The following is a 55423-nucleotide window of genomic DNA, read 5'->3' on the forward strand; positions in this document are numbered from 1 at the left end:
TGATCCAGCGATTGCCCATCGATTGCAGCAAGGATCGGTTTGCCCGCCGTGCCACTCGGTTCTCCATCATCGGAAAAACGATAGGTCGAGCCTATCCGCCAAGCCCAGCAATTGTGGTTGGCATCGGAAAAGCCGTGTTCAGCCAGTGCGGCCTTCACCTCCTCCTCGTTGGAAACGGGGAGAGCGATGGCCGCAAAGCGACTATTCTTGATGACCTGTTCGAATGTGACGGCTTGCGCGAGCTGGAACATGTCCGAGCTTTAGCGGCGCGCTTTCACCGAGGGAAGTGGCGGGCCGGTTCAATCCGTCGTCAGGTCTTTCAAAAAGTCGTCGCACCAGCGATTGATGTCGTATTCGAGGAGATGGTCCATCATCTCGCTCCAGCGCTGCTTGCGCTCTTCCAGCGACATGCTGAGGCCGCGTGCTATGGCATGCGCCGTGCCTTCGATATCATAGGGGTTCACCAACAGTGCGCCCTTCAATTCGCGGGCCGCACCGGCAAAACGCGACAGCACCAGAACGCCGGGATCCTCCGGGTCCTGTGCCGCCACATATTCCTTAGCAACGAGGTTCATGCCGTCTCGCAGCGGTGTCACGAGGCCGATCTTGGCAAGCCGGTAAAGACCCGCCAGCAGCGGCCGCGCCACCGAGCGGTTGACGTAACGGATCGGCACCCAGTCGACCGTGCCGAGTGCTCCGTTCACGCGGCCCGCCTGTTCCGCCACGGTGCGCTGCATCTGTTCGTATTCCGGCACTTCCGAGCGCGATTTCGGCGTGACCTGAAGATAGGTCACCTTGTTCTGATAGGCCGGGTTCAGTTTCACGAACTGTTCGAACGCGTCGATGCGTTGGGTAATGCCCTTGGAGTAATCCAGCCGGTCGACGCCGATGATCAGGTCGCGGCCCTCGATGCTGTCCTTGGCCTTTTTTACCATGGCATTGCGCGATGCCTTGACGGCGTATTCGGCAAAAGCCTTGGTCTCGATGGAGATCGGGTAAGCGCCGCCCTTGAAGGTGCGGCCATAGGTCGAAAATTTTCGGCCGCCTTCCATGCGCTCGCCGATACCTTCGCGCACCAGCCCGCCGCCAAAATTGTCGAGATCGAAATCGGTGTGAAAACCGACAAGGTCGTATTGCGAAAGCCCGCGCATGATCTGCTCATGTACCGGCATGGCAAACAGCACGTCGGCCGGTGGCCATGGAATATGCAGGAAGAAACCGATCTTGTTTTTAAAGCCCATCTGGCGCAGTTCGGCGGCGAGCGGGATCAGGTGATAATCATGCACCCAGATGATGTCGTCTTCTTTCAGGAGCGGCGCCAGCTTGTGGGCGAAGAAGCGGTTGACGCGAAAATAACCGGCCATTTCCTTGCGGGCATATTCCGCCAGATCCAGCCGGTAATGACAGATCGGCCAAAGCACCCGGTTGGCAAAACCGTGGTAATATTCCTCGACATCGGTATCGGTCAGGTCGGTCAGCGCATAGGTGATGTTGCCGCGCTCGATGATGTCGAGCTTTTCCGGTTCGCGGTCACCGCTGGAATTGCCGGACCAGCCCATCCAGATGCCGCCGCGTTCCTCCAGCGCTGCCTGCAATGCAACGGCAAGGCCTCCGGCAGGCGCGTCACCCGCCTTTTTCGGAATGGTGACGCGGTTCGAAACGACCACAAGGCGGCTCAAGGCAAATTCCTTTCAAAATATCAGCGGATGGGTCAGCGAGCGAGGCTGGCCAGAATGTCGCGAAGCTCCTGTGCGGACGAAAGCAGCAGGGTGGCAGCGGTGGTGCTGCCGTCGGGAAGGGTCTTGTCGCCGATGCGGATGGAATGCCCGCCGAGTTCGTTGGCGGCGCGAAACATTGCCTCGTCGGTCAGGTCGTCGCCCACGGTAATCGGCAGACGTCCGGCAAAGGGTGCCTCATTCAGAAAACGCTTCACGGCCTCACCCTTGCTGGCGCGGGCAGGGCGCAGCTCGATCACCATCTTGCCGCGCTGCAGGGAAAATTCGCTGCCAGCCTTCTTCGCTGCGTTTTCCATCAGCGCATCCAGTTCGGCCTGCCGCTCCGGCGCCTGACGATAATGCGCACCGACGGCAGCACCCTTGTCCTCGATCAGAACGCCATCCCATCCGGCCGCATTGGATGCGATTTCCGCCTTCAGCGCTTCGAATTCCGGTGTCACCGTGATGCGGTCCACCGTGCCGCTGGCCATACGCTGCTCCGCGCCATGCAGGCCGGCAATCGGAAAGCGGTGCGGTTCAAAAAGCCTGTCGGCGTAGGGGAGGGCACGGCCCGTCACCAATGCCAGGCCGCCGCCGAATTTCTGCGAGACGGCCGCGAGGTTGGACGGCAGTTCCGGCGGCACGACAATGCCGTCAGGCGTGGCGGCCAGATCGATCAACGTGCCATCGATATCGAAAAAAACGGCGAACCGGTCGAAGTCGCCAAGAAGATCGCATACGCCGGAAGAAGACGGTGAAAGACCGCCATCCTGCGTGGCTTCACGAGTTTTTGCTTGCTGAGACATGCGGTGATAACTAGGTCCGGTCTGCCCAGCGGCAACCCCGCTTGCCCGGAAATGGCCGCACTTATGCCGTTCCGTACGGTACCGGTCGATCGTGTCCATCGCGCAACACTGTTTATATGCGTTGCAAAATGTGAAGCCTCAACCGTCGTAATTCCGTCACGAATGCTGCTAGGTTAAGCTTTCATTAGCCAAATGCGTCGACCCTTTGAAATATGCGCCGCGTCATGTTCGCGGTCTCGATCGGAGCAGTGAACCCATGTGCCGTTGGGCAGCCTATCGTGGTAACCCTCTTTATCTCGAAGAGCTTGTATCCTCGCCCGCACATTCGCTGATCGAACAGTCCCATTGCGCCAACCGTGCCAAGACCGCCACCAATGGCGATGGTTTTGGCATTGCCTGGTATGGCGATCATCCGGAACCCGGTCGTTACCGCGATATCCTGCCGGCCTGGTCGGATTGCAATCTGCGCAGTCTCGCCCGCCAGATCCGTTCGCCGCTGTTTCTGGCGCATGTGCGCGCCGCCACCAATGGCGGAACGCGGCGAGACAACTGTCATCCTTTCGTGCATGGCCGCTGGTCCTTCATGCACAATGGCCAGATTTCCGGGTTCGAGCGTATTCGCCGCCGCATGGAAGCGCTGCTGCCCGATACGCTGTTCGATGCCCGCGCAGGAACGACCGATTCCGAGCTTCTGTTCCTGCTCGCCCTGCATTTCGGCCTGGAGAACGATCCACTCGGCGCAGTGGCGGAAGCCATCGCCACGGTCGAGGATTTTTCGCATCGTCATGGTGGTGATGCGCTGGTGCGGTTCACCGCCGCCTTTTCCGATGGCGGCCGGCTTTACGCGGTGCGTTATGCCACCGACCACAAGCCGCCGACGCTTTATGCAGCACCGATGGGCGGTAAATGCGGGAAAACGACGGGTTATTGCCTCGTCTCCGAACCGCTCAACGATGATGTCGATGCGTGGATGGAAATCCCGGATGGCAGCGCCATCACGCTCTGCGACGACGGCATGAAGCGGGAAATTTTCGAGCCGAAGCTGCTGTCGGTCGCGGCCTGATCATTTTGCGGGCAGGGTGATGCCCAGTTCCGTCCGGAGTTTTTTGGTCAGCCCGGCAGCCACCAGCTCGTATGATCTGGTCATGTAATGCGCGATCTCGTCCTTCGATAACGGCGCGCCAGATCCGATCTCCACCCATTTGCGCTTGGCGAAATAGGGGGCCTGGCCGATGCCTTCGAGCGCGGTCAGGATCTCAAAACTTTCTTCCGAACATTTGACGACGATACGCGCCTCGCTATCGCCCAGAAGCGCAAAGGCCTTGTCGCCCACCTTGGCCACATGGCTGTCCCACTGGTCCACGAAACTCGTGCCCGGCAGCTTTTTCACAAAGGCATCAAAACCGCTTTTCGTGAACAGGCTCATATCCGCGCTCCCGTGTTTCAGCCGGCAAACCGTGCCGCGATCAGGGCTGCCAGCCGTTCTGCCACATCATTCTTGGAAAGGTCGGGCCACACATCGATGCCGTCGGCCGCGATGATGTTGACGCGATTGTGGTCTCCGCCCATCACGCCGGTTTCAGGTGAAACGTCGTTTGCAACAATCAGGTCAGCACCCTTGCGCTCCAGCTTGGCGCGACCGTTGGTCTCGACATTCTGGGTTTCCGCCGCAAAACCGACGACGAGTTTAGGCCGTTGCGCATGGTGGCCCACGGTTTTCAAAATATCCGGGTTTTCCGTCAGTGCCAGCGGGGCAGGGGCCTCGCCCGGCTGTTTTTTGATTTTTTGATCCGCCGATGCCGCGACACGCCAGTCCGCCACTGCCGCCACCATCACGGCGATATCGGCCGGCAATTGTGCTTCCACGGCCCCCAGCATTTCGGTGGCCGTTTCCACATGAACGGTGGTCACGCCAACCGGGTCAGGGATCGTGACCGGGCCGGATATCAGCCTCACGTCGGCTCCAAGTCTCGCCAGCGCCGCAGCGATCGAATGGCCCTGTTTGCCGGAGGAGCGATTGGCGATGTACCGCACCGGGTCGATCGGCTCATGCGTCGGCCCGGAGGTAACGATCACCTTGCGGCCCTGAAGCGGCTTTGGTCCAGCATCGACCATGCCGATCACCGCTTCGACGATCTGAAGCGGCTCAGCCATGCGACCGATACCCGCCTCGTTGCTTTCGGCCATCTCGCCCGCCATCGGGCCAATGAAGGATATGCCGTCCGCCTTCAGCGTCTCGACATTGCGCCGCGTCGCCTTCGCCTCCCACATCTTTGGGTTCATCGCCGGTGCGATCAGAACGGGTCGGTCGGTGGCAAGAAGCACGGCACTGGCCAGATCGTCGGCCAGACCATGCGCCATCTTCGCCATCAAATTGGCCGTTGCCGGCGCCACCAGAACGAGGTCGCAATCGCGCGCCAGCCTTATGTGGCCGACATCCTGCTCATCCTCGCGCGAAAACAGTTCGGTATAGACATGGCCGGAAGACAGCGCGCCGACGGCCAGCGGCGTCACGAATTCCTGCGCTGCCTTGGTCATCACCGGCCGCACCTCGGCACCGCGCTCGCGCAACCGGCGGATCAGGTCGAGGCTTTTATAGGCGGCAATGCCGCCGCTGATGATGAGAAGAATACGCTTGCCCGAAAGATCCATGGCTCTGCCCGCTAAAATGTTGGCCGGAAGCTAAGCCTTTGAGGCAGAAGTTGCAATCGTACGGACTGTACGATGCGGCAATAGACCGTCAGGGTCGTCTCGCCGGTGCTGCCGCCTGCGGCGTCACGCCCGGCGTGGTCAGCTTGAAATCCGCCAGTTCTTTTGGTGTCAGGTAATAGAGCCGGTCCGGCGGTGTCTCCAGCGCCTTTAGCCAGACGCCGGCGCCGATGCCCATTTCCTCCAGATGCCGGGCAATCCGTGCCGTGGTGGATTGTGCCGCCGACATTGCCTCTTCCGGCGAAGGTCGCTCGCGGCTGCCGTTGAACACCTGATGCACGCCGATCACCGCATCCTTTTCCGCGATCCGCATCACGCCGCCAGCAAACACGATCGGGCAGGAGGAAGCGCAGAGCGCCTTTTCCCTGACCCGTGTCACCAGCTTTTTCTCTCGAATGAGTTTCGACATGGCGATGGCGTCCTCCACCGCGCCACCCGGAGAATTGAGTGCCACCGTTTTTACATATTCGCCGCGCGCCTCGATCTCCGTTTTGAAACGCTCGGCCGCACCCGGATCGATCGCCCCTTCCGCCAGCAGAACGCCGCCGCCGGTGAGGTTGAAGGTGATCGGCTTGCGCAGCACTTCGGCGGGGCTTGCCGGTGCCACCGGCGGCGCATGCGGTGTGCCCTCCGTCAGAGCCGGCGGAAGAACAGGCGCATCCGTCGTCAGCGGATCGTGGCCGGGCAGGCTTGTATCCGTCCCGGTAGTGGCGACCTCATAGACATCGACGGCCAGAAACGTCACCGCCGCGCCCAGCAGCATGTAGAAGGCCGTGCGCATGATCGCGCCGTCGTCTATCGACACGAGAGCCTGTTTCAGGCTGCGGCGCTTCTTTGGTTCGGCCGTGACATTGGTGGCGATGGATCGGCTGAACTGGTTCACGGATCAGGGGCCCTTGCGCGGGTTTTTGGCTGGATCGAAGCTCGCGACATTGGTTGCGTGATGCGGGTCGTCGCCTTCCGTTGTCCGCAGATGATGCTCGTCATCTCGGTTCTCGGCCCGGTTTTCTGCCCGGTCGTCGGCTTCGTGTTCGCGGTGCGCGCGCGTGTCTGCGGCAGCTAGCGCCACCTCTTCGGCTGTCGGGGCATCTTTCACCTTCGCCTCGGCCGCCTTTTCCGAAATTGCCTTCTGCAATGCCAGCGTTTCCATCAGTTCGGCCACGGTCAGCCGTTCGGCAAAGGACATGCCTTCTTCCTGCCGGCGGATGGCGCCGTGCACGACGGCAAGGATAAACACCATGACGCCGGGCAGAAGATCGATCGAGATCGCTCCGGCCCATGCCGGAATGAAATCTGACGCATATTCCAGCACGGCTTCGGCCGGCGAAAGTGGCACGAAACGGCGCTCGGCTATCGGCGGACGTTCAAGAATTTCGTCGGCCGCTTTTGCCAGTGCTTTCGATTGCGCAGCGACGGATGCCTTCACCGTCTCCATCACCTGGTTCTGGCGGTTGACGAGGTCGGGGGCCGCGCCATCCGGCACCGGCGCGATGAAGCCGAGCGACAGGTCGTCGGCGGCACGGCGGATCGAAGGCGCAACGGACATCTGCGAAAGCTGCGTCATGACATTGGTCAGCGCCACGGCTTCCGTCGAGAACTGGTCGGCACGCGGTTCGATCGAGCCCGGCGTCGAGAGAATGCGGCGCATCGTCTCGATCCGCTTCTGGCCCTGTTCCACCAGTTCGCTGACCTGTTCACGTGAGGCGTTGATATTGCCTTCCAGCGATTTCATCTGCGCCGACATCTGGGTCAGCAGCTGTACCACGCTGCCGGAACCGGTCGTGCCGGTCAGCGAACCGGACTGGCGCTCAACAGCGGCCAGTTGCGAAAAGCGTTCGGAAGCGCGCTGGATATCCGGCAGTAGGCTTTGCGCGGCCAGCGCATTCTGGTGGGCGCGGTCCAGATCGGCAGCGTAATCTTCCACCGAACGGGACAGATGCTGTTCCACCGCAGCGGAGCCGGCAAGGGCTGCCGCATTCAGCCAGCTCGACATGGACATGATCATCGCGCAGCCTGCCGCCATCACGAACAATAGGCCCGTGCGCCCGGTGCGGCTCGTCACATGCGGGTAGAACCGCATCATGTAGGACCAGAAGGCATAGATGCCGACCGAGACCGATACGGAATAGATGATGGCGGCAAAAAACACCGCCGTCGGCGATCCATCGAGGATCGTGCGTGCGCCCAGATAGGTATAGACGCCGGAGGCCAGTGCCAGCACGGCCAGCGCAAAACGGGTCATGGTTTCGACGGCAGCGACGCCGTCAGTCAAGCGGTGCGAAGCGCCAAGCGCCATGAGGCCTCCAGAGGGCAATGGTGAGAGGAATGTATTCCTTAACAAGGAATGAAGAAGCTGGCGGAATGATGGCGGTGCGTTGCGGCAGTCGTCAATGGTCGCCGCCCGTCTTTTGCCGTGGCAATGGAGTTTCGCGATTTTCGGTTAATGGCAGGCGCTGGCGACAAGGCCGGTCGGGGGAGAAGAAAGGGAGCGCGCATTATCCCAGCCGGATATGCGGCACGCCCTTTTTCTCCACCTCGTCCAGCGCCTCGTCATAACCGGCATCGGCATAACGGATGACGCCCAGCGCCGTGTCGTTGGTCAGCGCATGGTCGAGCCGTTCGTCGGCTTCCGGGCTGCCATCGGCCACCACCGTCACGCCGCAACTGGTCATGTAACCGGCATAACCACCACCGCCGGAATGCACGACCACGAGATCGGCCATGGATGAGCACAGCATCATCGCATCCAGCAACGGCCAGTCGGCAATCGCATCCGATCCGTCCTTCATCCGCTCGGTCATGATATTGGGATGCGCCATGGCGCCGGCATCTAGATGATCGCGTGAAAAGGCGATCGGCCCCGCCAGTTCGCCGTTCGCCACCAGTTCGTTGACCTTGCGCGCCAGAGCGGTGCGCTCGCCATGGCCCAGCCACGCAATGCGCGCCGGCAATCCCTCGAACGGGATATTGTCTCGCGCCAGCCTTATCCAGTTTGTGATGATCCTGTTATCCGGAAACATCTCGATCAGCAGATCATCGATATGGGCAATATCGCTGGCCTCGCCCGACAGCGCCATCCAGCGGAAAGGCCCGATGGCGCGGGCAAACAGCGGCCGCAGATAGGCTTCGGTAAAGATTGGGATATCGAACGCGTTTGTGACGCCGCCTTCGCGCGCCTGTGTGCGGATCAGGTTGCCGTTGTCAAAAACTTCTGCGCCTGCCTTTTGGAAATCCAGCATCGCCTGAACATGATCGACGATCGAGGCACGGCTTGCCGCCATCAACTGGCCCTGACCATCCTTGCGCAGGTTTTTCACGGTCGCCAGATCCATGCCCTTCGGCACGTAACCGTAGACGAGGTCATGCGCCGACGTCTGGTCGGTCACGATATCCGGCACGATACCACGCCGAAAAATCTCCGGGTAGAGCGCGGCTGCATTGCCGACGAGACCGATGGAGATCGCACGCTTCTCCTTAACCGCCGCATCGATCATGGCCAGTGCCGCATCGAGATTCGGGGCAATCTCGTCGAGATAACCGATCGCCTTGCGTTTTGCCGCACGCTCAGGGTCGATGTCGATGCAGAGGATCGCCGCTCCCGCCATGCGCCCGGCCAGCGGCTGCGCGCCGCCCATCCCGCCAAGGCCGGCGGTCAGAATGAAACGACCCGCGAGATCGCCACCGAACCGTCGCTCGGCAATCCGCATGAAAATTTCATACGTGCCCTGAATGACGCCCTGGCTGCCGATATATTGCCAGGCGCCAGCGGTCAGCCCGCCCCAGCAGATCAGGCCCTTGCGTTCCAGCTCGTAAAAATATTCGGCCTTCGCCCATTGGCCGACGATGTTGCAATTGGCCATGATGACAAGAGGCGCCTTGGCATGGGTCTTCATCAACCCCACCGGCTTGCCGGACTGGATCAGCAGCGTCTGGTCCTCGTCCATCGTCGTCAGCGTCTCGACGATCGCCTTGTGGGATGCCCAGTTGCGCGCCGCCTTGCCGAGTGCGGCATAGACCACGAGATTGTCCGGGTCCTCACCCACCGACAGCACGTTTTCCAGAAGCCGCAACAACGCCTCCTGCCGCCAGCCTTTGGCGCGCAGTTCCGGCCCGCCGGGAATGGGGAAATCGGGGTGACGCGGATTGGGTTTTGACATGCGGGTCTCCTCCGTGTTTCGGGGGCTCAGGACTGCCTTCTCAGTTCCGTCCCTTCAGCGCGTATTTCGCAATCTCGATCCCCATCGCCTTCTCCACATAGGGATAAACACTGGGATCGAGCACGCTGGAAGACAGCGGCAAGATCTCCATCGGCACATGCAGCACGAACACTTTCATGCCGACCGACAGCTGGCCCACACTGAGCGGCTCGCCTTTGGCAGACAGCGTGGTGATCACAGAGGGGAAGGTGGCGACGCGGTTGCGGCCGGCATCCTCCACCGCCATGTATTCGTTCATCACATGCAGAACCGCTGACTTGTCGCCGGTGCCGATGGTAATGGTGCCGATATCGAAGGCTTCCGGGGTGTAGACGACGTCCTTGGCGGTAATCTCACCCTCGGCGATGATGTCACCACCGGTGGTCTTGCAGATCGCGTCGATCACGGCCGAGCCGCCACGTTTTTCCGCTTCGATGATGGCCTCGCCAAGCGTCAGTGCCAGCGAGATGCCGCCCAGCGCCGCATGGCTGCGCACATAGGAGGCTCGCAGCGGATTGCGGCAGGAGGCGATGAACCCGCCCGACTGATCGGCAGCCGTCCGCAGCACCGGCGAAATTTTTGCCGTCGCACCGCGCACGACCAGCTCGATATAACGATGGTCCTCGCGGTTGCCGCCAACGGCGGTCTGGATCATCGGTTCAGGAGAACCCGCCATGCCGATCGAACCCATGTCGCCGGTCGGGTGCGCACGTACGTCGCCCACCGCATCCACCACCTTGGTGCCGAGTACGGCGGAGGGAAGCCATGCATTCAGCGTCGAGGATTTGCCGTTCTGGCCGATGATCAGGCCGGAAAGCTTTTCGCCCAGCGTTTCCTGAAGGATCTGCACGGCGCGGATATAATCGACGCCGCGCATTTCCCAGGGCGTGGTCGAGGCGGGCGCACCGATGGCGGCTGCCGTCGCCACCCAGTCGTCGTCCTTCAATTCGTCGATCGACACCAGTTCCGGCTTGCCGACAGCGACAGCCGCATATCCCAGCATGCGGCCATGATCGGCCCAACCACCACCGCCCGCGGCATAAACCGAGCCGCCTTTGACCGCAGCTTCCACATCCTTTTCCGTCAGTATGCGTCCCATCGTGTCAGCTCTCCTCAGACAATCTCCGGTCCATGTCCTGCACGGCTTCAAACAGCACGGCCGTTCCAAGCGCGATATCGTCGGTTTCCGCCCATTCCTCGGCGCAGTGGCTGCGGCCCTCCTTGCAGGGGATAAAAATCATCGCTGCCGGCGCCACCTTGGCCATCCAGCCCGTATCGTGACCGGCACCCGAGGCCATGCGGCGATGGCTGATGCCGGCGCCATCGGCGGCCTGTTCCAGAATTGCCAGCACCTGCGGATCGCAGGGTGTCGCAACAACATCGGAAATCCGCACCGGGGCTGCGATCGTCACGCCCCAGCGTTCGGCGGTGCGGGCCGCGATGGTGTCCAGATGCGTACAAAACACCTCCATGTCCTCGCGCAGTTCCGCACGCGCATCGATCAGCATGCGCACCCGCGACGGAATGACATTGGCGGCATTCGGCTCGATCTCGAATTCACCGACAGTCGCGGTAAAATGTCCGGGCGTCTTTGAGAGTTCCAAGCCGGCCTCGCGAATGGCCAGAACGATTTCCGAGGCGGCCACAAGCGCATCCTTGCGGAACGGCATCACCGTCGTGCCGGCATGGTCGGCACGGCCTTCGATGACGATCTCGATACGGGTAATGCCGGAAATCGCCGTCACCACGCCGATATTGATGCCTTCGCGCTCCAGCACCGTGCCCTGCTCGATATGCAGTTCGAGAAAACCCTTGATGTCGGTACGGGCTTTTGCCGCATTCACGTCGCCACCCACTTCGGTTATGCCGGCGGCAAGGCTGCGGCCGTCGGCCATGCGGGTGAGCCATGCGTCCGGACGCTGCCCGGTCATGCCACGGCTACCGATGCACGAGACGCCGAAGGGACTGACTTCCTCGGCCAGAAAATCGACGATCTCCAGATCATGATCCAGTTCGATGCCCCTGTCGGCGAGCGAACGCGCCACTTCCAGCGCCGCGATCAGCCCGGCAATACCATCAAATCGTCCGCCTTCCGGCACCGTGTCGGAATGCGAGCCGATGATTAGCGTGCCACCGCCCTTTTTGCCGGGTCTGCGGCCGATCAGGTTGCCGGCATGGTCGATATGGGTTTCGAGACCGGCATCACGCATCCGCCGTTCCACATAGGCGCGGCCTTCGAGGAAGAGAGGAGAGAACGCACGTCGTGTCCATGGGCGCCCCGGTTCTGTGATGTCGGCCAGCGCCTCGATATCCGCGGCAATCCGAGACGCGTCGACCGGCAAGTTCGAATGCATGCAATATCTCCTTCCGGCACGCATACGCTTTTCATCCGGCGGCGCGCCTAAACTCCAAGTGCAAAAAAATCATCGATAGCATGGATCGGCGAAATGGCGATGAGGTCGGCCAGAAAGGCATCGGCCGAAAGGTCCGCCTCGATCGCTTCCACTTCGGCCGAAAGCGGCCGGTCCACGGTGTAGAAGGCGGCATGCCGACGCACGACATCGTAAACCAGCTTCGCCGCCCCACCCGGCCTGTCGCCGCAAATGTCCATCGCCTGAGCGGCCAGCAGTGCCTCCAGCGCCGCCAGACGTTTCAGCGCCTGTGTCTGCCGTTCGAAGCGTTCGATGACCAATGGCAGAAAGGCTGCCTCATCCTCCATGCCGCCGGACACGACCAGCGACTGGGCCGAAACCGGATTGGTCATCGACAAGACGCGCGAAAAGATTTCGCCGGCGAGTTTGATGATCGGCCCGAAACCGGTGGCGATGCGTCCATGCGGGACGAGATTGACGGGAAGATCGCGCCGCTGACCGTTGCCAAGCAAGACGCAGCGATTGAAGGCGTTGCGGGCCGCATGCGCCATGGTCAGCGAAGCGGATTCGAGCAGTACCGTCACGTCGAGGGGGAGGGAGCCGCCCGAGGTCAGCACCCGGCCATCGACGATGACGGGATTGTCGTCCGAGCGCCCTGTCGCTGCCAGCACCTTGTGTCCCGCCGTCAGCACTGCCTCGAACACCGATCCGAAAACTTGAGCGATCATGCGCAGGCTGAGCGGATCCTGCACATGCGTGGCGATGGGCCAGTCCTGTCCACCTTCCGACCAGCCGTCGGATGCGTTGCACAGCCATTTGCCGATCATCGCCTCGCGTGGTGTGCCGACATGCGTAACGGCGACCCAGGGGTCGCGTGAACCGCCCATGGCAGCCGATGCGGCCAGGCCCGTCGCCAGCATGGTGCGGATGGCGCCGGCAGCCGAACGTGTCGCCTCGGCGGCGGCGGCAAAGCTCACGGAATTGACACTCAGCGAAGCCAGACTGTCACGCGGCGCCATCCTGAACGGTTTTAAGCCCGCTTCCTCGAAGGCCTGTGCGGCCGGCAGGCGTTGACCCTTGTAATGCGCCTCGCCGACGCCGGTCAGAACCGCGCCGATCTGTCCCATCAGGCCAATATCGGCGCAGCCGATCGAGCCGGTGCGCCGCACGACAGGGATGACGTCTGCCGCCAGCAGCGCCAGATAGGCTTCCACCAGATCGGTCGAGCAGCCGACATAGCCGGTCAGCGCGGTGTTGACGCGCAGCGCCATAGCATTGCGCACGACGGCAATGGGAAAGGGCTCGCCGGTGCCAAAGTGGTGGGCGCGTACAAGGCCGAGATTAAAGGCATCCAGTTCTTCCGGCGACCACGCGACATCCTTCATGGCGCCGACGCCGGTGGTGGCGCCATAAACGGGAATGCCGTCGTCAATCGCCTTTTCCAGCACCGCACGGGCGGCGCGCACGCGAGCCAGACCTTCCGGTTCTGCGGTCACCTGCACGGCGCCCTGGCCGATCCGGATCAGTTCGGGAAAACCGAGCGGCTGGCCGGTGAGTTCGATGATGGCATGCGGGTCTGCGGCGTCCTCGGCCGGACCCTGCTTTTCGGAAATCTTCATGTCATGCACGCCGTCGGATCTTATCATCCCGTCTCCCCGTGCGCGGATCCTATCTGATCCGCGGCCCTCGCAACCGTGTCTGGCTGCGACAGGCCATGTCGTTCCTTCTTGTTCCGGCCGTCAGGCCAGCATCACCGCAATGGCCACCAGCGCGATGGCGATCACCCACAAAGCCCACCGTCCCGAACGTGTATGCCGCGCCTCGGCCTTGCCGATCGCTTCCGCCGTCTGAGGATCGAAACGCAGGCCGTGTTCGCTCATCTGCAACAGCTGGCCATGGAATTTTTCGGTCTTGGCGGCAATTTCCGGCAGAGCTTCCGCGAGCTTTACCGCCGCTGTCATGCCGTCCTTCAGGTCTGTCATGATGCGCTTGGGGCCGAGATTGTCGCGGATCCATTGGCCGACCACCGGTTCCGATGCCTTCCACATGTTGAAGCGTGGGTTGAGCATGCGTGACACGCCCTCGACCACAACCATGGTCTTTTGCAGCATGATCAGCTCGGGCCGCGTTTCCATCTCGAACAGGTCTGTCACCTCGAAGAGCAGCGCCAGCAGGCGCGCCATCGAGATGGTTTCGGCCGGCTGGCCGTGGATCGGCTCGCCGATGGCGCGGATCGCCTGCGCGAAGCTCGCAATATCATGGTGGCTCGGAACGTAACCGGCTTCGAAATGCACCTGCGCCACCCGCATGTAATCGCGGGTGATGAAACCGTAGAGGATTTCGGCGAGGAACCGTCGTTCCTTTTTGCCCAAGCGCCCGACAATGCCCATGTCGACGGCAACGATAATGCCTTGCGGATCGACGAACAGGTTGCCGGGATGCATGTCGGCATGGAAAAAGCCGTCGCGCAGCGTATGGCGCAGGAAGGACTGGATCAGCGTTTCGGCGAGAAGATCGAGATCGTGACCGGCAGCCTTCAAGGCCGCCACGTCCGACATTTTCACGCCGTCGATCCACTCCATGGTAATGACGTCGCGGCCGGTGCGTTCCCAGTCCACGTTCGGCACGCGGAAGCCGGGATCGTCCTTGGTGTTCTCGCCAATTTCGGAAAGGGCTGCCGCTTCCAGCCGCAGGTCCATTTCCAGCTTGGTGGTCTGTTCCAGCGTGCGCGTCACCTCGACCGGACGCAGGCGGCGCGAGGAGCGCATGAAGCGCTCCTGCATATGGGCGACCAGATACATGCCCTCGATATCGTTGGCGAACCGCTGGCGCACACCGGGGCGCACGACCTTGACGGCCACCTTCTTGCCCGCCACTTCGGCCGGATGCACCTGCGCGATCGAGGCGGCGGCGATCGGTTCACCGAAGGATGTGTAAAGGTCGTCGATCGGCCGACCGAGCGAGGTCTCGATCTGCTCCTTGGAAATGGCGGTCGGGAAAAACGCCATCCGGTCCTGCAAAAGGGCAAGATCGGCGGACCAGTCGACACCGACCACATCCGGCCGGGTTGCCAGAAACTGGCCGATCTTCACATAGGAAGGACCAAGCCTGGAGACGGCACGCGCGAGCCGCTCCGCACGGCTTTCCTTGATCGAGCGGGGTTTGACAAAGATGCGGGTCAGCGATTTGGCAAGCGCCAGTGCCGGCGGCATGCCCTGCGTCGGCAGCGCCGAGACCACGCCTTCGCGGACGAGAACCCAGCCGACGCGGGTCAGGCGGAAATAGGCGCCGATCGTGCTCATGCGGTGCCCTTACAGCTTCCAGCCGGAATGCAGGGCGGCAATGCCACCGGTGTAATTGGTGAAACCGACGCGCGAAAAACCGGCCGTGCGGATCATCGTCGCAAAGTTTTCCTGGTTGGGGAATTTGCGGATCGATTCCACCAGATACTGGTAGGGTTCGGCATCGCCGGTGATCATCTTGCCGAATTGCGGAATGGCCTTGAACGACCATTCTTCATAAACGCGCTCCAGAAGCGGCAGATCGACTTCCGAAAATTCCAGAACCAGCAGACGGCCGCCGCGCTTCAGCACGCGATAGGCTTCCGACAGCGCCACGTCGATACGCGGCACGTTGCGAATGCCGAAGGCGATCGTATAGGCGTCGAAGGAATTGTTCTCGAAAGGCAGCTCTTCGGCATTGGCCTCGACGAAAGTCAGGTTGTCGGCGAGCTTCTTTTTGGCGGCGCGCTCGGCGCCCACGCCCAGCATCGAGCCGTTGATATCGAGAACCGTGCCCTTGGCCTGTTTGTCGGAGGCTTCAACGATACGGAAGGCGATGTCACCCGTGCCACCGGCGACGTCGAGGAAGCGGTAATCCGGGTCCTTGCGCGGGTTCAGCGCATTGATCATCGCATCCTTCCAGATGCGGTGCATGCCGACCGACATGACGTCGTTCATCACGTCATAACGCTTGGCGACCTTGTGAAACACCTCGTTGACGAGGCCCTGTTTCTCGCCGGTATTGACCTCGCGAAAACCGTATGAGGTTTCCATGCCGCCGTCTGCCTGGGTTCGGGTGTCAGCCATGGAGCGATCCTCTTTATCTGATGCCGCCTCTAGGGCGCGTGTCTGTTCGATCCGGCCATAGCGAATGGCCCTGCCGCACACTATGTTCTTGATCACATGCGGCGTCTTGTTGCTTGGTCTATAGAGCAGTCCGCCGGACGTTGAAACAGGAAGTTAGGAACGCCATGCCCGAATTGCCAGAGGTCGAAACCGTCCGTCGAGGCCTCTCGCCGGTGATGGAGGGTGCAACTGTTACAAGGCTGGAGCTTCGCCGCGCCGACCTGCGCTTTCCCTTTCCAGAGAACTTTGCCGATCGCGTATCGGGACAACGCATCGCGGCCCTTGGCCGCCGTGCGAAATATCTGCTGATCGATCTCGATGATGGCGCAAGCATCATAGCCCATCTCGGCATGTCCGGTTCCTTCCGTATAGAAGAAGGGGCAGGCGTTGAGGTGCCCGGCAATTTTCATCACGCGCGCTCCAAGGATGAAAAACACGATCACGTCATCTTTCACCTGACGACACCATCCGGTCCGATGCGTGTCATCTATAACGACCCGCGCCGTTTTGGCTTCATGCATCTGTGGACGCGTTCCGAGCTCGATACCTATCCGGCATTTGCCGAGCTTGGCCCCGAACCCACCGGCAATATTTTGGGCGCCGATCATCTGGCCAAACGGTTTTCGGGAAAAATCCAGCCGCTGAAAAGCGCTTTGCTCGACCAGAGCAATATCGCGGGCCTGGGCAATATCTATGTCTGCGAGGCCTTGTGGCGTTCGCATCTGTCCCCGCTTCGGGCATCGGGCACCATCGTCACGCCGACGGGCAAACCGAAAAAGGAACTGGTGGCGCTGACCGAGGCCATTCGCGAAGTCATTGCCGATGCCATTGCCGCCGGTGGCTCGTCGCTGAGGGATCATATCCAGACGGATGGTACGCTCGGTTACTTCCAGCATTCCTTCTCCGTCTATGACAGGGAAGGGCAGGCCTGCCGGGCGCCGGAATGCACGGGCATCATCCATCGTGTCACCCAGGCCGGGCGTTCGTCTTTTTATTGCCCTGACTGCCAGCGATGATGCGGCGGCGGGGTGGCTCGGTGAAAAGACTCGCAATCCGGGCAAAACCGGTGAAATTGCGCGTTGACGACCGGGCCCATTAAGGCTATACGCCCCTCCACAGTTGGGAAAGCCTGATCACGGCTTCCTCTATTGCTCCCGAATTGCTGAATGGTGAGGTCGCAACGACCCTTCGCGGCGATGGTGGAGTTTTGGTTCGAATTCGTAGAGAGGCATGAGATGGCCAATACAACTTCGGCGAAAAAGGCGACCCGCAAGATCGCTCGCCGTACCGCAGTCAACAAGGCTCGCCGTTCGCGCGTTCGTGGCTTCATCCGCAAGGTCGAAGAAGCGATCGCAACCGGTGACGTAACGGTCGCAGCAGCAGCCCTCAAGGCCGCTCAGCCGGAAATCCAGCGCGCCGCCACCAAGGGCGTCATGCATGGCAACACCGCCGACCGCAAGGTCTCGCGTCTTGCCAAGCGCGTTAAGGCCCTTTCGGCCTAATCAGCGTCAAAATCGCTGTCGTGAATGAAGCCTGGTCGTTGACCGGGCTTTTTCGCGTTCCCGCTATGCGAGAATCCTTGTCCGGCTTATTTGACGAATTGATAACAAGTCGGTGACATAAAAATTCGTTGAAAATCAAATGCTTATGGAAGGAAAGGTTGCATTCCACTGATTTTTGGGGTGGCTGACCTGTCCGATTTTGAGTCAAGCGAATTTTTATTTTTTCGCTTATCGCGCGTCCAGTATTCCCCTCATTTTTGAATCCCGTTGATTCAAAAGAGATTCTCGAACAAGGACTTAAATCGATGCCGACTGGGCCAGAAGAGTCAACGGGCGCCGTTTAATTTTGCGTAAAATTCGCTGTTGATCTTGGTGAGTGATCCTGCCTAAATGGCTCTCAACAAGAGGCGCGGGGAATTGTCGGGAACACTGACAAACGCCAAGTATAGAGTGGGCACTAAGACTCTCTAGACTCTTGTGACGGAAAGTTCAGTTTCCGTTTTTTCATATAACCAGCGGTTGCACACCGTGAATTCGCAAGGATTCCGGCGCGGTTGGTTGTTGTCGAATGAGTGGGGCCGCTGGCCGGCCCCATGGAGAAAAGAGAATTCGATGCCTCATGACGAGGATGGGGTGTCACGGTCGCATCGCGTATTGATGCGGTCTGGAGCCGGGGAAAAAAGAGGGCTCCTGGTAAGTCGCGATCGGATCTTTGATCCACGGGGCATTTAAAAAATTGCTGCGAGAGGCAGGGCTCTTACGAGGAGAGACCGGCGGATCGCAATTTAACCAGTTCGACCTGGCGGTACAAAAGTACGGCCGCCGGGCGTGAGTAATATTGGAAGGCGGCACAGCAATGCAGATGAACACGGCTCCGATCCGGGCTTTTGGCGAAAGCGATACGGTACCGCAGGCGTTGGACTCGGTTTGCTCCCAGGCGGCAGGGGATAAATCTGAAATGCAGAATGATGCTCTTTTCGAGCGGTTCAGCGCGCGCCTGAAGGCGCAGGTTGGCCTTGAAGTCTATACGAGCTGGTTCGGACGTCTCAAGCTCCATTCCGTTTCCAAGAGTGTTGTCCGTTTGAGCGTTCCCACGACCTTCCTGAAGTCGTGGATCAACAACCGTTATCTCGATCTCATCACCACCATCATGCAGGCCGAGGATGCAGAAATCCTCAAGGTCGAAATCCTGGTGCGCACCGCCGGCCGTCCGGTCCGTGCCGGCGCTGAAGAGCGTCCGTCGGCTGCCGAGGCTGCACCGGCTGCCCAGCCCGTCCGCCGCCAGCCGCCGCGCGAAATCGGCCAGATCCCGGCTTTTGCTGCGCCCGTCCAGACTGCCGCTCCCTCGACCACCCGCCAGCCGTCTGCCGGCGGCCCGCTGTTCGGTTCGCCGCTCGACAGCCGCTACACGTTCGACACGTTCGTTGAAGGCCCGTCCAACCGCGTTGCCCTTGCTGCCGCCCGCACCATTGCGGATGCCGGTGCAAATGCCGTGCGTTTCAACCCGCTCTTCATCCATTCCGGCGTCGGCCTCGGCAAGACCCACCTTCTGCAGGCAATCGCCAATGCCGCCGTCAACAGCGACCGCAATCCGCGCGTCGTTTACCTGACCGCCGAATATTTCATGTGGCGTTTCGCCACCGCCATCCGCGACAACGACGCCCTGACGCTCAAGGAATCGCTGCGCAATATCGATCTCCTGATCATCGACGACATGCAGTTCCTGCAGGGCAAGATGATCCAGAACGAATTCTGTCACCTTCTCAACATGCTGCTCGACAGCGCCAAGCAGGTCGTCGTTGCCGCCGACCGCGCACCGTGGGAACTGGAATCGCTGGATACCCGCGTCCGTTCGCGTCTGCAGGGCGGCGTCAATATCGAGATGGAGACCCCGGATTTCGAAATGCGCTTCGAAATGCTGAAGCGTCGCCTGGAAATCTCGCGTCAGGACGATCCGACTCTGGATATCCCGGACGAGATCCTCGCCCACGTTGCCCGCAATGTCGCCAATAGCGGCCGCGAGCTGGAAGGTGCCTTCAATCAGCTGATCTTCCGCCGCTCCTTCGAGCCGTCGCTATCGATCGACCGCGTCGACGAACTGCTGGCGCATCTGGTCGGCACCGGTGAGGCCAAGCGCGTCCGTATCGAGGACATCCAGCGCATCGTTGCTCGCCATTACAATGTTTCGCGCCAGGAACTGGTGTCGAACCGCCGCACCCGCGTCATCGTCAAGCCGCGCCAGATCGCCATGTATCTGGCAAAAACGCTGACGCCGCGTTCCTTCCCGGAAATCGGCCGTCGTTTCGGTGGCCGCGACCACACCACGGTTCTGCATGCCGTGCGCAAGATCGAGGAACTGATCGGCGGCGACACCAAGCTCGGCCAGGAGATCGAACTCCTGAAGCGCCTGATCAACGACAACAACGCCTGATCCTTAGGCGGATTCTTTCGTCATGGCTCGGCCTGCCTCGCGCAGGGCGAGCCACAAATGCGTTATGGGGATGAAGAGCACTGCGCCGCTCAGAAACGGCAACGCAAGCGATACGTTCGGCACGCTGAGCATCATGCTCACCGCAAACACGGTGGTCGCGACAAGAGGCGCTACAGCCAGCAGCATGCCCGCTCGGAAGTCTCTCTTGTGTTCGAGAAGTTTTGCCGGTGATCCGTCGAGATAGGCTTCAGACAGCGTTATGAAACGGTAGATCGCGAACAGTCCGCTGAGGCTCGTCGGTGCTCCGATCGATCCGAGAACGAGGAAGCCAACGCTTTCATCGCCAAGCTCGCCTTTTAAGGCGTCACCCAGTAACATGCCGAGGCCTATCAGCGACATGCCTGAACAATAGAGCGTGCCCAGCATAGCCACCAGACCCATGATCGATAACGTCGGAATGGCGAGGATCGCGATTTCAACGATGTAAATCGATCGCCACAAAGGGGTATTCGGGGCTGTTGCGGTTGCTGGGCTGCCTCCGGTGCTTGTGGCGCAATTTCGGGCGATACCCAGCTTTTTTGTCCCCACGCCCCGTTCAATCGGCGCCAGTTGCGATCGGACCTGCATCTCTTCTCTCCTTTTGTTTATATAATTAGGTAATCGTCTAATCGTTTTTCTGTCAACAATTAATTGCTTGCCTAAATGATTTCGGGTAATGTCCCGTCATGTCGATGCAAATGATCTTCGAGGCGCTGGCCTCGCCGGTGCGCCGGAAAATCCTCGCTTATGTCGCCCATCACGAGATGAATGCGGGCGATATCGCCGCGCGTTTCGACATGTCGAAGCCGTCGATCTCACAACATCTGCAATTGCTGGAGCATGCCGGTCTGGTGGCCAGCGAAAAGCGCGGCAAGTTCGTGTATTACAAGCAGGTGCCCGATACGCTGGCCTCGACACTCACGGGCTTCGTGCAGGATGTATGTCCGATCGGCGGTCCGATCCGGCGTGAGAGCGCCGAGCTTGCCCGCAAGGCCAAGGCCGCCGAGGCAGAAAAACCGGCCGAATAGGGTCGGCTTTAAACTCCGGACAATCTCTCCTTGACCAGGGCCGCCTGCGGGGCGCATGTCTTGAAAAAAGCCATGCCTGAGGGACGTAAAGAATGTTTCTTCTGTCCGTAGCCACCATCTGGGCGGTGGCCTGCATCACGCCCGGCCCAAGCACGCTGCTGGTCATGCGTTATGCGCTGACGGCACCTCGCAAGGTCGCTGTCGTGGCAGCCGCCGGCACCATAACCGGCACGTTTTTCTGGGGGCTTGCCGGCTGGCTCGGCATCAATGCACTGTTCCAGGCCGCACCCTTCGCCTATCTGGCGCTGAAAATCGTCGGCGGGCTTTATCTTGTCTGGCTCGGCTTCAGGATCTTGCGCGATCTGCGGCGCTCCGGCCCGGTGGCGGAAGTGGCGGAGGGCAGGATCGCCGTGCCGCTGAAGGTGGCCTATCGCATGGGGCTCGCCACCAATCTCGCCAATCCGAAATCGGCGCTGTTCGTGGCATCCCTGTTTGCCGCCACCATGCCGGTCGGGACGCCATTCTTTTACGGACTGGCAGCCATCGCGGTGATGATCGTGATCTCGACCCTCTATTATACCTGCCTTGTCGGTCTCATCACCCATCCGCGTGTTGCCGACGGTTATCTGAAAGCCAAGAAGAAGATCGATCTCGGTGTCGGCATGGTGTTTTTGGGCTTTGGTACCAAACTGATGTTGTCGCGATAGGAGAGGGGCATGGTCAAGTCGCAGGATCCCACCAGCCGGTTTTATGCGGACAATGCCGACATCTATGTCGAGCACGCGAATGCGCCCAGCCGCGAGCGGCTCGATCCTTTCCTTGCCCGCCTTCCTGCAGGCGCAAAAATTCTCGAACTCGGCTGCGGCAACGGGCGCGACAGTGCCGAAATGCTGTCTCGCGGTTTTCGGGTGACGCCGACGGATGGCATTGCCGAAATCGCCGCCGAAGCCTCGCGCCGGCTGAAAATACCGGTCTCCGTTCTACCGTTTAACGAGATTGCCGCGGTTTCCGCCTTCGATGGCGTCTGGGCCAATGCCTGCCTGTTGCATGTGCCGCGTGCGGAACTTGGCGCCGTGCTTGCCCGCATCCATCGGGCATTGCGTCCCGGTGGTGTGTTTTATGCCAGTTTCAAGGCAGGGCAGGCGGAGGGGCATGATGCTCTCGGCCGTTATTTCAACTACCCGTCCGAACCCTGGCTGAAAGCGCTGTGCGAAACGCTGCCGTGGCAAAGACTTGCCTTCGACATGAACCATGGTGGCGCCTATGACGGCCAGCCCACCGACTGGCTGCATCTTCTGGCGGTCAAGGCTTAAAACCTCAAAAGGCCAGATCGGCCACCACGGCATCGAGGATCAACATGCCGGAAGGCGTGCAGCGAAGTCTTGAATTGCCGATGCGTTCGATAAACCCGTGTTCCAGTAAAGTCTGCTCGCGCTCCGGGTTCGGGTCGCGGCCGGAAAGCTGGCTCCAGCGGGCAAGATCGACGCCTTCGGTCAGGCGCAGGCCCATCAGCAGCAATTCGTCGGCCATCTCGTCGAAGCCGAGCTGTTCCTGCTCCACCATGCCATGGCCATGGGCCTCCACGAGGTCGAGCCAGGCCTCCGGCTTGCGCTCGGTGGCGGTGGCGATCTTGAAGGAGCCACGCGACAGGCGGCCATGCGCGCCGGGGCCGATGCCGGCATAATCGCCGTAACGCCAATAGGTGAGGTTATGGCGGCTTTCCGCGCCCGGCACGGCGTGGTTGGAAACCTCATAGGCCGGCATGCCGAAACCTGCGGTGATCTGCTGCGTCGCCTCGTAGAGATCGGCCGACTGGTCGCCATCCGGCACGATCAGTTTTCCGGCCTTGTGCAGACCGAAGAAGGGCGTGCCTTCCTCGATCGTCAGCTGGTAAAGCGACAGGTGGTCGACGGCAAAATTGATAGCCTGATGCAGTTCCTTTTCCCACTCGGCCACGGTCTGTTTTGGGCGGGCATAGATCAGGTCGAAGGACATGCGTGGAAAGATGTCGCGCGCCAGTTTGATCGCCTTCAGCGCGTCTTCCACGTCATGCAGACGGCCCAGAAACTTCAGGTCGCGGTCGTTCAGCGCCTGCACGCCCAGCGACACACGATTGACGCCGCCGGCGCGATACCCACGAAACCGTTCGGCCTCAACGCTGGAAGGATTGGCTTCTATGGTGATCTCGATGCCGTCGGGCATGTGCCAGTGTTTGGCAATGCCGTCGAGAATGGCGGATACCGTGTTGGGATGCATCAGCGACGGCGTGCCGCCGCCCAGAAACACGCTGGTCACGGTTTTCGGACCGCTCATCTGCCGCATCCATGCCACCTCCTTCAAGAAGGCGGCAGTAAACCGCTCCTGATCGACAGGCTGGTGGCGGACATGGCTGTTGAAGTCGCAGTAAGGACACTTGGCGGCACAGAAGGGCCAATGCACATAGACCCCGAAACCGGGCTCACCGGTATCGGGCAGAAGTTTGGCATGGCGATCGAGTACGGTGTCCATAGGGTGTTGTTTACGCTTCCAGGCAGGTTTCGACAAAAATCTTGAAGGCGCGGGCGCGGTGGGAAAGCGCTTCCGCATCGCCCGGCTTCCAGCCATGCTTTTCCTCAGCTGTCATCTCGCCGAATGTGGTGTCGTAACCCTGCGGCTGAAAGATCGGGTCGTAACCAAAACCATCGGCGCCCCTCGGTGGCCAGGCGATCGTGCCCTCGACTTCGCCTCGAAACATCTCGGTGTGGCCGTCGGGCCATGCAAGGCACAGCACGCTGACGAAACGGGCAGTGCGTTTTTCGGCCGTTGCCGCGCCCTTGTCCTGCAGGGCGGTTTCCACCTTCTGCATTGCCCATGGAAAATCGCGGCTGCCATCCTCGCGTTCAGCCCAGTTGGCGGTATAGACGCCTGGTGCACCGTCCAGCGCGTCGATCACCAGACCGCTATCGTCGGAAAGGGCGGGCAGGCCGGAAGCCTTGGCAGACGCCAGTGCCTTGATCGCCGCGTTTTCTTCGAATGTCGTGCCGGTCTCATCCGGCTCCTCGAATTTCAGCTCGGCTGCCGATTTCGCCGAAAAACCGAAGGGACCAATCAGGTCGGCGATCTCGCGGATCTTGCCGGCATTATGGCTGGCAACGACAATGGTTCGGGTCTCGAGCTTGCGCATGGCGGTCCTTCAAAGATTCCAGAGTTTGGGTTCGGCGCATTCCAGGCTGTTACCGGCCGGATCGCGGAAATAGATCGATCGCGCGCCGTTCGGCCAGCGAAAGTCGCTTTCGATGGAAACGCCCGCCTTGTTGAGCTTTTCGGCGATCAAGTCAATCGTTTCCGGGTTCACACGGAAACAGGCATGTCCCGCACCGGTCGTGCCATGGGTCGGAACCGGCAGCGCATCGGGGGAGGGCGGCTTGACGGTTTCGGCGCGGTTGAAGATCAGAAGAATGCCGGGGCCACAGCGGAAGAACACATGACGGTTGCCGGCCCGCAGGACTTTTTCGAGGCCGAGGAGGGTGCCGTAAAAGTTTTCCGCGGCGTCGAGGTCATCGACATAAAGTGCTGTTTCGAGAATGCCGTCGATCATCGTGTCATTCTCCGGGCGCGTTCTCCGGGGGGCGTTCGTTGCGTGCCCAGTTGGGCCAAGCCCCCTCTGGCCTGCCGGCCATCTCCCCCACAAGGGGGGAGAACACCAGCCGCAAACGCCTGTCTCAATTGAGTCTCGGCGGATCGGCTGGGTTAAGCCCTCCCCCTTGTGGGGAGGGTTGGGAGGGGACTTTGGTATTGTTCAGCCCGCAATCGCGGCCTTCTGCATGGCCACCAGTTCGGCCGTGCCGGCTGTCGCAAGATCCAGCAGCGTCAAAAACTCTTCGCGGCTGAACGGTTTGCCTTCCGCCGTGCCCTGAACCTCGACAATGCCGCCGGAGCCGGTCATGACGAAATTGGCGTCGGTTTCGGCCGCGGAATCCTCGAGATAGTCGAGGTCGATCACCGACTGACCGGCAAAGATGCCGCAGGAAATGGCGGCGACATGGTCTTTCAAAACCTTGTCCACCTTCACCATGTTGCGGGCTTCCATCCACTTCAGGCAGTCATGCAGGGCAATGAAGCCGCCGGTGATGGCCGCCGTGCGGGTGCCGCCATCCGCCTGGATGACATCGCAATCGATGGTGATCTGCTTTTCGCCGAGCGCTTCGAGATCGACGACAGCGCGAAGCGAGCGGCCGATCAGGCGCTGGATTTCCTGGGTGCGGCCGCCCTGCTTGCCGGTGGCGGCTTCGCGCCGCATGCGGTCGCCGGTGGCGCGCGGCAGCATGCCGTATTCGGCCGTCACCCAGCCCTTGCCGGAATTGCGCAGCCACGGCGGCGTCTTTTCTTCAAGGCTTGCCGTGCAAAGCACATGCGTCTCGCCGAATTTCACGAGGCACGAGCCTTCCGCGTGCTTGGAAAAATTGCGCTCGAAAGAAATCTTGCGCATCTGGTCGGTTTTTCTGCCTGAAGGCCGCATGCTTTACTCCATGAATATGGTGATCGCGTTTCTAGAACTGTGGGGCCGCTTTTGCAAAGGAAAAGCCGGAAGTCTCGTTTCTGCTTTTCCCTTTTGCCATGGCCATCGCGGCATTATATTTGCTTTGTCAGACGATGACGGTTCGCAGCGCAGGATAGGGAGAAACATGGCATTTTCGGCATCGACGGCCACGGAATCCATCCTCGACGACCGTTCGCGCGAAATCTTTCGCCGTATCGTCGAAAGCTATCTGGAAAATGGCGAGCCGCTCGGCTCGCGCAACCTGTCGCGGCTCCTGCCCATGTCGCTGTCGCCGGCCTCGGTGCGCAATGTCATGAGCGATCTCGAAGAACTCGGCCTCATCTATTCGCCGCATATCAGCGCCGGACGCCTGCCCACCCAAACCGGCCTGCGTTTCTTCGTCGATGCCTTCATGCAGGTGGGAGACCTCTCGCCGGAAGAACGCGCCAATATCGACCGTGAAGTGCGGGCGTCGGATCGCGGCCAGCCGATCGAAAGCATGCTGACCGAGGCCAGCCGCATGCTGTCTGGTGTGTCACGCGGCGCCGGTATCGTGATTACCTCGAAAAGCGATCCGGTTCTGAAACATGTCGAATTCATCCGGTTGGAACCCACCAAAGCGCTCGCCATTCTGGTCGGCGAACACAATCAGGTGGAAAACCGCGTCATCGACCTGCCATCCGGCGTCACCTCGTCGCAGCTCACCGAAGCCGCCAATTACGTCAACGCGCATCTGACCGGCCAGACCCTGCCGGGCCTGCGCAGCCAGATCACAAGCCTCAAGGAACAGGTGAAGGGCGAACTCGATGCGCTGTCGCAGGATCTTGTCGCCCGCGGCCTTGCCGTCTGGTCGGGTGACAATGGCGAAGGCAAGCCGGCGCAACTGATCGTGCGCGGCCGCGCCAACCTCCTTCAGGGGCTGGAAGGCGCGGATGATATGGATCGTTTGCGGCTGCTGTTCGATGATCTCGAAAAGAAGGACAGTCTGATCGAAATCCTCGATCTCGCCGAAAGCGGGCCGGGGGTGCGCATTTTTATCGGTTCGGAAAACAAGCTGTTTTCGCTCTCAGGCTCGTCGTTGATCGTCGCGCCTTACCGTGATGGAGAAGACCGGATAGTCGGCGCCGTCGGAGTCATAGGTCCGACGAGGCTCAATTATTCCCGCATCGTGCCGATGGTGGATTACACCGCGCAGCTTCTCGCCCGCATGTCGCGCAACCCTCTTTGAGTGGCATTGTTATCGGCTTGCCGCTTGATCGCCGCAAAGCCTTGATTTTTTCGGCTCAAACCCTGATATCGGGGCCACTTCACACGAACACCACCCGGAGACCGTCATGACCGACGAAACCAAGAACAACGGCACTGACGCGGCAGCCACCGAAAACACTGCCGAAGCCGTGGCATCCGCGATGGAGGATACGGCTGCGACCGAAGCCGACGTCGCCGAGTTTGATCCGATTGCGGAATTGCAGGCCGAAAATGCTGACCTGCGCGATCGTTTCGTGCGCCTTGCCGCCGATATGGACAATCTGCGCCGCCGCACCGAGCGCGAATTGAAGGATGCCAAGGTTTACGGCGTCACCGCCTTCGCCCGCGACATGCTCGGCGTGTCCGACAATCTTCGCCGTGCACTCGATGCCGTTCCGGCCGAAATGCGCGCTGCCGCCGATGCCGGCCTCACCACCCTTCTCGAAGGCGTGGAAATGACCGAACGCTCCATGCTGTCGACGCTGGAACGCCACGGCGTGAAAAAGATCGAGCCGGAAGGCGAAAAGTTCGACCCGAACTTCCATCAGGCCATGTTCGAAGTGCCGAACCCGGCCGTACCGAACAACACCGTCGTGCAGGTCGTACAGGCCGGTTATACGATCGGTGAGCGCGTGCTGCGTCCGGCCATGGTCGGTGTCGCCAAGGGCGGGCCGAAGGTCGACGTGGCGGAAGCAGCCGACAAGGCCTGATCGCTTCGGATACATTTACAAACAAAAAGCCCGGGTATCATCAGATACCCGGGCTTTTTGTTTGTAAAACTGTGAGGGGCCTCAGGCGGCGTTGGAAGCCTGTTCCTCGTTAAGGAAGGCATAGATGGCCGAGGCGGAATCGGTGGCGCGCAGTTTTGTGACCAGATCCTGGTCGCGCAACACGCGGGCAATGCGCGAAAGCGCCTTCAGGTGATCGGCGCCGGAGCCTTCGGGCGCCAGAAGCAGAAACACAAGATCGACGGGTTCGTCGTCCAGCGCCTCGAAATCGACAGGCGCGTCGAGGCGGGCGAACAGGCCGACGATCTGGGAAATCGACGTCAGCTTGCCGTGCGGAATGGCAATGCCATGGCCGACGCCGGTAGAACCGAGGCGTTCACGCTGCACGATCACGTCAAGGATCTCGCGCTCATTGACGCCGGTCAGTTTGGCGGCCTTTGCAGCCAGTTCCTGCAGCAATTGCTTTTTGGAATTCACCTTCAAGCTGGGGATAATCGCATCTTGCTGCAGCAGATCTGCCAAAGCCATTTCTTCTCATCCTTTTGCCACCGAGCGGGGCGAGGGGAGCGGCTTTTGAAACCGCTCCCGACAAGTCTCTCTTATCCTTTGATACTGGCGGCGTCGATCCAGCCAATATTGCCGTCGTTGCGGCGGTAGACGATGTTCAGGGTCTTTTCCGGACTACGGAACAGAAGAACCGGTTCATCGGTCATGTCGAGTGCCATCACGGCCGTCGCCACCGTCATGGTGCGCAGCTGCTTGGAACTTTCGGCGACGATGGTCGGAGCAAAATCCTCCGCCACTTCCTGGTCGTCGTCAGGAATGGAATCCATGATCGCGTAGGCGACGTCTTCATGACCATTGCCGTTGCCGGCGTGATGGTCCTTGAGGCGACGCTTGTAGCGACGCAGACGCTTTTCGATCCGTTCTGCAGCAGCATCGAAGCTCAGCTGCGGATCGTTTGCCTGACCGGCTGCGTGGAAGACCACGCCCGAGTCGAGGTGGATCTTGCAGTCTGCCGAAAAGCGCGAAGAACCCGCCTTTTCGACGATCACCTGGCTGGAATATCCCCCGTCGAAGTATTTGGTAACCGCATCGCCGATATGGCTTTCGATCTTCTGACGGAACGAGTCGCCAATCTCCATATGCTTTCCAGATACACGCACACTCATGGATTGTTTCCTTCTTGTCGTGACTTGCACGAACCAGTTTACGCCAAGCCGCGGATGCATCCAAGCTCTTCGCGCGGTGATGAGGCAAATTGCCTTGTCAGGTCATGGTTGAGGGATCAAAACTGCGGCGCATATCTCCAAGCCGATGCGGCGGGCTTCTAGCCTCGAAGGTAGGGAAAGTCAACGGCAGGTCAATTAGCAACTGATGCAATACCCTGCACGTGTGGGAAAACAGGCGTTTCCACAGGGTCGGCAGGGTTCAGCCGGTGGCGGAAATCTTGGCCATGGCGCGCTTTTCACGCCGCCTTTGCACCGACGAAGGAATGTTCATCGCTTCGCGATATTTTGCAACCGTGCGGCGAGCAAGGTCGACGCCGCCCTCCTTCAGGCTGATAACAATGTCGTCATCCGAAAGCACGGCTTCGGGTGATTCCTGCGCAATCATCTGGCGAATCCTGTGACGCACGGCCTCTGCCGAATGATTGTCGCCGCCCTCGGCGGAGCCGATCGAAACAGTGAAGAAATATTTCAGCTCGAACAGGCCACGCGGCGTCAGCATGTATTTGTTGGAGGTGACGCGGCTCACTGTCGATTCGTGCATCTTTATCGCGTCGGCCACCGTCTTGAGGTTCAGCGGACGCAGATGGCTGACGCCATGCACGAGAAACGCATCCTGCTGGCGCACGATCTCGGTCGCCACTTTCATGATCGTGCGGGCGCGCTGGTCGAGGCTGCGCGTCAACCAGTTGGCATTCTGCAGGCATTCCGACAGAAAGGCCTGATACTCGCTCTGTTTTTGCACGGTCCTTGAGACCGTCTGGAAATAGGTCTGGTTGACGAGAACCTTTGGCAGCGTGTCCGGATTGAGCTCGATCGCCCAGCCGCCATCGGCGCCTGACCGCACCACGACATCGGGCACGATCGCTTCGGAAATACCCGTCTCGAAACCGCTGCCGGGCTTGGGGTTGAGCTGGCGGATTTCGGCCAGCATATCGACCAGATCCTCGTCATCGACGCCGCAGAGTTTTCGCAAGGTGGCGAAATCGCGCTTGGCCAGCAGTTCCAGATGCTCCACCAGCGCCCGCATGGCCGGATCGAACCGGTCCTTCTGGCGAAGCTGGATGGTCAGGCACTCGGCCAGCGATCGCGCGAATATGCCAGGTGGATCAAGCGTCTGCAGCCGTTCGAGAACGGTTTCCACCGCCGCCCGGCTCGTACCCAGCCGCTGCGCAATCTCGCCCGTATCTGCCTGCAGGTAACCGGCATCATCGAGCTGGTCGAGCAGATGCTGGGCGATCAGCCTTTCCGTGGCGGAGGAAACCAGAAGCGGTATCTGCTGATTGATATGGTCGTGCAGGCTCAGGCGCCCGGCGATAAAATCCTCCAGGTCGTAACTGTCGCCGCTTTCGCCGCCCGGCATGGATTTCCACTGGCCCATCAGCTCCGGTGCGTCCGGGCGGGCCTGCGGCATGTCATCGGGGTAGACGTTTTCGAAATTGGCGTCCAGTTGTTCGGACAGGTGTTTTCCGCCGTCCTCGCGGGCTGTCTCGTACCAATCGGATGCGTTGTCGCCGTCACCGCCGCCATCGTCGGAGCCGGCACGATCCCGCTCGTCGCTTGCCGTGTCCAGCACGGCATCATTGCCTGCGCCTTGGGCATCGTTTGGCGAAAATTCGAGCAGCGGATTTTTTTCCACTTCCTGCGCGATGAACTGATTAAGCTCGAAATGCGTCATCTGAAGCAGCTGGATCGACTGCATCAGCTGAGGTGTCATGATGAGCGACTGGCTCTGTCGCAGAAAAAGGCTGGCAGCGAGGGCCATGTTGGACGCGAAACTCCCCTGACGATCTCCCGGTCGTGGGTTTTTTCCCGCGCAGACAGGCGAGAAATCTCACTTGGCCCAAAAATTGCTTTTTAAATTGGTTTGGTCAAGCGCCGACATGCCGTCGGCGCCATTTTCATGACCTTTGTGTTCGTCAGAGACTGAACTTGTCGCCCAGATAGAGGCGGCGCACATCGGCATTGTTGACGATGTCATCGGCGCGGCCGTGGGTCAGAACCTCGCCCGCATGGATGATATAGGCGCGATCGATAAGGCCAAGCGTTTCACGCACGTTATGGTCGGTAATCAGAACGCCGATGCCGCGTGCCGTCAAGTGGCGCACGAGATTCTGGATGTCCGATACCGAAATTGGATCGACGCCGGCAAACGGTTCGTCGAGCAGCATGAAGGCCGGATCGGTGGCCAGGGCGCGGGCAATTTCCAGACGGCGGCGTTCGCCGCCCGACAGCGCCACGGCCGGCGATTTGCGCAGCCGTTCGATGTGGAACTCTTCCAGAAGTTCATCAAGCTTGCGGGCGCGCAGCTTCTTGTCCTTCTGGTGCACTTCCAGAACGCCGAGGATGTTTTCCTCGACCGTCAGTCCACGAAAGATCGAGGCTTCCTGCGGCAGGTAACCGACGCCGAGACGGGCACGCCGATACATCGGCATGCGCGTCACGTCATTGCCGTTGATGGCGATCATGCCGAGATCGACGCCCACCAGGCCGGTGATCATGTAGAAACAGGTGGTCTTGCCCGCGCCGTTCGGCCCGAGCAGGCCGACAGCCTCGCCGCGACGCACGACCAGCGACACGCCGTTGACGACGCGCCGCGAGTCATAGGTCTTGGTCAGGCCATGCGCGATGAGCGTGCCTTCGTAACGCGCCTTGTCGCGCGGATCGAAAGGTTCTGGCTGGCCCGGTTTCGGCTGTTTGGAGAAAAAATTCTTCACTGGGCGCGGTTACTGCTGTGGCTTCGATTTGGGGTCAAGCAGGATCTGCACGCGGGTTCCGCTGCAGGGTGTCAGCTTGGCTTCCCCGGTCTTCATCAGCACGGTCAGCTTGCAGCCGCGAAAAACGTTCGGTCCATCGGACAGCACGACCTGCTTGCCGGTCAGAACGAAGGTCTGCGAAGCCATGACGAACTCGCCCTGATCGGCCGTGGCGTTCTGCTGACCGGAGGTCAGGTGCACCGTGTCGTTCAGGAAAATCTTGTCGATCTGTGTGTTGCCTGAAGTCACCGACGAACCTTCGCCGAGATAAACCACCGTCATCTTGCCGGCGCGCATCGTTGTCGCGCCCTGCACGACACGGACATTGCCGGTGAAATAGGCCTTCTTTTCCGTATCCTGAATTTCCAGCTGGTCGCTTTCGATCTGGATCGGCTTGTCGTTGGAAAGCGCCATGCCTTCCATGCGGGTCGAGGATTGCGCAAGCGCGGAACCCGCCATCAAACAGGCAGCCAGGGCAGCCGGGACGGTCATCGGGGTCAGGAAACGGCGAAGGGTCATGGCCGGGCTCTATTTGTCTTGTTTGTTGAGCGAGGCGGCTTCGAGATCGACCCGGACCCCGCCTGTGAAGGTGATGGTTTTTCCCTTATCCGTTATCTTCAGCGAGTCTGCAACAATAGACGCCTCGGGCGTCGATATTCTTATAGTGTCAGGCGTATCGAGCGTTCCAGCCTTGACGTCGAGATTGGCGGACTGGAATTTTGCCGTCAGCCCGTTGCTCAGGTTGACGTCGAAAGGGGCGGTCAGGCGCATCCTGTCAGTGGCGCGGTCGAAAATGCCGCCGCTGGCCACAACGCGCGCAATCACGTCCTTGCTCATCGGCATGGCCGCCTTGACGTTTTCGAGCGAAATCATGTTGGGATCGGCGATATCCTGCAGCGCGCGGGTCGCCGTCATCGAATAGCTGATGCCGTCATCGTTGCGTCCGGCGATCGCCGGGCTTTCCATCACGATCTTGCCGTTCTCGATCTTGGCGCTCTGGATCGTCAGGTTCTCCGGCACGAAGGTGCGGATGAAGGAAACGCCGATAAAGATGAGCGATATGATCAGTGCGGCGACCGGAAGCAGGACCTTCAGTTTTTTCACGCGCGCGGAATGTGACAGCGCCAGCCTGTAGGCTCTGGCCTGCCGCAATGCAGCATCGTTCACGGGTCCGGATTGGGTCAGGGTCTGCAGCGGGTCTCTCCAGGCAGTCGGTTATGCGTCCGCATCTTGTGTTGAATGGTCGCGGCGCTTCAAGCAGCCGGCGTCCTGAACCCTGAATATGGCGATTAATCATCAACAAACAATAATGAGCGACACAAATACGTGTACTCGCAATTGTGTGATCTGCCAAGCACCTGTGGTTGTCTTGTTTTTCATAGGTTGCAGAATGGGTGTCCCTTGATTTTTGGCGGACCGGTTCCTTTTTTGCCTGAAGCGCTCTAGAACCCGATGAGAGTGACGAGGAACGAGACCATCATGGATCAAATGGCCTATGCCGACCGCAGGCGCCTGCGCCGCAAGCTGACCTTCTGGCGCATTGCCGCCTTCGTTCTGGTCGTTGCCATCGGCTTTTCTCTTTATCAGTTCGCGGCCGGAGATCGGCGGGATACGGTGCGCCCGCATGTGGCGCGCGTCGTAATCTCGGGCATGATCACCGACAATAGCGAGCTTTTCGAACGGCTTGAGCGGATCGCCGATAATGATCAGGTCAAGGCGGTGATCGTCTCGATCTCCTCGCCGGGCGGCACGACCTATGGCGGCGAGCGCACCTTCAAGGCCATTCGCGCCATTGCGGAAAAGAAGCCCGTCGTTTCGGATATTCGCACGCTTGCCGCCTCCGCCGGTTACATGATCGCCTCTGCCGGCGACATGATCATTGCCGGCGAAAGCTCGATCACCGGCTCGATCGGCGTGATCTTCCAGTATCCGCAGTTCGACGAACTGATGAAAAAGCTCGGTGTCTCGCATGAGGAAATCAAGTCGGCGCCACTGAAGGCAGAGCCGTCGCCTTTCCATCCGGCCAGCGAAGAAGCCAAGGCGATGGTCCGTTCGATGATCATGGACAGCTATGACTGGTTCGTCGACCTTGTGGCAGAACGTCGCGGCCTGTCGCGCGAGGAGGCCCTGAAACTGGCCGATGGCTCGATCTATACCGGTCGGCAGGCGCTGAAGCTCAAGTTGATCGATAAGCTCGGTGGCGATAAGGAAATTCGCGACTGGCTCGAAACCAAGGGTGTTGCAAAAGACCTGCCCGTGCTGGAATGGAAGAAAAAGGATGAAGGTTCGTTCTTCTCGCTTCCGTTCATCGCCGGTCATGTCGCAAGGCTGATGGGCATCGAAATGGATGTTTCGCCCGGATCGCTGCAGCGATGGGGTGCCGAGAAGTTGTTCCTTGACGGTCTTGTTTCCGTTTGGCAGGTTGGTAGTGACAGATAATTCAATGATTTCTGGGGGAAGATCGTGATCAAGTCGGAACTGGTGCAGATCGTCGCGGCCCGCAACCCGCATCTTTATCACCGCGACGTGGAAAATATCGTCAACGCCGTTCTGGATGAGATCACCGATGCGCTTGCCGCCGGTAATCGTGTGGAATTGCGCGGTTTCGGTGCCTTCTCGGTGAAAAACCGCCCGTCGCGTTCCGGACGCAACCCGCGCACCGGCGAAACCGTGTTCGTCGAGGAAAAGTGGGTGCCCTTCTTCAAGACTGGCAAGGAACTGCGCGAGCGGCTGAACCCCGATCTTGCCGATGAAGAAGATGCCGACTGAGCCGGTCGCGGCGCATCGCTTCGCTTGAAAAGCGGATTTTAGAACCTAGGTCATGAAGGCGGCCGGTATCCGGCCGCCGGTTGAGTTTGCCGTTCGAGCAATGCAGGAATGATGAGAGGGCCCATGACAAAGGTCAGGAAAATAACCAATCTCGTGATTTTTGTACCGCTCGGCATTCTGCTGATCGTGCTCTGCGTCGCCAACCGCCAGAGCGTCACGCTTGCTCTCAATCCGTTTCAGCCGCAGGACAGCGTGCTTTCGGTCTCCGCGCCGCTCTTTGTTCTGCTCTTCCTGTCGGTCATCTTCGGCATGGGTGTCGGTTCGATGGTGACCTGGTGGAACCAGGGCCGCTATCGCAAGCAGGCCCGCACCGAAGCCCGCGAAGCCATGAAATGGCAGCAGAACGGCAAGCCGCCGATCTCGCCTGTCGAGGCAAAACAGTTGCGGATCAAGTGAGCGCTCCGCCGAAATCGGCTAGCCGCCTTCAGGCGTTGCTGATCTTGCCGCTCACCGCATCATTGAAATCCGAAAAGAACCGTGCAGCCAGCCGTTGTGTCGCTGCGCCGATCAGTTTTGCGCCAAGCTGCGCCAGCCGTCCGCCGAGTTCTGCCGCTGCCACGTAACGCAATATAGTCTCGTCGCCATCCTCGATCAGTTCCACGTCGGCTGCGCCCTGCGCAAAACCCAGAATGCCGCCCTTACCGGCTGCCGAAAGCCGGTAACTTGCGGGGGCGTTCACGTTGGACAGCGTGATCGTGCCGGAAAAATTGCTGGCGATCGGCCCAAGTTTGATACGGATGACGGCGGCGAGTTCACGGTCCGTTTGCCATTCCAGGCTTTTGCAATGGGGAATGCAGCGCTGCAAAATGGCCGCATCATTGAGCCCGGCCCACACTCTGTCACGTGGCGCTTTGATGCGTTCCTCGCCGGTCACGTCCATGGGCTTTCTCCTTTTTTCTGCGGTCGCGCCGCTTATCCTGTCTTTTGTCACCTATCTGCGAAAGGGAAAGCCCTTTGCCAAGGGGCGCGGCAATGCTATTTGCACGCCAGATAAAGGAAGGCCCGACCGGATCGGCCTGATCGTGCTCGGGAAATTGACCATGAAGAACAAGGAACGGCGACCGGGATCGCGCCCTGCCGGCAAACCGGCAGGAAAGCCGGCCGGCAAGGTTGGCGGAAAACCTGCTGCTGCCCGCAGCGAGCGTCACGCATCCCCGAAAGCCAGCGCAAAGCCGCAAAAGTCCGCGCGCCCGTCGGAGCCGCGCAGCGAAGCAAAGCCGCGTCCGCAGCGCACTGAGCATGCGCAATTCGGCAATCTGCGCGAGGCCGAAGCCCGCCAGGCCGCCACCGCCGAACAGCGCCCGATGATCGAGCGCAGCGGCGAGCGTCCGCCTGAGCGCATTCCCGTCATTCTCGAATCGACCGGTGCCGGCGATTTTCATCTCATCGATACCGGCAACGGGCTGAAGCTAGAGCAATATGGTCCCTACCGCATCGTGCGTCCGGAAGCGCAGGCACTGTGGAAACCGGCTCTGCCCGACCATGTCTGGGATAATGCCGATGCCGTTTTCACCGGCGATACCGACGAGGACGGCATGGGGCGTTGGCGGTTCCCCAAGCAGGCGCTCGGCGAAACCTGGCCGCTGTCGCTGCTTGGCATCGATTTCCTCGGCCGTTTTACATCCTTCCGTCATGTCGGCGTGTTCCCGGAACAGATCGTCCATTGGGCCTGGGTCAAGGAACAACAGGAAAAGGCCGATCGCCCGCTGAAGGTGCTGAACCTATTCGGTTATACCGGTGTCGCTTCGCTTGTGGCCGCCGGTGCCGGAGCCGAAGTCACCCATGTCGATGCTTCGAAAAAGGCAATCGGCTGGGCGCGCGAAAACCAGGCGCTCGCCGGTCTCGAACGCGCGCCGATCCGCTGGATCTGCGAGGATGCCATGAAGTTCATCCAGCGCGAGGAACGCCGCGGCAGCAAATACGACATCATCCTCACCGATCCCCCGAAATTCGGACGCGGGCCGAATGGCGAGGTGTGGCACCTGTTCGAGCATCTGCCGAACATGCTGGATATCTGCCGCGAGCTTCTGTCGCCGAAGGCCGTCGGCCTTGTGCTGACCGCCTATTCCATCCGCGCCAGTTTTTATTCCATCCATGAACTGATGCGCGAAACCATGCGTGGCGCCGGTGGCGTCGTCGAATCCGGCGAACTCGTCATCCGTGAAGCCGGTATCGACGGCAAGGATCACGGCCGCGCGCTCTCCACCTCCCTCTTTTCCCGCTGGGTGCCGAAATGACCGAAGACTATCGTAGAGAAGGCCCGCGCCGCGTTGGTCAGGTGAAGGAAGTCACCAGCCTCGCCAATCCGATCGTCAAGGACATCAAGGCGCTGTCCGACAAGAAGACCCGTGAGGAAACCGGCACGTTCATGGCCGAAGGCCTGAAACTGGTCATCGATGCGCTGGAACTCGGCTGGAAGATCCGCACACTGGTTTATGCCAAGGCCGCCAAGGGCAAGCCGCTGGTCGAACAGGTGGCGGCAAAGACCGTCGCCAATGGCGGCCTCGTGCTGGAAGTCAGCGAAAAGGTTCTCTCGTCGATCACCCGTCGCGACAATCCGCAGATGGTCGTTGGCATTTTCGAAAGCCGCTGGACCCGCCTGTCTGATATCCGCCCGGAAAATGGCCAGACCTTTGTGGCACTCGACCGCGTGCGTGATCCCGGCAATCTCGGCACGATCATCCGCACGGCCGATGCCGCCGGTGCCTCCGGTGTCATTCTGGTCGGCGAATGCACAGATCCGTTTTCGCTGGAAACCGTGCGCGCCACCATGGGCTCGATCTTTGCGACGCCCCTGATCCGTGCCTCGGTCGATGAATTTTTGTCCTGGCAAAAACATGCCGGCACCGAACTGGTGGCGACGCATCTCGCTGGCGCCGTCGATTACCGCACGGTCGATTATTCGAAAAAGCCGGTCGTCATCCTGATGGGCAACGAACAGTCGGGCCTGCCGGAAAATCTTGCGAAATCGGCGACGCGTCTGGTGCGTATTCCGCAGCAGGGTCTGGCAGACAGTCTCAATCTTGCGGTGGCAACGGCGGTCATGCTGTTCGAAGCCCGCCGCCATCTTCTGAAAATCTGAAAAGGACCGGCATGACGACCGAAACTGCCCCGCTTCGACCGACGCTTCTTTCGCGGCCGCTGCCGATCGCGATCTTTATCGTCATTGCCCTAATCCTCGACCAGATCATAAAAATCGCGGTCGATCATTATCTGCCGCTGGAACAGGCAGTCGGTGTCATGCCCATGCTGGCGCTTTATCGCACCTATAATACCGGCGTTGCCTTCTCCATGCTCGATCACATGGATGGCTGGTTCATCGTGACGATGCGCCTTGCCATCTGCGCCTTCGTCATCTGGCTGTGGCACCGCACGCCGGCAGACCGCACTTTTGCGCATGCCGGTTTTGCCTTCATCATCGCCGGCGCGCTCGGCAATCTGTTCGATCGCTTCCTCTATGGGCACGTGATCGATTACATCCTGTTCTACACATCCACCTGGTCTTTCGCCGTCTTCAATCTCGCCGACAGCTTTATTACCATCGGTGCCGGCTGCGTCATTCTGGACGAAATTCTGGGCTCCATGCGCAAGAAACCAGAAGAGCCAAAAATCTAAACCGTTAACCTTCGCCCGAAAGCATTCGGAAGGAAGCGCGTGTTAGGTTTGAAACATGCGCAAGATAGCCGACATGCAAAATCGACTGATCGCTGCCTTCGGTGCCCCGGTACCGTCTGGGGAAGAGCGCTTGCGCAATGATGCCGCAGCTCCCATCGCCTTTCCCAAGCAGGCCGGTCCGGAAACATCGCCCAGCCCCGCCTGGCTGAACTTCTTTTCCCGTCTCGGCAGCCACCGCGAAACACCGGTCGCGCCTGTCGTCACATCGGTCGATCCTTCCAGTCTGGCCGATGCCCTTGGCGAGGTCGCGGTCACGCGCGCGGTCGATGGTCGCATTACCGGCGCCAATGGCATTTTCCGCAGCCTGACCCGTTGTGACGCGCCGGAAGGCCGCACGCTCGAAGGTCTCGGTTTCCGTGCGCGTGCCCAGTCCACCCAGACGATCGATCTGGCAGAACCGACCCTGACCGGTCGCGATCTCGAAATCACCGGTCCGTGCGGCCTTCGCATTTTCTGGTGGCGCGACGTTCCCGTCCGCGACGCCGATGACAAGATCGTCCTGCATGGCTTTGCCCGTGATGTCACCGAGGATCGGTTGGCGCGTGAGGAGCAGGAAGCCGCCCGTCTCAAGGCCGAAGCGCTCAATCTCACCAAATCCCGCCAGCTTGCCACGGTCGTTCATGAACTTCGCACGCCTCTCAACGGCATTCTCGGCATGGGACAGCTTCTCGGCCGCACCCATCTTTCGCCGGAGCAGCAGAATTATATCGGCGGCATTCGTCAGGCAGGGCAGGCACTCGCCCAGTTGGTGGATGACCTTCTCGATTATTCCACTATGGAAGCCGGCCGCTTCAAGCTCAACACGCGCGCCGAAAACCTGCGCCAGCTGATCGAAAGCGTCGTGGAAATGCTGGCCCCGCGCGCGCATGAAAAGCAGGTGGAAATTGGCGCGACCGTGATGTCCGATCTGCCGGACCTGCACGATTTCGATCCGGCCCGCCTGCGCCAGGTTCTGTTCAACGTTATCGGTAATGCGGTCAAGTTCACGCAGACCGGCGGCGTTCTCATCCGCGCCTGGCCGGAAACGGAAAATGTCGTCATCACCGTGACCGATACCGGCCCCGGCATGACGGTTGAAGAACAGGCCCGCATTTTTGGCGAATTCGAACAGGCAGGCACGGCCGAGGCACGCAGCGGCGGTACCGGTCTCGGCATGGCGATTTCGCACCGCATCGTGCAGGAATTCGGCGGTTCGCTATCCGTCGAAAGCGAGATGGGTGTCGGCTCCACCTTCACCATCCGCTTGCCGCTGGCACCGACCGAAAGCGCTGCCTCATTCGTCGAGGGCACCCGTGCTTTGCCGTCCGGCCGCGCCGAGGCCCTGCGTCCGTCTCGTGTGCTGCTGCTTGCGCCGGAAGGTCCGTCTTCGTCGGCCATCATCGGCCTGATCGAAACCCTGGGCGGCACCTGCATGCAGGTCGGCAGCAATGCCGAGGCCGAAAAACGGATCGAGGAAGCCGGCAAGGAAGATCGCCGCTTTACCGATCTCATCGTCGATCATCGTCTTGCGGGCGGCCCGGCCGGCACGCTCGTTCATGACGGTCTGCGCCGCATCCTGCTTGTCAATCCGGAGGATCGCGGCAGCCAGCCGCAGGAGCTTTACGATGCCTGGCTCATCCGCCCGTTGCGCGAACGCACGCTGATCGATGTGCTGCGCGGGCGTCTCGGCGGGCGCGAACAGGCAGCGCCGGTATTGGTCGAAGCGCCCGAGGTTTCGAAGACCAGCACGCCTGCGCCGGCAGTTCCATCGGGTCTCTCCATCCTGCTGGCGGAAGACGACGCCGTCAGCGCCATGCTGTATTCGACCATCCTGAAGCGATCCGGCCACACCGTCACACGCGTTGCGGATTTCCCGGCGCTTCTGGCTGCGGCCTGCGGAGACACACCGCCCGATCTCGTCATTTCCGACATGCACATGCCGGGTGGTGAGATTGCCCAGGCGCTTGCCGCCATAACATCCGCCGCAAACACGCGTGGTGAAACGCTGCCCGTCATCATCCTGACAGGCGAGGGGCGCCTCAGCCAGCATGTTCAGGTGCTTTCGGCCGGCGCCGCGCAGGTCATGGAAAAGCCCGTCTCGCCCGACAGGCTTAATGAAGTGGTGCGTCAATTCGGAACGGCAGCCATGCGTCAGGCATCTTGACGCCGTCAGCCAATGTGACAAACACTGTCACGGCAATGTCGCATGGAAATGATTTATGACAGTCATCGAAGCGCTATTACGGGCGAGAAAACATGACTGTCGAACTGCTGACTCGGGGCGTCGCCATCGAAACTAACCAGCTTGTCCCGCAGACCCCTGCGGGCGCGGACGTATTCGGCCGGATAGGCACTCTCGAAACCCGCCTTGCTCGAACCTCCCGTGAGGTCGACGCTGCGCAGGCCGTGCGTTTTCGTGTCTTCGTGACTGAAATGGGCGCGCAGCTGCCGGCGGAAGCCATGCGCCGTGAACGCGATATCGACAGTTTCGACGATATCTGTGACCACCTTCTCGTCATCGATCACGCCATCGAAGGTGATATCGAGGACCAGATCGTCGGCACCTATCGCTTGCTGCGCCAGGACGTGGCGATGGCGCATGGCGGCTTCTATTCCGCTTCGGAATTCGATCTCGCACCACTGCTCGCCCGCCATCCGGGCAAGCAGTTCATGGAACTCGGCCGCTCCTGCGTACTGCCCGATTACCGCACAAAACGGACGGTCGAGCTTCTCTGGCAGGGCAACTGGGCCTATGCGCTGAAGCACGGCATGGACGCCATGTTCGGCTGCGCCTCTTTCCCGGGCATCGACCCGCAGGAACATGCGCTGGCACTCTCCTTCCTCCACCACAATTCGCAGGTGAAGGACGAATGGATGGTCTCGGCCCAGCCGGATCTCTACCGGAACATGAACATGGTCCCGGCCGAGGAAATCAACCCGCGCCAGGCGCTCTCGGCCATGCCGCCGCTCGTCAAGGGTTATCTGCGCCTCGGCGCGATGATCGGTGACGGCGCCGTCGTCGATCAGGCCTTCAACACCACGGATGTTCTGATCGTTCTGCCGATCGCCGTCATCTCCGGTCGTTACATCAACCACTTTGGCGCCGATGCCGGACGGTTCGCGAGCTAAAGCTTGAAACCGGGTAACCGCCACGATTTCCCAGATCATCCTAAAGAGTGTTGCGAGGAATAGTGCGGGCAGATGCTGCGCGCATTGCTTTTGCGGCCTCGGCGGCGATCCTTGACATGAAGCCTTTGCTGAAGCGACCGATCGGCGATTGTTTCTCGACTGCGAAAGATGCCGCGAGATCATCGGTGTTGAACTCATCAATAATGACCCAAGCAGGCATTCGCAGGTTGGCCGAGCGTGCCTCGACTGGTGGGATTTCAATCGCCCACCGCTCCGAGCCTGGCGGTTGACTGGTAATGGGAAACAGCAGGGATTTGTTGCGACCGTCTGAGCCGGTCACGATCAGCATGACGCAGGTTGGCCGGGCTTTGCGGCCGCTTTCTTCGCCGCGATCATATTCGCGAGCCCAAAGGTAGGAATAGAGAATGACGTCGCCATGGGCGAAGCTGCTCATCCTATGAGTTGCCTCTCTCGGCCACGTTTTCCAGTGCCGTGATCAGCTCTTCACGTTCTCGCGGTTCGATATCGTCGATGTGTTGGGCTTTCTGACTGCTACCTTGCCGCATGCGGTCAAATTGCTCGGCTGTCATCAGCACGAATTTGCGCTTGCCCTGTGTCGTAATCTCCACCGGCCCGTCAGAGGTCGCTTCGGCCACTTCGTTTGATCTGTGACCCAGTTCGGCGAGAGTGAAGCTTGCCATGATAAGCAATCTCCTGATCAGTCCGGGTGAGCCGTGTCGTGCGGATTTTTGTACAAAAAGAGATCGTCGATCTCCTCCACGCCCAGTACCTTCAGTGAAGGTTTTCCCTCCTGCTGAACCACAAACGGCTTCCCCTTCGCGGCATCTTCCAAAAGCCGCGCCAGATCTTCCCGAGCTTCCTGCATGCTGACGGTCTTCATGGGCGACATTCCGCGAGTGGACCTTGTTCATTCAAGGTAATCCACTCGCGGTTGCCATTCAAGCAGTGCGCTTACATGCCGGCATTATAGGCCGCGATCGCCGCCATGTTGACGATATCGCTGTCCTTGGCGCCCATCGGAGCTATTTGCACCGATTTGTCGAGACCGACCAGAAGCGGGCCGATGACCGTAGAGCCGCCGAGTTCCTGCAGCATGCGGGTGGAAATCGCCGCCGAATGGATCGCCGGCATGACGAGAACATTGGCCGTGCCGGAAAGACGGCAGAATGGGTATTGCTGCTGCATGCGCTCGAGATTGAGCGCCACATCGGCCCCCATTTCACCGTCATATTCGAAATCGACCCGCTGACCGTCGAGAATCTTGACGGCTTCGCGCACCCGCACGGATCGTTCACCGATCGGCTGGCCGAAGGTGGAATAGGCCAGCATCGCCACGCGCGGCTCATGGCCCATGCGCTTGGCGACGCGGGCGGCTTCGATTGCGATCTCGGCCAGATCCTCGGCCGTCGGCATGTCATGCACGGCGGTATCGGCGACGAACACTGTTCGCCCGCGTGCCAAAACCATCGAGACGCCGATCACCTTGTGGCCCGGCTTGGCATCGATGCAGCGGCGCACATCCTGCAATGCTGAGGCGTAGTTGCGGGTCGTACCCGTCACCATCGCATCCGCATCACCCAGCGCCACCATGCAGGCGGCAAAGTGGTTGCGGTCGTTATGAATCAGGCGCTGCACGTCGCGCAGCAAATAGCCTTCCCGCTGCAGGCGTTCGTAGAGATAGTCGATATAGGCATCCACGCGGTTCGAAATACGCGCATTGACGATTTCGATGCCGGGACGATCGAGTTCGATACCGGCTTTTTCCGCCGTTGCCCGAATGACGTCATCGCGACCGAGCAGGATCGCGGTGCCAAGCCCCTGCGCCATATAGGATACGGCGGCGCGCATGACCTGTTCTTCTTCTGCTTCGGCGAACACGACGCGCTTCGGATACTGCCGTACGCGTTCAAAAATGTCCTGCGTATTGGCGGCGATCGGGTCGATACGGGCCGAAAGCTGGCGGCCATAGGCGGCGAGATCGGTAATGTCGCGACGCGCTACGCCGCTGTCCATGGCGGCCTTGGCGACGGCGACCGGAATGGCCGAGATAAGACGCGGATCGAATGGCACGGGGATGATATATTGCGCACCAAAGCGCGGACGAATGCCCTGGTAGGCGGCGGCCACGTCGTCCGGCACATCCTCGCGGGCAAGCTCGGCCAGCGCCTGCGCTGCGGCAATCTTCATCGCGTCGTTGATCTGAACGGCGCGCACATCCAGCGCCCCGCGAAAGATGTAGGGGAAACCGAGCACGTTGTTGACCTGGTTCGGATAGTCCGAACGGCCGGTCGCCATGATCGCGTCATCGCGGATCAGCGCCACTTCTTCCGGGGTGATTTCCGGATCCGGGTTGGCCATGGCAAAGATGATCGGCTGGTCCGCCATCGAGCGGATCATCTCTTCGGTGAACGCACCCTTCTGTGAAAGGCCGAACACCACGTCGGCACCCTTCATGGCTTCTTCCAGTGAACGGCGGTCGGTCTTCGCCGCGTGCGCGCTCTTCCACTGGTTCATGCCCTCGGTGCGACCCTGATAGATCACGCCCTTGGTGTCGCAGAGAATGATGTTTTCCGGGTTGAAACCCATCGCCTTGATCAGTTCGATACAGGCAATCGCCGCAGCGCCGGCACCATTACAGACCAGCTTGGTTGTCTTCAGGTCGCGACCGGTCAGTTCCAGCGCGTTGATGAGGCCGGCGGCGGCGATGATCGCGGTGCCATGCTGGTCATCGTGGAAAACCGGGATATCCATCAGTTCGCGCAATCGGCTTTCGATGATGAAACATTCCGGGGCCTTGATGTCTTCAAGGTTGATGCCGCCGAAAGAGGGGCCGAGGTAACGCACGCAGTTGATGAATTCGTCGACATTTTCCGTATCGACTTCAAGGTCGATACTGTCCACATCGGCAAAACGCTTGAACAGAACCGACTTGCCTTCCATGACAGGCTTCGATGCCAGCGCGCCGAGATTACCGAGGCCCAGAATGGCGGTGCCGTTGGAAATCACGGCCACCATGTTGCCGCGCGTGGTGTAGTCATAGGCAGTGGCGGGGTCTTCGGCGATCGCCTTCACCGGCACGGCAACGCCCGGAGAATAGGCCAGAGACAGGTCGCGCTGCGTCGCCATCGGCTTGGTGGGGGTGATTTCCAGCTTGCCGGGGCGGCCGTTGGCGTGAAAGTCGAGCGCTTCACGATCGGTAACCGATGCGCGGCCCTTGGGCGTCTTGTCTGCTGCCATGGTGTCTCCGTTTCCCTGTTTTTCTGTCAGTATCATGTGGGCAGAAGGCCGGATTGCCGCCGCCATTGTTGTGTTTCCGGGTGCATCATCGATAAGGTCGCCTTTTCCCGGAAGCAACACAAAACGGACCATCGATTTGCAACGCCTGCCGACCGACACGCTCGATACCGCCCGCCTGATCACCGAGGAAAGCCGCGCTTCGGCAACCCCGATGATGGAACAATTCATCGAGATCAAGGCAAACAATCCCGGCTCGCTGCTGTTTTATCGCATGGGCGATTTCTACGAACTGTTCTTCGATGATGCGGTGGAAGCCTCGCGTGCGCTTGGCATCACGCTCACCAAGCGCGGTCAGCATATGGGGTATGATATTCCCATGTGCGGCGTGCCGGTCCATGCCGCCGACGACTACCTGCAGAAGCTGATCTCGCTGGGGTATCGCGTTGCCGTCTGCGAACAGATCGAAGATCCGGCTGAGGCCAAGAAGCGCGGCTCGAAATCGGTGGTGAAACGCGATGTCGTGCGCCTCGTCACGCCCGGCACGCTGACGGAAGAAAAGCTGCTTGTCGCCTCCGAATCCAACTATCTGATGACGCTTGCCCGCATCCGCGGCACCGGCGAACAGCAGATGGCGCTTGCCTGGATCGATATTTCCACCGGCGTTTTTCGTGTTGCCGAAACGGAGCATACGCGCCTTCTGGCCGATATCCTGCGTATCGAGCCGCGTGAGCTGATCCTTGCCGATGCGCTGTTTCACGATCCCGAGCTGAAGCCGGTGTTTGACGTACTCGGCCGTGTTGCCGTGCCGCAGCCCGCAGTGCTGTTCGATAGCGCCATGGCCGAAAGCCGTATCACCCGTTATTTTGGCGTGGAAACGCTCGACGGCTTCGGCACGTTTTCTCGTGCCGAATTGGCAGCAGCTGCCGCAGCAGTTGCTTACGTGGAAAAGACCCAGATTGCCGAACGCCCGCCGCTTGGCCGGCCGGAGCGCGAAAGCGGCAATTCCACCCTGTTCATCGATCCCGCTACACGCGGCAATCTCGAACTCACCAAAACGCTTTCCGGCAGCCGCGATGGCTCGCTTCTGAAAGCCATCGACCGCACCGTCACAGGCGGCGGCGGCCGACTTCTCGCCGAACGGTTGATGTCGCCGCTGACGGCCCCGGACGTCATCAACCACCGCCTCGATTCCATCTCCTTCCTGATCGAGGAACCGTCGCTCTGCGGCAATTTGCGCACAGGCCTCAAGCATGTGCCCGACATGCCGCGCGCGCTTTCGCGCCTGGCGCTTGATCGTGGCGGTCCGCGTGATCTCGGCGCCATCCTGATCGGCCTGCAGGCTGCCCGCACCGTCGGCCAGAGCCTGTCGCAGGTCATGCTGCCGCCGGAACTGGAAGAGGCGATGGCAGCGCTCGCCGCCCTGCCGGATGATGTCGAAAACCTGCTGTCCGGCCTGCTGGCACAGGAACTGCCACTGTTGAAACGCGATGGCGGTTTTGTCGCCGATGGCGCTTATGCCGAGCTCGACGAAGTCAGAGCGCTTCGCGACCAGTCGCGAAAAGTGATCGCCGGGTTGCAGCTGGAATATGCGGAAGAGACCGGCATCAAATCGCTAAAAATCAAGCACAACAATGTGCTCGGTTATTTCATTGAGGTCACCGCCGGTAATGCCGGACCTATGACCGATACGCCGGAAGCAAAAGCCCGCTTCATCCATCGCCAGACCATGGCCAATGCCATGCGGTTCACCACCACGGAACTGGCCGATCTCGAAACCCGCATTGCGAACGCCGCCGGTCAGGCGCTGGTCATCGAGCTCGAAGCCTTTACCCACATGACCAATGCGGTGACACAACAGGCCGAGGCCATCAAGGCCGGTGCCCGCGCGCTCGGCATCATCGATGTCGCCGCCGGCCTTGCCATGCTCGCCGAAGAATGGGGTTATCGCCGCCCGATCGTCGATGACAGCCGCATGTTCGCCATCGAAGGTGGCCGCCACCCGGTGGTCGAACAGGCTTTGCGCCGCCAGTCTGCCGGTGCTTTCATCGCCAACGAATGTGATCTTTCGCCACGCGATGGCGGCGAGTTCGGCGCTCTCTGGCTGCTCACCGGTCCCAACATGGGCGGTAAGTCGACATTCCTGCGCCAGAATGCCCTGATTGCCATCCTCGCCCAGATGGGTTCCTTCGTGCCGGCGGCATCCGCCCATATCGGTGTGGTCGACCGTCTTTTCTCGCGCGTCGGTGCATCCGACGATCTGGCGCGCGGGCGTTCCACCTTCATGGTGGAAATGGTCGAAACCGCCGCCATCCTCAATCAGGCAACCGATCGCTCGCTGGTCATTCTCGATGAAATCGGTCGCGGCACCGCCACGTTCGACGGCCTGTCGATCGCATGGGCCGCCGTCGAACACCTGCACGAGGCCAACCGCTGCCGCGGCCTGTTCGCCACCCATTTTCACGAACTCACCGTTCTGTCGGAAAAGCTCAATCGCCTTTCCAACGCCACCATGAAAGTGAAGGAATGGGATGGCGAAGTCATCTTCTTGCACGAAGTCGGCCCCGGCGCCGCAGACCGGTCTTACGGCATTCAGGTCGCCCGTCTGGCCGGCCTGCCGGATGCGGTGGTGGAGCGTGCCCGCGACGTGTTGACCAAGCTGGAAGACAGTGACCGCAAGAACCCGGCCAGCCAGCTGATCGACGACCTGCCGCTTTTCCAGATTGCCGTGCGCAAGGAAGAAACGCGTCGTGGTCCCTCCAAGGTCGAGGAAGCCCTGAAGGCTCTCAACCCGGACGACATGACCCCGCGCGAGGCAATGGACGCGCTTTATGCGTTGCGCAAGCAGCTGGCGGAGAAGTGACGCGCCCAAGGGCGCATTGGCAGAGAATGCCATTCTGGTATGATGGACCTCGCAACCGCACCCGCGAGGTCCAGCCATGCCCACCCGCAATGTCGTCCTGACCGATCACGATGCAGACGTCATCGACCGGTTGGTGAAATCCGGCCGTTACCAGAATGCCGGCGAAGTACTGGGCGAGGGGCTGCGGCTGGTGGAACGGCGTGAGGTGGCAGAAGCCGCCAAGCTGGAAGCTTTGCAAACAGCCGCGCGACTGGGCTTTGCTGATCTGGAAGAGGGTCGCTTTACCGATATTGCCGACGACGAGCTGGAAGATGCGATTGACGCTCTCGGCCGCGAAGCTGAAGCGAGGGTCAGCAAGGACCGCCCATGACAAAGCGCGGCACGTATCGCCTGTCTGTCTGGGCGCGGGCCGATATCATCGACATTTTGGCGGAAACAGAAGATCGTTTCGGACGTGCCGCGCGTGAACGCTACCAGAAACTTCTGGTGACGGCCCTGCGGGAACTGGCAGATGATCCCGAGCGCATCGGGTGCCATTTGCGTCCCGAACTCGGCGATGGTGTGTCGAGTGATCACCTGCGCCACAGCCGGAAACGCGCCCGTCATGAAACCGGTATCGTGAAACATCCCCGGCATCTGCTGCTCTACCGTGTTCTCAATCCCGAATTAATCGGTATCGGTCGCATTCTGCATGATGCCATGGAACTGCAACGGCATTTGCCGCCCGATTACGGAGCGGATTGATCGCTCCGCTTACCCCTCATCCCCAAAGCTGAACCGTCCGAAATCGAACGCTCCGCCATGTGCCATCGGCTTCTGCTCCACGGTTTCCGTGGCGGCACCCGGTTCGGTTTCCAGAGACCGTTTTACCAGAACCGGCGGCTTCATGGCCACGGTCTGGCCGGGTGAAAGCAGCGCCCAATGGGTGAGCGAACGGATGGCGACGGGTTCGGTCGAGGCCGTGCCTGTGGCAGGAGCGGCATCCTTCAGCACGCGAATTTTTGCGAGATCCTGGCGGATGGCCGGGTCGCCGAACGGCTTGGAGACGGGTGCGGGTAATGTCGGGCGCTGCGCCGGGATCGGGCCGATCGAGGCAACCACGATATTGTCCGGCGGCAAATCCGTGGTCTCGACGGTTTTCGGTCGCGGCGAGGGCACCGGAATGGCGGCCATCAGCAGTTCCACCTGCTTTTCCTCACGCTTTTGCGCAATCTCGGTCTTTTCCTTCGGGCTGCCGCCAAACTTGCTTTGCATGTCGAGCGCCGCCTGTGCGCGGCTTGTCGGTGTCGGCAGCATGGCGGTCACAAGGCCACTGTCGTCGGCGGCACGGGTACGGCCACGGGCAATGACAGGTGCTGCAACATCGTCGTCATCCTCGGCGGTGGCGGCAATTTCGATCGAACGCGGGCCGATGCGTCGTTTGTAATCGGCAAGCGCCTGCTGGTAGCCCGGCAGTGGTCGTCCATTGGTCGGCAGGTGCAGCGTGCGGCCGTTCGGAAACAGTTTTGCAAGCTCCGTCTGCGACATGCGCGGCCAGGCGCGCACGCTACCGACATCCAGATGCACGAAAGGCGAACCGGAGGTCGGGTAATACCCGACGCCGCCCACCTGCATCTGCATGGCGGTGGCGCGCAGTGTCGAGATCTTTACGCCCGGAATGAAGAAGTCCATGGCCTTGCCCAGCGTGTGCTGGCTCTTCTTGGCAACGCCGGTATTGCGCGAACGGCCGCGCAGCATGTTGTTCGTCCGCGGCGAACGATAGGCCGAAACCACATGGATATAATCCTTAGCGCCGACCCGGTCATACACTTCCCAGACGAGATCCAGCAGACGCGGGTCCATCTTGGTCGGTTCGTTGCGGCGCCAGTCGCGCAGGATGTGGTTGATCTGGGCAAGGCCCTTCGGGTCAAAACGGCCATTGCGCTTGAACACGATATTGGCACGTTCGCCCGTGTGGGTGAAATACAGTTTCAGGGACCGGGTCTCAGCCGCTGCAAAACCTGTGGTGCCGATCAGAAAGGGCAGGGCCAGAAGGCCGGCGGTAAGCCCCTTCGCCGGGCGCGTCGCAGAACGGCACATTCGGGTTGCGACATCTCGGCAAAAGGAAGTTACGACCGAAACGCCGTGCAGGAACTCGAACGCCACCATGACAACTGCAAACCCAGATTACGCGGGACATCTGACACTCCTCTGGAGCGCCGCGGATCAGCAATTATGGTCAATAAAACCCTAACAAGAGGTTAGCCGGTCATCCCGCTGTCATATGGGCGAAATCCGAGTCTGTTTCGTTTGTGCTGGCCAACGTGAAAAGGCGTGATTATTGTGCGTTGCAACAGAGCTCTGCCGATCCTCTTCGCCAACGGAGATTTCGACCGTCGCATGCGAACCACTGCCTTAACTGCATCAACGCTTCAACCCTATGCCCGTCATCGTGCCGGAATGGAAATCATGCCATTCAGCAAAACGTCAGCAAACCATAGAATCGTCACATTGCCGGTCCGAAAGACGGGCGCTTGAGAATGGTGATCTGCCGGACTTGAGTCTGCAGAAATCCGCCTATTTCTTATCCGCGAAAGCCAAAACCTCGGAGTTGCCATGAGCGTGAGTTGGACCGATGCCGCCATCCTTGGACTTGTTCAGGGATTGACCGAATTTCTGCCGGTCTCCTCCAGCGCGCACCTGCGTATTCTCGGCGAATTCCTGCCATCGGGCACCGATCCAGGTGCGGCCTTCACCGCCATCACCCAGCTTGGCACCGAGGCTGCGGTACTGGTCTATTTCTGGAAGGATATCATGGCGATCGCCACCGCCTGGCTGCGGCAGGTTTTTCGCCTTGGTGATTACGACAGGGATGCCGCCCGCATGGGCTGGCTGATCATCATCGGTTCATTGCCGATCATCGTGCTCGGCCTTCTCTTCAAGGACTATATCGAACACGGCCTGCGCAACCTCTATATCACCGCGATCATGCTGATCGTGTTCGGCCTCATCCTCGGCTGGGCGGATCGCATCGGCAAGAAAAAATACGCGCTCAAACAGCTGATCTGGCGCGATGGCATTATCTTTGGTTTCGCGCAGGCGATGGCGCTCATTCCCGGCGTCTCGCGCTCCGGCGGCACCATCACCGCCGGCCTCCTGATGGGCTACACGCGTGAAGCCGCTGCCCGTTATTCCTTCCTTCTCGCCGTGCCCGCCGTGTTCGGCTCCGGTTTTTACCAGCTCTTCAAGACGATGGGCGAAGAAACCGCCGTCGCCGCCGGCCCGACGGCGCTTGCGACGCTGATCGCCTTCGTGGTCGGTTACGCGGTCATCGTCTGGTTCCTGAAACTGGTTTCCACCAGGAGCTATATGCCCTTCGTGTGGTATCGCCTGGTTATCGGCGTGGCACTGCTGGGCCTGCTGGTTTCCGGCGTGGTCAGCCCGATTTGATGAGGTTTGGGGGCCGGATGATGCTGGCCCCGTTTTTGCTGTATGGCGCACGGCAAAGCGTGTCGGGCTGGCCAGCAGTTGGGACGGGCGCAATTGCCGACTTGGTACCTGCGGTTGGTGTTCTTATCAGAGGCCATGATTTCTATCTGCCATTGGCCTGCGTGATTGATGCGGGCAGCCCGAATGGCAAGGCGTCGCGTGAATGGACGGGTCTGACATCATGATTTTTGCGGAAGGTCTGGTCGAAGCTTATTCGTAAATCTTTGCAGCTGCGAGCAGAGTGGCTGCATGCTGCCAGACATTCGTGGAGCAGGGTTTTTGCCAATCCACCACCCAAGATAGCATCGCTTCCAGAAAACTTTCCAGTTCCCGATTTTCCCAACTCGCTGCAGTTTTTGGGTCACGCAAGTCTGCTCTCAAATAGCTGAGAAATTCGATGAATGTGTCTTGGTCACAAACGTTTTTGGGTTCCATGAAAGTAGCATGGCGAACAGAGTGGGCACACGCAATATCAAACCGCCACTTCGGCTGCTGCACCACGCTACCACCAATGCTATAACCCGCCCCAATTGACCAAATTCCGCCGTCATCCACCGGGGCGCTTATCTTGCTGACCATTCCCCTGCCGTTTTTTGCCGGCCTCGTTTTCGTGCTGACGCTGCACCTGAGCCTCAAGGGTGTCGAACTGCCGGGCACGCGAAAAATCTTCAATGCATTTCTGGCGCTTTATGCAGCGCAGGGTATCGGTATCGGCCTGCGCTTCGGATATGGCGTCGAAGGCCTCGTGCCGCTTCTGCCGGTCACGGCGTCTGCCATGCCGCCGCTCGCCTATCTCGCCTTTCGCAGCCTCACCGCCTCGGCCGTGACAAAACCGTGGCTGCATGCCCTGCCGCCGCTGGCTGTCGCTCTTTCCGTTGCCTTCGCCCGACAGTTTGTCGATCTGCTGCTGTTCCTCACTTTTGTCGGCTACAGCATCGCGCTCTGGCGCATCACCCGTGCGGGTGGCGATGAGGTCATGGCCGAGGCTGCCTTGCAGCGCATGCGGCCGGCGCTTCGGGCCGCAAGGCTGACCGCTGCCCTCATGCTGTTTTTTGCGCTCAGCGATGGCGCGCTTGCCGTCTATGCGGAGTTTTATGGCAATGCCGAAGTGCCACTTGCCGTTTCGGTCATGAACCTTGCCGCCATTGTCGCGGTGGTCGCCTATTATCTCTGGCCGCAGATGCCGGAGACGCAACCCAAACCGGTGGAGGAAAGTGCATCTGCCGCATTCCCACAGGACGAGGCCATCCTCGCCCGCGTCTCGGCCGCACTCGAAACACTGTTTGCTGATGAAAATCTCAGCCTCGCACGCCTTGCCCGCAAGGCCTGCCTGCCTGCGCGCGACGTCTCTGTCGCCATCAACCGGGCGACCGGGCTCAACGTCTCGCAATTCGTCAACAACCGCCGTGTGGCCGAAGCCTGCCGACTGCTGGATGAAACGGGAAAATCTGCAACCACGATCCTGTTCGAGGTCGGCTTTTCGACAAAATCCAATTTCAATCGCGAGTTTCGCCGCGTCACGGGCACAAATCCGCGCCAGTGGAAGGCACGCGACAGAAGCACATCTGCTCTGTCTGGTTATGGGGTTGATCTTGTTGCCGGAACGCAACAAGTTGGAAACATCCAGCAATCATAATCCTGTGCAAGAAGGTGCGTGAATAAGGTCGAAGCCCGGTCGATTGGACAAGTGGCGACCTGGCACCGGTAGGAAGACATGGCCAGACCCGATACCGATTTTGAAGAACTGCTCGACGTCGCAAAGCTGAAGGCCGATATCGAGGCGATTGCCACCGCCCATGCCGGCAAGCCGGCCGATATGCGCTCGGCGCTTCTGCCGCTTTTGCGCAGCGCCAACACGGAAGGCCGCAACAAGGCGCGCGAACTGCTGGGAGCCACCAAGGGCGGCGGCATTTTGTGTGCGGAACGGATTTCCTGGCTGCAGGACCAGTTGATTGTCGCCATTCATGATCTGGTCGATGCCCATGTCTATCCGCAGGCGGCCGGTGACACCGCGATCGCTGCTGTCGGTGGGTATGGCCGCGCCACGCTGGCGCCGGGCTCGGATATTGATCTTCTGTTTCTTTTGCCGTCCTCCAGCACCGATGCCATGCGCAAGTCGGTGGAATTTCTGCTGTATGTGCTGTGGGATCTCGGTTTCAAGGTCGGCCATGCCACCCGCACGGTGGAGGAATGTATCCGCCTGTCGCGCGAAGACATGACCATCCGTACCGCCATTTTGGAGACCCGCTTCATCTGCGGAAAGCAGTCCCTCGCGGAGGAGCTGGATCATCGTTTCGATCGCGAGATCGTACACAATTCCGGCCCGGATTTCATCGCTGCCAAACTGGCGGAACGCGACATGCGCCACCAGAAGGCCGGCGATACGCGTTATCTGGTCGAGCCGAATGTCAAGGAAGGCAAGGGTGGGCTTCGCGATATCCAGACGCTGTTCTGGATCGCAAAATATCATTATGGCGTGCGCGATGCGGCGGCTCTGGTCAAGCGCGGTGTGCTGTCGCGGGCCGAACTGCGCCTGTTCGAAAAGGCCGAGGACTTTTTGTGGGCGGTGCGCTGCCACATGCATTTCCTCACCGGCAAGGCCGAGGAACGTCTGTCCTTCGATATCCAGCGCGAGGTGGCGGCCGCCATTGGTTACAATGCACGTCCGGGCCTTTCGGCCGTCGAACGCTTCATGAAGCATTATTTCCTCGTCACCAAGGATGTCGGTGATCTCACCCGCATTCTTTGCGCGGCACTCGAGGAAGAACAGGCGAAGCCCGCTCCCGGTCTCACCGGCGTCATCACCCGCTTCCGTTATCGCACGCGAAAAATCCCCGGCAGCAGTGAGTTTGTGGAGGATCGCGGCCGCATCGCGCTTGCCGATCCCGATGTGTTTCGCCGTGATCCGGTCAGCCTCATCCGCTTTTTCCATGTCGCGGATCTCGCCGGTCTGGAATATCACCCGGATGCGCTGAAACAGGTCAATCGCGGCCTGCGGCTGATCGACAACGATCTGCGCGAAAACGAGGAGGCGAACCGTCTCTTCCTCTCCATCCTGACATCGCCGCGCACGCCGGCCATGACCCTGAAGCGCATGAACGAGGCCGGTGTTCTCGGCCGTTTCATTCCCGAATTCGGCAAGATCGTTGCGCTCATGCAGTTCAGCATGTACCATCATTATACGGTGGATGAGCATCTGATCCGCGCCGTCGATGCGCTGTCGGATATCGACAAGGGCAAGTTCGGTGATGAACATCCGCTGATCAACAAACTGATGCCGACCATCGAGGATCGTACCGCGCTTTATGTGGCCGTGCTGCTGCACGATATCGCCAAGGGCCGACAGGAAGACCATTCGATCGCCGGCGCCCGGGTGGCGCGAAAACTCTGCCCGCGTTTTGGGCTCAACCCGAAACAGACGGAACTCGTCGTCTGGCTGATCGACCAGCATCTGTTGATGTCGATGACCGCCCAGACCCGCGATCTCAACGACCGCAAGACGATCACCGATTTTGCCGAGCGCGTGCAGTCGATGGAGCGGCTGAAGGCGCTCCTGATCCTCACCGTCTGCGATATCCGCGCCGTCGGTCCCGGCGTTTGGAACGGCTGGAAGGGCCAGCTGCTGCGCACGCTCTATTACGAGACGGAACTGCTGCTGTCTGGCGGTTTTTCCGAAAGCTCGCGCAAGGAGCGCGCCAAGGCTGCGGAAGAAGCCCTTGTCACGGCGCTCGAAAACGGCTGGACCGCAAAGGACCGCAAACTTTACGGCCGCATGCATTACCAGCCTTACCTGCTCTCGGTACCGCTGGACGACCAGATCCGCCATGCGGAATTCATCCGCGATACCGACAAGGCCGGCAAGGCGCTTGCCACCATGGTGCGCACCGATAGTTTTCGCGCCATCACCGAAATCACGGTTCTGGCGCCCGACCATCCGCGCCTCCTGTCGATCATCGCCGGCGCCTGCGCGGCCGCCGGTTCCAACATCGCCGATGCGCAGATCTTTACCACCAATGACGGTCGTGCGCTGGATACGATCCTCGTCAGCCGCGAATTCACCGATGATGCCGACGAACTACGCCGCGCCGGCACGATCGGCCGCATGATCGAGGATGTGCTTTCCGGCAAGAAGCGCCTGCCCGAAGTCATCGCCTCTCGTGCGAAAGCCAAGAAGCGCAACAAGACCTTTTCCGTCCACCCTTCGGTCACGATCTCGAACGCGCTGTCCAACAAGTTCACCGTCATCGAGGTGGAATGCCTCGACCGCGTCGGCCTGCTGGCGGAAATCACGGCCGTACTTTCGGATCTGTCGCTGGATATCAAATCGGCCCACATCACCACATTCGGCGAAAAGGTCATCGATACGTTTTACGTCACCGACATCGTCGGCATGAAGATTACCAACGAAAACCGTCAGGCAAGCATTACCGCGCGCCTGAAACCGGTGATGAACGATCAGGACGACGAGTTGCGCTCACGGATGCCATCGGGGATTATCGCACCGGAACCGGCACCTTCGGAAGGGTCTACGCCGGATCTGGGGCCGCGGAATGCGCCGAGGTTGAAGGTGTGAGGGGACAATGAGGTTAAGAGGTCGCCGGCTTCTGAGCAATGGAGGCTCCATCAACCCGTGCAATCTTTCCCAATCTCGTCACATAAAGCAGGACTGCGAGCGCCACAGACACCATGAGCCATATTCCAAAAGCGCCTACCGCGTTTCGCCTCGGTTCGTCAACAAGATGATGATCCTGCATCGCTCATCTGGTTCGCTGAAGCCTGCCACGCAGGGGCATCCGCCTGGCAGCAAACTCTCGCCCCAT

General features: G+C 60.4%; 54 protein-coding genes (1 of these 54 cut by a window edge). 23 read left to right on the forward strand and 31 right to left on the reverse strand.

Annotated features, from left to right (window positions below):
- The 3 genes in view from J2T09_RS20330 to otsB are tightly spaced (at most 48 nt apart) and all read right to left on the reverse strand, a layout consistent with a single transcriptional unit that may run on beyond the window.
- Positions 1–251 carry the 5' end (the start) of an IMPACT family protein gene (locus J2T09_RS20330; protein WP_306837831.1) on the reverse strand. The gene continues 340 nt to the left of window position 1, outside the view, so the window shows 251 of its 591 coding nt (coding positions 1–251); the start codon lies at positions 249–251; its stop codon lies off the left edge, out of view.
- A gap of 48 nt (positions 252–299) precedes the next feature.
- Positions 300–1679, reverse strand: a complete 1380-nt coding sequence (otsA, locus tag J2T09_RS20335; RefSeq protein ID WP_306837832.1) for an alpha,alpha-trehalose-phosphate synthase (UDP-forming) — start codon at positions 1677–1679, stop codon at positions 300–302.
- A gap of 32 nt (positions 1680–1711) precedes the next feature.
- Positions 1712–2521, reverse strand: coding sequence for a trehalose-phosphatase (otsB, locus tag J2T09_RS20340; protein WP_306837833.1), 810 nt, complete (start codon positions 2519–2521; stop codon positions 1712–1714).
- 256 nt (positions 2522–2777) lie between these two features.
- On the opposite strand from otsB, the gene J2T09_RS20345 reads away from it, so the two are divergent.
- Entirely contained in the window at positions 2778–3584 is an 807-nt protein-coding gene (locus J2T09_RS20345) for a class II glutamine amidotransferase (protein ID WP_306837835.1), read from the forward strand.
- On the opposite strand, the gene J2T09_RS20350 is transcribed toward J2T09_RS20345, so the two are convergent.
- The 10 genes from J2T09_RS20350 to ubiE form a co-directional block, all read right to left on the reverse strand.
- Positions 3585–3947, reverse strand: a complete 363-nt coding sequence (locus J2T09_RS20350; protein WP_306837836.1) for an MmcQ/YjbR family DNA-binding protein — start codon at positions 3945–3947, stop codon at positions 3585–3587.
- A gap of 17 nt (positions 3948–3964) precedes the next feature.
- On the reverse strand, positions 3965–5173 hold the full coding sequence (gene coaBC / locus J2T09_RS20355) for a bifunctional phosphopantothenoylcysteine decarboxylase/phosphopantothenate--cysteine ligase CoaBC (RefSeq protein ID WP_306837837.1): 1209 nt from the start codon (positions 5171–5173) through the stop codon (positions 3965–3967).
- A gap of 88 nt (positions 5174–5261) precedes the next feature.
- A complete protein-coding gene (locus J2T09_RS20360) occupies positions 5262–6011 on the reverse strand; it encodes a hypothetical protein (RefSeq protein ID WP_306837938.1) in 750 nt (249 codons plus the stop codon).
- Between the two features lie 105 nt (positions 6012–6116).
- Complete coding sequence (locus J2T09_RS20365; protein WP_306837839.1) at positions 6117–7526, reverse strand: hypothetical protein; 1410 nt, start codon at positions 7524–7526, stop codon at positions 6117–6119.
- Between the two features lie 199 nt (positions 7527–7725).
- Positions 7726–9387, reverse strand: a complete 1662-nt coding sequence (locus J2T09_RS20370) for a urocanate hydratase (RefSeq protein ID WP_306837840.1) — start codon at positions 9385–9387, stop codon at positions 7726–7728.
- 40 nt (positions 9388–9427) lie between these two features.
- Positions 9428–10525, reverse strand: a complete 1098-nt coding sequence (locus J2T09_RS20375) for a DUF917 domain-containing protein (protein ID WP_306837843.1) — start codon at positions 10523–10525, stop codon at positions 9428–9430.
- A gap of 4 nt (positions 10526–10529) precedes the next feature.
- Entirely contained in the window at positions 10530–11780 is a 1251-nt protein-coding gene (locus tag J2T09_RS20380; protein ID WP_306837845.1) for a Zn-dependent hydrolase, read from the reverse strand.
- A gap of 47 nt (positions 11781–11827) precedes the next feature.
- On the reverse strand, positions 11828–13417 hold the full coding sequence (locus J2T09_RS20385; protein ID WP_306837939.1) for an aromatic amino acid ammonia-lyase: 1590 nt from the start codon (positions 13415–13417) through the stop codon (positions 11828–11830).
- 120 nt (positions 13418–13537) lie between these two features.
- Positions 13538–15100: a 2-polyprenylphenol 6-hydroxylase gene (gene ubiB / locus J2T09_RS20390; RefSeq protein ID WP_306837847.1), complete on the reverse strand. Its 1563-nt coding sequence runs from the start codon at positions 15098–15100 to the stop codon at positions 13538–13540.
- 9 nt (positions 15101–15109) lie between these two features.
- On the reverse strand, positions 15110–15886 hold the full coding sequence (gene ubiE / locus J2T09_RS20395) for a bifunctional demethylmenaquinone methyltransferase/2-methoxy-6-polyprenyl-1,4-benzoquinol methylase UbiE (protein ID WP_306837849.1): 777 nt from the start codon (positions 15884–15886) through the stop codon (positions 15110–15112).
- 164 nt (positions 15887–16050) lie between these two features.
- Here ubiE and mutM point away from each other — a divergent pair, with 164 nt between their 5' ends.
- From mutM to dnaA, 3 genes are all read left to right on the forward strand, one after another.
- The gene (gene mutM / locus J2T09_RS20400) at positions 16051–16941 is read left to right on the forward strand and encodes a bifunctional DNA-formamidopyrimidine glycosylase/DNA-(apurinic or apyrimidinic site) lyase (RefSeq protein ID WP_306837851.1); all 891 of its coding nucleotides are present in this window, start codon (positions 16051–16053) and stop codon (positions 16939–16941) included.
- Positions 16942–17160: 219 nt separating this feature from the next.
- Complete coding sequence (gene rpsT / locus J2T09_RS20405) at positions 17161–17427, forward strand: 30S ribosomal protein S20 (RefSeq protein WP_306837853.1); 267 nt, start codon at positions 17161–17163, stop codon at positions 17425–17427.
- An 856-nt stretch (positions 17428–18283) separates the two neighbouring features.
- Positions 18284–19858: a chromosomal replication initiator protein DnaA gene (dnaA, locus tag J2T09_RS20410; protein WP_306837855.1), complete on the forward strand. Its 1575-nt coding sequence runs from the start codon at positions 18284–18286 to the stop codon at positions 19856–19858.
- A gap of 3 nt (positions 19859–19861) precedes the next feature.
- Here the strand turns inward: dnaA and J2T09_RS20415 are convergent, their stop codons facing one another.
- Entirely contained in the window at positions 19862–20485 is a 624-nt protein-coding gene (locus tag J2T09_RS20415) for a hypothetical protein (protein WP_306837857.1), read from the reverse strand.
- Between the two features lie 104 nt (positions 20486–20589).
- Here J2T09_RS20415 and J2T09_RS20420 point away from each other — a divergent pair, with 104 nt between their 5' ends.
- The 3 genes from J2T09_RS20420 (at position 20590) to J2T09_RS20430 (ending at position 22238) form a co-directional block, all read left to right on the forward strand.
- Positions 20590–20925: a metalloregulator ArsR/SmtB family transcription factor gene (locus J2T09_RS20420; RefSeq protein WP_306837942.1), complete on the forward strand. Its 336-nt coding sequence runs from the start codon at positions 20590–20592 to the stop codon at positions 20923–20925.
- A gap of 92 nt (positions 20926–21017) precedes the next feature.
- A complete protein-coding gene (locus J2T09_RS20425) occupies positions 21018–21632 on the forward strand; it encodes a LysE family translocator (protein WP_306837859.1) in 615 nt (204 codons plus the stop codon).
- Positions 21633–21641: 9 nt separating this feature from the next.
- On the forward strand, positions 21642–22238 hold the full coding sequence (locus tag J2T09_RS20430; protein ID WP_306837861.1) for a class I SAM-dependent methyltransferase: 597 nt from the start codon (positions 21642–21644) through the stop codon (positions 22236–22238).
- A 4-nt stretch (positions 22239–22242) separates the two neighbouring features.
- On the opposite strand, the gene hemW is transcribed toward J2T09_RS20430, so the two are convergent.
- The 4 genes from hemW to rph all read right to left on the reverse strand — a co-directional run bounded on the left by hemW (position 22243) and on the right by rph (position 25423).
- A complete protein-coding gene (gene hemW, locus J2T09_RS20435) occupies positions 22243–23433 on the reverse strand; it encodes a radical SAM family heme chaperone HemW (RefSeq protein ID WP_306837863.1) in 1191 nt (396 codons plus the stop codon).
- A gap of 10 nt (positions 23434–23443) precedes the next feature.
- Entirely contained in the window at positions 23444–24088 is a 645-nt protein-coding gene (rdgB, locus tag J2T09_RS20440; protein WP_306837865.1) for an RdgB/HAM1 family non-canonical purine NTP pyrophosphatase, read from the reverse strand.
- A gap of 9 nt (positions 24089–24097) precedes the next feature.
- Complete coding sequence (locus tag J2T09_RS20445) at positions 24098–24502, reverse strand: VOC family protein (RefSeq protein WP_306837867.1); 405 nt, start codon at positions 24500–24502, stop codon at positions 24098–24100.
- A gap of 201 nt (positions 24503–24703) precedes the next feature.
- On the reverse strand, positions 24704–25423 hold the full coding sequence (gene rph, locus J2T09_RS20450) for a ribonuclease PH (RefSeq protein WP_306837869.1): 720 nt from the start codon (positions 25421–25423) through the stop codon (positions 24704–24706).
- A 166-nt stretch (positions 25424–25589) separates the two neighbouring features.
- Here rph and hrcA point away from each other — a divergent pair, with 166 nt between their 5' ends.
- Together hrcA and grpE are read left to right on the forward strand one after the other, a co-directional pair.
- Positions 25590–26672 (forward strand): heat-inducible transcriptional repressor HrcA, encoded by a 1083-nt coding sequence (hrcA, locus tag J2T09_RS20455; RefSeq protein ID WP_306837872.1) that lies wholly within the window; start codon positions 25590–25592, stop codon positions 26670–26672.
- Positions 26673–26778: 106 nt separating this feature from the next.
- Entirely contained in the window at positions 26779–27402 is a 624-nt protein-coding gene (gene grpE / locus J2T09_RS20460) for a nucleotide exchange factor GrpE (RefSeq protein ID WP_306837874.1), read from the forward strand.
- Positions 27403–27483: 81 nt separating this feature from the next.
- Here the strand turns inward: grpE and ptsN are convergent, their stop codons facing one another.
- From ptsN to J2T09_RS20490, 6 genes are all read right to left on the reverse strand, one after another.
- The gene (gene ptsN / locus J2T09_RS20465) at positions 27484–27948 is read right to left on the reverse strand and encodes a PTS IIA-like nitrogen regulatory protein PtsN (RefSeq protein WP_306837876.1); all 465 of its coding nucleotides are present in this window, start codon (positions 27946–27948) and stop codon (positions 27484–27486) included.
- A 71-nt stretch (positions 27949–28019) separates the two neighbouring features.
- The gene (gene hpf / locus J2T09_RS20470; RefSeq protein ID WP_306837878.1) at positions 28020–28592 is read right to left on the reverse strand and encodes a ribosome hibernation-promoting factor, HPF/YfiA family; all 573 of its coding nucleotides are present in this window, start codon (positions 28590–28592) and stop codon (positions 28020–28022) included.
- Positions 28593–28851: 259 nt separating this feature from the next.
- The gene (gene rpoN / locus J2T09_RS20475) at positions 28852–30414 is read right to left on the reverse strand and encodes an RNA polymerase factor sigma-54 (protein WP_306837880.1); all 1563 of its coding nucleotides are present in this window, start codon (positions 30412–30414) and stop codon (positions 28852–28854) included.
- A gap of 154 nt (positions 30415–30568) precedes the next feature.
- Entirely contained in the window at positions 30569–31366 is a 798-nt protein-coding gene (gene lptB, locus J2T09_RS20480) for an LPS export ABC transporter ATP-binding protein (protein WP_373458537.1), read from the reverse strand.
- Between the two features lie 9 nt (positions 31367–31375).
- Positions 31376–31864 carry an LptA/OstA family protein gene (locus J2T09_RS20485; RefSeq protein ID WP_373458541.1) on the reverse strand — a complete coding sequence of 163 codons (489 nt, stop codon included), beginning with the start codon at positions 31862–31864 and terminating at the stop codon, positions 31376–31378.
- A gap of 69 nt (positions 31865–31933) precedes the next feature.
- On the reverse strand, positions 31934–32599 hold the full coding sequence (locus tag J2T09_RS20490; RefSeq protein ID WP_373458542.1) for an LPS export ABC transporter periplasmic protein LptC: 666 nt from the start codon (positions 32597–32599) through the stop codon (positions 31934–31936).
- A 285-nt stretch (positions 32600–32884) separates the two neighbouring features.
- Between J2T09_RS20490 and sppA the strand changes: the two genes are divergently transcribed.
- The 3 genes from sppA to J2T09_RS20505 all read left to right on the forward strand — a co-directional run bounded on the left by sppA (position 32885) and on the right by J2T09_RS20505 (position 34630).
- Positions 32885–33844, forward strand: a complete 960-nt coding sequence (gene sppA / locus J2T09_RS20495) for a signal peptide peptidase SppA (RefSeq protein ID WP_306837886.1) — start codon at positions 32885–32887, stop codon at positions 33842–33844.
- Positions 33845–33868: 24 nt separating this feature from the next.
- On the forward strand, positions 33869–34174 hold the full coding sequence (locus J2T09_RS20500) for an integration host factor subunit beta (RefSeq protein ID WP_306837888.1): 306 nt from the start codon (positions 33869–33871) through the stop codon (positions 34172–34174).
- Between the two features lie 123 nt (positions 34175–34297).
- A complete protein-coding gene (locus tag J2T09_RS20505; RefSeq protein ID WP_306837890.1) occupies positions 34298–34630 on the forward strand; it encodes a LapA family protein in 333 nt (110 codons plus the stop codon).
- Between the two features lie 28 nt (positions 34631–34658).
- On the opposite strand, the gene J2T09_RS20510 is transcribed toward J2T09_RS20505, so the two are convergent.
- Positions 34659–35114 (reverse strand): CoxG family protein, encoded by a 456-nt coding sequence (locus J2T09_RS20510; RefSeq protein WP_306837891.1) that lies wholly within the window; start codon positions 35112–35114, stop codon positions 34659–34661.
- A gap of 160 nt (positions 35115–35274) precedes the next feature.
- Here J2T09_RS20510 and J2T09_RS20515 point away from each other — a divergent pair, with 160 nt between their 5' ends.
- The 5 genes from J2T09_RS20515 to J2T09_RS20535 all read left to right on the forward strand — a co-directional run bounded on the left by J2T09_RS20515 (position 35275) and on the right by J2T09_RS20535 (position 41017).
- Complete coding sequence (locus J2T09_RS20515) at positions 35275–36471, forward strand: class I SAM-dependent rRNA methyltransferase (protein ID WP_306837893.1); 1197 nt, start codon at positions 35275–35277, stop codon at positions 36469–36471.
- On the forward strand, positions 36468–37316 hold the full coding sequence (locus J2T09_RS20520; protein WP_306837896.1) for a TrmH family RNA methyltransferase: 849 nt from the start codon (positions 36468–36470) through the stop codon (positions 37314–37316). The genes J2T09_RS20515 and J2T09_RS20520 overlap by 4 nt, the downstream gene beginning before the upstream one ends.
- An 11-nt stretch (positions 37317–37327) precedes the next feature.
- Positions 37328–37849, forward strand: a complete 522-nt coding sequence (gene lspA, locus J2T09_RS20525; protein ID WP_306837898.1) for a signal peptidase II — start codon at positions 37328–37330, stop codon at positions 37847–37849.
- Between the two features lie 55 nt (positions 37850–37904).
- Positions 37905–40052 carry a hybrid sensor histidine kinase/response regulator gene (locus J2T09_RS20530; RefSeq protein ID WP_306837900.1) on the forward strand — a complete coding sequence of 716 codons (2148 nt, stop codon included), beginning with the start codon at positions 37905–37907 and terminating at the stop codon, positions 40050–40052.
- A gap of 92 nt (positions 40053–40144) precedes the next feature.
- On the forward strand, positions 40145–41017 hold the full coding sequence (locus tag J2T09_RS20535) for a GNAT family N-acetyltransferase (RefSeq protein ID WP_306837902.1): 873 nt from the start codon (positions 40145–40147) through the stop codon (positions 41015–41017).
- 40 nt (positions 41018–41057) lie between these two features.
- Here J2T09_RS20535 and J2T09_RS20540 read toward each other — a convergent pair whose 3' ends face one another.
- The 4 genes from J2T09_RS20540 to J2T09_RS20555 all read right to left on the reverse strand — a co-directional run bounded on the left by J2T09_RS20540 (position 41058) and on the right by J2T09_RS20555 (position 44275).
- Positions 41058–41471 (reverse strand): hypothetical protein, encoded by a 414-nt coding sequence (locus J2T09_RS20540; protein WP_306837904.1) that lies wholly within the window; start codon positions 41469–41471, stop codon positions 41058–41060.
- A 1-nt stretch (position 41472) separates the two neighbouring features.
- A complete protein-coding gene (locus J2T09_RS20545; RefSeq protein ID WP_306837906.1) occupies positions 41473–41718 on the reverse strand; it encodes a type II toxin-antitoxin system prevent-host-death family antitoxin in 246 nt (81 codons plus the stop codon).
- 17 nt (positions 41719–41735) lie between these two features.
- Positions 41736–41918, reverse strand: a complete 183-nt coding sequence (locus tag J2T09_RS20550; RefSeq protein WP_306837908.1) for a type II toxin-antitoxin system Phd/YefM family antitoxin — start codon at positions 41916–41918, stop codon at positions 41736–41738.
- A gap of 71 nt (positions 41919–41989) precedes the next feature.
- Positions 41990–44275, reverse strand: coding sequence for an NADP-dependent malic enzyme (locus J2T09_RS20555; RefSeq protein WP_306837909.1), 2286 nt, complete (start codon positions 44273–44275; stop codon positions 41990–41992).
- A gap of 211 nt (positions 44276–44486) precedes the next feature.
- Between J2T09_RS20555 and mutS the strand changes: the two genes are divergently transcribed.
- The 3 genes from mutS to J2T09_RS20570 all read left to right on the forward strand — a co-directional run bounded on the left by mutS (position 44487) and on the right by J2T09_RS20570 (position 47879).
- A complete protein-coding gene (mutS, locus tag J2T09_RS20560; protein WP_306837946.1) occupies positions 44487–47135 on the forward strand; it encodes a DNA mismatch repair protein MutS in 2649 nt (882 codons plus the stop codon).
- 76 nt (positions 47136–47211) lie between these two features.
- Positions 47212–47505, forward strand: a complete 294-nt coding sequence (locus J2T09_RS20565) for a type II toxin-antitoxin system ParD family antitoxin (RefSeq protein WP_306837912.1) — start codon at positions 47212–47214, stop codon at positions 47503–47505.
- Entirely contained in the window at positions 47502–47879 is a 378-nt protein-coding gene (locus J2T09_RS20570) for a type II toxin-antitoxin system RelE/ParE family toxin (protein ID WP_306837915.1), read from the forward strand. Before J2T09_RS20565 ends, J2T09_RS20570 begins: the two co-directional genes overlap by 4 nt.
- A gap of 9 nt (positions 47880–47888) precedes the next feature.
- On the opposite strand, the gene J2T09_RS20575 is transcribed toward J2T09_RS20570, so the two are convergent.
- Positions 47889–49214 (reverse strand): DUF882 domain-containing protein, encoded by a 1326-nt coding sequence (locus tag J2T09_RS20575; RefSeq protein ID WP_306837917.1) that lies wholly within the window; start codon positions 49212–49214, stop codon positions 47889–47891.
- Positions 49215–49730: 516 nt separating this feature from the next.
- Here J2T09_RS20575 and J2T09_RS20580 point away from each other — a divergent pair.
- Positions 49731–50564, forward strand: coding sequence for an undecaprenyl-diphosphate phosphatase (locus J2T09_RS20580; protein ID WP_306837919.1), 834 nt, complete (start codon positions 49731–49733; stop codon positions 50562–50564).
- Positions 50565–50813: 249 nt separating this feature from the next.
- Here the strand turns inward: J2T09_RS20580 and J2T09_RS20585 are convergent, their stop codons facing one another.
- Positions 50814–51182 (reverse strand): DUF7660 family protein, encoded by a 369-nt coding sequence (locus J2T09_RS20585; RefSeq protein WP_306837921.1) that lies wholly within the window; start codon positions 51180–51182, stop codon positions 50814–50816.
- On the opposite strand from J2T09_RS20585, the gene J2T09_RS20590 reads away from it, so the two are divergent.
- Together J2T09_RS20590 and J2T09_RS20595 are read left to right on the forward strand one after the other, a co-directional pair.
- A complete protein-coding gene (locus J2T09_RS20590; RefSeq protein WP_306837923.1) occupies positions 51172–52239 on the forward strand; it encodes a helix-turn-helix domain-containing protein in 1068 nt (355 codons plus the stop codon). The two genes, J2T09_RS20585 and J2T09_RS20590, sit on opposite strands and share 11 nt — an antisense overlap.
- 78 nt (positions 52240–52317) lie before the next feature.
- The gene (locus tag J2T09_RS20595) at positions 52318–55176 is read left to right on the forward strand and encodes a [protein-PII] uridylyltransferase (RefSeq protein WP_306837925.1); all 2859 of its coding nucleotides are present in this window, start codon (positions 52318–52320) and stop codon (positions 55174–55176) included.
- Positions 55177–55423 lie beyond the last annotated feature (247 nt).

The organism is Neorhizobium huautlense (assembly GCF_030811685.1).
Taxonomy (GTDB): domain Bacteria; phylum Pseudomonadota; class Alphaproteobacteria; order Rhizobiales; family Rhizobiaceae; genus Neorhizobium; species Neorhizobium huautlense_A.

What these genes read in the sequence shown, in the direction of transcription:
- otsB (WP_306837833.1), bottom strand. Translation starts at nt 2,521, where the DNA reads ATGTCTCAGCAAGCAAAAACTCGTGAAGCCACGCAGGATGGCGGTCTT.
- J2T09_RS20345 (WP_306837835.1), top strand. Translation starts at nt 2,778, where the DNA reads ATGTGCCGTTGGGCAGCCTATCGTGGTAACCCTCTTTATCTCGAAGAG.
- J2T09_RS20350 (WP_306837836.1), bottom strand. Translation starts at nt 3,947, where the DNA reads ATGAGCCTGTTCACGAAAAGCGGTTTTGATGCCTTTGTGAAAAAGCTG.
- coaBC (WP_306837837.1), bottom strand. Translation starts at nt 5,173, where the DNA reads ATGGATCTTTCGGGCAAGCGTATTCTTCTCATCATCAGCGGCGGCATT.
- J2T09_RS20360 (WP_306837938.1), bottom strand. Translation starts at nt 6,011, where the DNA reads ATGCGCACGGCCTTCTACATGCTGCTGGGCGCGGCGGTGACGTTTCTG.
- J2T09_RS20365 (WP_306837839.1), bottom strand. Translation starts at nt 7,526, where the DNA reads ATGGCGCTTGGCGCTTCGCACCGCTTGACTGACGGCGTCGCTGCCGTC.
- J2T09_RS20370 (WP_306837840.1), bottom strand. Translation starts at nt 9,387, where the DNA reads ATGTCAAAACCCAATCCGCGTCACCCCGATTTCCCCATTCCCGGCGGG.
- J2T09_RS20375 (WP_306837843.1), bottom strand. Translation starts at nt 10,525, where the DNA reads ATGGGACGCATACTGACGGAAAAGGATGTGGAAGCTGCGGTCAAAGGC.
- J2T09_RS20380 (WP_306837845.1), bottom strand. Translation starts at nt 11,780, where the DNA reads ATGCATTCGAACTTGCCGGTCGACGCGTCTCGGATTGCCGCGGATATC.
- J2T09_RS20385 (WP_306837939.1), bottom strand. Translation starts at nt 13,417, where the DNA reads ATGAAGATTTCCGAAAAGCAGGGTCCGGCCGAGGACGCCGCAGACCCG.
- ubiB (WP_306837847.1), bottom strand. Translation starts at nt 15,100, where the DNA reads ATGAGCACGATCGGCGCCTATTTCCGCCTGACCCGCGTCGGCTGGGTT.
- ubiE (WP_306837849.1), bottom strand. Translation starts at nt 15,886, where the DNA reads ATGGCTGACACCCGAACCCAGGCAGACGGCGGCATGGAAACCTCATAC.
- mutM (WP_306837851.1), top strand. Translation starts at nt 16,051, where the DNA reads ATGCCCGAATTGCCAGAGGTCGAAACCGTCCGTCGAGGCCTCTCGCCG.
- rpsT (WP_306837853.1), top strand. Translation starts at nt 17,161, where the DNA reads ATGGCCAATACAACTTCGGCGAAAAAGGCGACCCGCAAGATCGCTCGC.
- dnaA (WP_306837855.1), top strand. Translation starts at nt 18,284, where the DNA reads ATGCAGATGAACACGGCTCCGATCCGGGCTTTTGGCGAAAGCGATACG.
- J2T09_RS20415 (WP_306837857.1), bottom strand. Translation starts at nt 20,485, where the DNA reads ATGCAGGTCCGATCGCAACTGGCGCCGATTGAACGGGGCGTGGGGACA.
- J2T09_RS20420 (WP_306837942.1), top strand. Translation starts at nt 20,590, where the DNA reads ATGCAAATGATCTTCGAGGCGCTGGCCTCGCCGGTGCGCCGGAAAATC.
- J2T09_RS20425 (WP_306837859.1), top strand. Translation starts at nt 21,018, where the DNA reads ATGTTTCTTCTGTCCGTAGCCACCATCTGGGCGGTGGCCTGCATCACG.
- J2T09_RS20430 (WP_306837861.1), top strand. Translation starts at nt 21,642, where the DNA reads ATGGTCAAGTCGCAGGATCCCACCAGCCGGTTTTATGCGGACAATGCC.
- hemW (WP_306837863.1), bottom strand. Translation starts at nt 23,433, where the DNA reads ATGGACACCGTACTCGATCGCCATGCCAAACTTCTGCCCGATACCGGT.
- rdgB (WP_306837865.1), bottom strand. Translation starts at nt 24,088, where the DNA reads ATGCGCAAGCTCGAGACCCGAACCATTGTCGTTGCCAGCCATAATGCC.
- J2T09_RS20445 (WP_306837867.1), bottom strand. Translation starts at nt 24,502, where the DNA reads ATGATCGACGGCATTCTCGAAACAGCACTTTATGTCGATGACCTCGAC.
- rph (WP_306837869.1), bottom strand. Translation starts at nt 25,423, where the DNA reads ATGCGGCCTTCAGGCAGAAAAACCGACCAGATGCGCAAGATTTCTTTC.
- hrcA (WP_306837872.1), top strand. Translation starts at nt 25,590, where the DNA reads ATGGCATTTTCGGCATCGACGGCCACGGAATCCATCCTCGACGACCGT.
- grpE (WP_306837874.1), top strand. Translation starts at nt 26,779, where the DNA reads ATGACCGACGAAACCAAGAACAACGGCACTGACGCGGCAGCCACCGAA.
- ptsN (WP_306837876.1), bottom strand. Translation starts at nt 27,948, where the DNA reads ATGGCTTTGGCAGATCTGCTGCAGCAAGATGCGATTATCCCCAGCTTG.
- hpf (WP_306837878.1), bottom strand. Translation starts at nt 28,592, where the DNA reads ATGAGTGTGCGTGTATCTGGAAAGCATATGGAGATTGGCGACTCGTTC.
- rpoN (WP_306837880.1), bottom strand. Translation starts at nt 30,414, where the DNA reads ATGGCCCTCGCTGCCAGCCTTTTTCTGCGACAGAGCCAGTCGCTCATC.
- J2T09_RS20485 (WP_373458541.1), bottom strand. Translation starts at nt 31,864, where the DNA reads ATGGCGGGTTCCGCGCTTGCGCAATCCTCGACCCGCATGGAAGGCATG.
- sppA (WP_306837886.1), top strand. Translation starts at nt 32,885, where the DNA reads ATGGATCAAATGGCCTATGCCGACCGCAGGCGCCTGCGCCGCAAGCTG.
- J2T09_RS20505 (WP_306837890.1), top strand. Translation starts at nt 34,298, where the DNA reads ATGACAAAGGTCAGGAAAATAACCAATCTCGTGATTTTTGTACCGCTC.
- J2T09_RS20510 (WP_306837891.1), bottom strand. Translation starts at nt 35,114, where the DNA reads ATGGACGTGACCGGCGAGGAACGCATCAAAGCGCCACGTGACAGAGTG.
- J2T09_RS20515 (WP_306837893.1), top strand. Translation starts at nt 35,275, where the DNA reads ATGAAGAACAAGGAACGGCGACCGGGATCGCGCCCTGCCGGCAAACCG.
- J2T09_RS20520 (WP_306837896.1), top strand. Translation starts at nt 36,468, where the DNA reads ATGACCGAAGACTATCGTAGAGAAGGCCCGCGCCGCGTTGGTCAGGTG.
- lspA (WP_306837898.1), top strand. Translation starts at nt 37,328, where the DNA reads ATGACGACCGAAACTGCCCCGCTTCGACCGACGCTTCTTTCGCGGCCG.
- J2T09_RS20530 (WP_306837900.1), top strand. Translation starts at nt 37,905, where the DNA reads ATGCGCAAGATAGCCGACATGCAAAATCGACTGATCGCTGCCTTCGGT.
- J2T09_RS20535 (WP_306837902.1), top strand. Translation starts at nt 40,145, where the DNA reads ATGACTGTCGAACTGCTGACTCGGGGCGTCGCCATCGAAACTAACCAG.
- J2T09_RS20540 (WP_306837904.1), bottom strand. Translation starts at nt 41,471, where the DNA reads ATGAGCAGCTTCGCCCATGGCGACGTCATTCTCTATTCCTACCTTTGG.
- J2T09_RS20545 (WP_306837906.1), bottom strand. Translation starts at nt 41,718, where the DNA reads ATGGCAAGCTTCACTCTCGCCGAACTGGGTCACAGATCAAACGAAGTG.
- J2T09_RS20550 (WP_306837908.1), bottom strand. Translation starts at nt 41,918, where the DNA reads ATGAAGACCGTCAGCATGCAGGAAGCTCGGGAAGATCTGGCGCGGCTT.
- J2T09_RS20555 (WP_306837909.1), bottom strand. Translation starts at nt 44,275, where the DNA reads ATGGCAGCAGACAAGACGCCCAAGGGCCGCGCATCGGTTACCGATCGT.
- mutS (WP_306837946.1), top strand. Translation starts at nt 44,487, where the DNA reads ATGATGGAACAATTCATCGAGATCAAGGCAAACAATCCCGGCTCGCTG.
- J2T09_RS20565 (WP_306837912.1), top strand. Translation starts at nt 47,212, where the DNA reads ATGCCCACCCGCAATGTCGTCCTGACCGATCACGATGCAGACGTCATC.
- J2T09_RS20570 (WP_306837915.1), top strand. Translation starts at nt 47,502, where the DNA reads ATGACAAAGCGCGGCACGTATCGCCTGTCTGTCTGGGCGCGGGCCGAT.
- J2T09_RS20575 (WP_306837917.1), bottom strand. Translation starts at nt 49,214, where the DNA reads ATGTGCCGTTCTGCGACGCGCCCGGCGAAGGGGCTTACCGCCGGCCTT.
- J2T09_RS20580 (WP_306837919.1), top strand. Translation starts at nt 49,731, where the DNA reads ATGAGCGTGAGTTGGACCGATGCCGCCATCCTTGGACTTGTTCAGGGA.
- J2T09_RS20585 (WP_306837921.1), bottom strand. Translation starts at nt 51,182, where the DNA reads ATGGTCAGCAAGATAAGCGCCCCGGTGGATGACGGCGGAATTTGGTCA.
- J2T09_RS20595 (WP_306837925.1), top strand. Translation starts at nt 52,318, where the DNA reads ATGGCCAGACCCGATACCGATTTTGAAGAACTGCTCGACGTCGCAAAG.